General features: G+C 41.6%; 39 protein-coding genes (1 of these 39 running past the window's edge). 23 read left to right on the plus strand and 16 right to left on the minus strand.

The features are described 5' to 3' along the window. Positions 1 to 813: 813 nt before the first annotated feature. Both L1267_RS08940 and L1267_RS08945 read right to left on the minus strand, forming a co-directional pair. Positions 814 to 2946 carry a TonB-dependent receptor gene (locus L1267_RS08940; protein ID WP_235382604.1) on the minus strand — a complete coding sequence of 711 codons (2133 nt, stop codon included), beginning with the start codon at positions 2944 to 2946 and terminating at the stop codon, positions 814 to 816. Positions 2947 to 3050: 104 nt separating this feature from the next. Beyond that, entirely contained in the window at positions 3051 to 3902 is an 852-nt protein-coding gene (locus tag L1267_RS08945; RefSeq protein WP_235382605.1) for a universal stress protein, read from the minus strand. A 267-nt stretch (positions 3903 to 4169) separates the two neighbouring features. On the opposite strand from L1267_RS08945, the gene L1267_RS08950 reads away from it, so the two are divergent. Beyond that, entirely contained in the window at positions 4170 to 5360 is a 1191-nt protein-coding gene (locus tag L1267_RS08950; RefSeq protein WP_199526826.1) for an MFS transporter, read from the plus strand. Between the two features lie 96 nt (positions 5361 to 5456). Here the strand turns inward: L1267_RS08950 and L1267_RS08955 are convergent, their stop codons facing one another. Together L1267_RS08955 and L1267_RS08960 are read right to left on the minus strand one after the other, a co-directional pair. Next, positions 5457 to 5648 carry a helix-turn-helix transcriptional regulator gene (locus L1267_RS08955; protein WP_062570454.1) on the minus strand — a complete coding sequence of 64 codons (192 nt, stop codon included), beginning with the start codon at positions 5646 to 5648 and terminating at the stop codon, positions 5457 to 5459. Then, positions 5645 to 6073 (minus strand): hypothetical protein, encoded by a 429-nt coding sequence (locus tag L1267_RS08960; protein WP_235382606.1) that lies wholly within the window; start codon positions 6071 to 6073, stop codon positions 5645 to 5647. The genes L1267_RS08955 and L1267_RS08960 overlap by 4 nt, the downstream gene beginning before the upstream one ends. Positions 6074 to 6311: 238 nt before the next feature. On the opposite strand from L1267_RS08960, the gene L1267_RS08965 reads away from it, so the two are divergent. The 5 genes from L1267_RS08965 to L1267_RS08985 all read left to right on the plus strand — a co-directional run bounded on the left by L1267_RS08965 (position 6312) and on the right by L1267_RS08985 (position 14450). Next, positions 6312 to 9560 carry an nSTAND1 domain-containing NTPase gene (locus L1267_RS08965; protein ID WP_235382607.1) on the plus strand — a complete coding sequence of 1083 codons (3249 nt, stop codon included), beginning with the start codon at positions 6312 to 6314 and terminating at the stop codon, positions 9558 to 9560. A 23-nt stretch (positions 9561 to 9583) separates the two neighbouring features. Further along, complete coding sequence (locus tag L1267_RS08970) at positions 9584 to 9955, plus strand: DP-EP family protein (protein WP_235382608.1); 372 nt, start codon at positions 9584 to 9586, stop codon at positions 9953 to 9955. 156 nt (positions 9956 to 10111) lie between these two features. Further along, entirely contained in the window at positions 10112 to 11095 is a 984-nt protein-coding gene (locus L1267_RS08975; RefSeq protein WP_235382609.1) for a GGDEF domain-containing protein, read from the plus strand. Positions 11096 to 11229: 134 nt separating this feature from the next. After that, positions 11230 to 13749 carry a TonB-dependent receptor plug domain-containing protein gene (locus L1267_RS08980; protein WP_135925721.1) on the plus strand — a complete coding sequence of 840 codons (2520 nt, stop codon included), beginning with the start codon at positions 11230 to 11232 and terminating at the stop codon, positions 13747 to 13749. Positions 13750 to 13901: 152 nt separating this feature from the next. Beyond that, the gene (locus L1267_RS08985; RefSeq protein ID WP_135925722.1) at positions 13902 to 14450 is read left to right on the plus strand and encodes a hypothetical protein; all 549 of its coding nucleotides are present in this window, start codon (positions 13902 to 13904) and stop codon (positions 14448 to 14450) included. On the opposite strand, the gene L1267_RS08990 is transcribed toward L1267_RS08985, so the two are convergent. Together L1267_RS08990 and L1267_RS08995 are read right to left on the minus strand one after the other, a co-directional pair. Next, positions 14447 to 15352: a tetratricopeptide repeat protein gene (locus tag L1267_RS08990; protein WP_135925723.1), complete on the minus strand. Its 906-nt coding sequence runs from the start codon at positions 15350 to 15352 to the stop codon at positions 14447 to 14449. The two genes, L1267_RS08985 and L1267_RS08990, sit on opposite strands and share 4 nt — an antisense overlap. A 207-nt stretch (positions 15353 to 15559) precedes the next feature. After that, on the minus strand, positions 15560 to 16912 hold the full coding sequence (locus L1267_RS08995) for a magnesium transporter (protein WP_235382610.1): 1353 nt from the start codon (positions 16910 to 16912) through the stop codon (positions 15560 to 15562). Positions 16913 to 17174: 262 nt separating this feature from the next. Here L1267_RS08995 and L1267_RS09000 point away from each other — a divergent pair, with 262 nt between their 5' ends. The 3 genes from L1267_RS09000 (at position 17175) to L1267_RS09010 (ending at position 23936) form a co-directional block, all read left to right on the plus strand. Then, entirely contained in the window at positions 17175 to 19934 is a 2760-nt protein-coding gene (locus L1267_RS09000; RefSeq protein ID WP_235382611.1) for a cadherin-like domain-containing protein, read from the plus strand. A gap of 287 nt (positions 19935 to 20221) precedes the next feature. Next, positions 20222 to 22873, plus strand: coding sequence for a TonB-dependent receptor plug domain-containing protein (locus tag L1267_RS09005; RefSeq protein ID WP_235382612.1), 2652 nt, complete (start codon positions 20222 to 20224; stop codon positions 22871 to 22873). Continuing rightward, positions 22866 to 23936, plus strand: a complete 1071-nt coding sequence (locus L1267_RS09010; RefSeq protein ID WP_235382613.1) for a cytochrome-c peroxidase — start codon at positions 22866 to 22868, stop codon at positions 23934 to 23936. The genes L1267_RS09005 and L1267_RS09010 overlap by 8 nt, the downstream gene beginning before the upstream one ends. 36 nt (positions 23937 to 23972) lie before the next feature. Here L1267_RS09010 and L1267_RS09015 read toward each other — a convergent pair whose 3' ends face one another. Continuing rightward, positions 23973 to 24971, minus strand: a complete 999-nt coding sequence (locus tag L1267_RS09015; RefSeq protein ID WP_175078576.1) for an AraC family transcriptional regulator — start codon at positions 24969 to 24971, stop codon at positions 23973 to 23975. Then, on the minus strand, positions 24955 to 25872 hold the full coding sequence (locus L1267_RS09020; RefSeq protein WP_130166939.1) for a GGDEF domain-containing protein: 918 nt from the start codon (positions 25870 to 25872) through the stop codon (positions 24955 to 24957). Before L1267_RS09020 ends, L1267_RS09015 begins: the two co-directional genes overlap by 17 nt. 284 nt (positions 25873 to 26156) lie before the next feature. Between L1267_RS09020 and L1267_RS09025 the strand changes: the two genes are divergently transcribed. Both L1267_RS09025 and L1267_RS09030 read left to right on the plus strand, forming a co-directional pair. After that, positions 26157 to 28457, plus strand: coding sequence for a TonB-dependent receptor plug domain-containing protein (locus L1267_RS09025; protein WP_235382614.1), 2301 nt, complete (start codon positions 26157 to 26159; stop codon positions 28455 to 28457). A 57-nt stretch (positions 28458 to 28514) separates the two neighbouring features. Beyond that, positions 28515 to 30443, plus strand: a complete 1929-nt coding sequence (locus tag L1267_RS09030; protein ID WP_175078579.1) for a phytase — start codon at positions 28515 to 28517, stop codon at positions 30441 to 30443. A 58-nt stretch (positions 30444 to 30501) separates the two neighbouring features. Here the strand turns inward: L1267_RS09030 and L1267_RS09035 are convergent, their stop codons facing one another. From L1267_RS09035 to L1267_RS09045, 3 genes are all read right to left on the minus strand, one after another. Beyond that, on the minus strand, positions 30502 to 32088 hold the full coding sequence (locus tag L1267_RS09035; RefSeq protein ID WP_235382615.1) for an L-lactate permease: 1587 nt from the start codon (positions 32086 to 32088) through the stop codon (positions 30502 to 30504). Between the two features lie 81 nt (positions 32089 to 32169). Then, positions 32170 to 32754, minus strand: coding sequence for a YqaA family protein (locus L1267_RS09040; RefSeq protein ID WP_055021262.1), 585 nt, complete (start codon positions 32752 to 32754; stop codon positions 32170 to 32172). A gap of 59 nt (positions 32755 to 32813) precedes the next feature. After that, the gene (locus tag L1267_RS09045) at positions 32814 to 33722 is read right to left on the minus strand and encodes a GGDEF domain-containing protein (protein WP_235382616.1); all 909 of its coding nucleotides are present in this window, start codon (positions 33720 to 33722) and stop codon (positions 32814 to 32816) included. 237 nt (positions 33723 to 33959) lie between these two features. Between L1267_RS09045 and L1267_RS09050 the strand changes: the two genes are divergently transcribed. Continuing rightward, entirely contained in the window at positions 33960 to 35195 is a 1236-nt protein-coding gene (locus L1267_RS09050; RefSeq protein ID WP_235382617.1) for a TMEM143 family protein, read from the plus strand. 142 nt (positions 35196 to 35337) lie between these two features. Then, complete coding sequence (locus tag L1267_RS09055) at positions 35338 to 37377, plus strand: S9 family peptidase (protein ID WP_235382618.1); 2040 nt, start codon at positions 35338 to 35340, stop codon at positions 37375 to 37377. 33 nt (positions 37378 to 37410) lie between these two features. Here the strand turns inward: L1267_RS09055 and L1267_RS09060 are convergent, their stop codons facing one another. After that, entirely contained in the window at positions 37411 to 38541 is a 1131-nt protein-coding gene (locus L1267_RS09060; RefSeq protein ID WP_235382619.1) for an ROK family transcriptional regulator, read from the minus strand. 154 nt (positions 38542 to 38695) lie between these two features. Between L1267_RS09060 and fucP the strand changes: the two genes are divergently transcribed. From fucP to L1267_RS09100, 8 genes are all read left to right on the plus strand, one after another. Next, a complete protein-coding gene (gene fucP, locus L1267_RS09065) occupies positions 38696 to 39985 on the plus strand; it encodes an L-fucose:H+ symporter permease (RefSeq protein WP_235382620.1) in 1290 nt (429 codons plus the stop codon). 80 nt (positions 39986 to 40065) lie between these two features. After that, the gene (locus tag L1267_RS09070) at positions 40066 to 40416 is read left to right on the plus strand and encodes a hypothetical protein (protein ID WP_135926302.1); all 351 of its coding nucleotides are present in this window, start codon (positions 40066 to 40068) and stop codon (positions 40414 to 40416) included. Next, on the plus strand, positions 40416 to 40796 hold the full coding sequence (locus L1267_RS09075) for a hypothetical protein (protein ID WP_135925735.1): 381 nt from the start codon (positions 40416 to 40418) through the stop codon (positions 40794 to 40796). Before L1267_RS09070 ends, L1267_RS09075 begins: the two co-directional genes overlap by 1 nt. A gap of 84 nt (positions 40797 to 40880) precedes the next feature. Continuing rightward, complete coding sequence (locus L1267_RS09080; RefSeq protein WP_138556599.1) at positions 40881 to 41636, plus strand: substrate-binding periplasmic protein; 756 nt, start codon at positions 40881 to 40883, stop codon at positions 41634 to 41636. 3 nt (positions 41637 to 41639) lie between these two features. After that, positions 41640 to 43856 (plus strand): tetratricopeptide repeat protein, encoded by a 2217-nt coding sequence (locus L1267_RS09085; protein ID WP_235382621.1) that lies wholly within the window; start codon positions 41640 to 41642, stop codon positions 43854 to 43856. Between the two features lie 145 nt (positions 43857 to 44001). Further along, a complete protein-coding gene (locus L1267_RS09090) occupies positions 44002 to 45885 on the plus strand; it encodes an acetate--CoA ligase (protein ID WP_235382622.1) in 1884 nt (627 codons plus the stop codon). Between the two features lie 105 nt (positions 45886 to 45990). Further along, positions 45991 to 47658, plus strand: a complete 1668-nt coding sequence (locus L1267_RS09095; RefSeq protein ID WP_235382623.1) for an asparagine synthase-related protein — start codon at positions 45991 to 45993, stop codon at positions 47656 to 47658. A gap of 128 nt (positions 47659 to 47786) precedes the next feature. After that, the gene (locus tag L1267_RS09100) at positions 47787 to 48356 is read left to right on the plus strand and encodes a DUF2799 domain-containing protein (RefSeq protein ID WP_135925740.1); all 570 of its coding nucleotides are present in this window, start codon (positions 47787 to 47789) and stop codon (positions 48354 to 48356) included. Here the strand turns inward: L1267_RS09100 and L1267_RS09105 are convergent. Together L1267_RS09105 and L1267_RS09110 are read right to left on the minus strand one after the other, a co-directional pair. After that, positions 48342 to 50024, minus strand: a complete 1683-nt coding sequence (locus tag L1267_RS09105; protein ID WP_199526803.1) for a sensor domain-containing diguanylate cyclase — start codon at positions 50022 to 50024, stop codon at positions 48342 to 48344. The genes L1267_RS09100 and L1267_RS09105 overlap by 15 nt on opposite strands. A gap of 110 nt (positions 50025 to 50134) precedes the next feature. After that, positions 50135 to 51451: a DASH family cryptochrome gene (locus tag L1267_RS09110; RefSeq protein ID WP_235382624.1), complete on the minus strand. Its 1317-nt coding sequence runs from the start codon at positions 51449 to 51451 to the stop codon at positions 50135 to 50137. Between the two features lie 236 nt (positions 51452 to 51687). Here L1267_RS09110 and L1267_RS09115 point away from each other — a divergent pair, with 236 nt between their 5' ends. Beyond that, on the plus strand, positions 51688 to 53325 hold the full coding sequence (locus L1267_RS09115) for a hypothetical protein (protein WP_235382625.1): 1638 nt from the start codon (positions 51688 to 51690) through the stop codon (positions 53323 to 53325). Here L1267_RS09115 and L1267_RS09120 read toward each other — a convergent pair. Both L1267_RS09120 and L1267_RS09125 read right to left on the minus strand, forming a co-directional pair. After that, entirely contained in the window at positions 53322 to 53795 is a 474-nt protein-coding gene (locus L1267_RS09120) for a VOC family protein (RefSeq protein ID WP_235382626.1), read from the minus strand. The two genes, L1267_RS09115 and L1267_RS09120, sit on opposite strands and share 4 nt — an antisense overlap. A gap of 68 nt (positions 53796 to 53863) precedes the next feature. Further along, positions 53864 to 55120 (minus strand): MFS transporter, encoded by a 1257-nt coding sequence (locus L1267_RS09125; RefSeq protein WP_235382627.1) that lies wholly within the window; start codon positions 55118 to 55120, stop codon positions 53864 to 53866. Positions 55121 to 55372: 252 nt separating this feature from the next. On the opposite strand from L1267_RS09125, the gene L1267_RS09130 reads away from it, so the two are divergent. Beyond that, on the plus strand, positions 55373 to 57671 hold the 5' portion of the coding sequence (locus L1267_RS09130; RefSeq protein WP_235382628.1) for a TonB-dependent receptor domain-containing protein. It continues 71 nt past the right edge of the window; 2299 of the gene's 2370 nt are visible here — the first part of the coding sequence; its start codon is at positions 55373 to 55375; its stop codon lies beyond the right edge, outside the window.

The following is a 57671-nucleotide window of genomic DNA, read 5'->3' on the forward strand; positions in this document are numbered from 1 at the left end:
AGTGACCAGGGGTAGCTCCCCAAATAGAGTCCGTATATAAGCCAGCATCTAATCTTTATTTAATAAATACTCCGTTGACAAAAAACGGGGAGTCCATATAAGTACACCGAGGCGCTTCGCGCTACACAGAGAAAATAATAAGTAATCTATTGTTTTACCTCATTGTCTTCTCATTCTGTTCTCTTTGTGCAATTTGCTTTAACGCGAAATATATTTCACGCCTACATCACAGACATTTATTTTCACAAAGAGGATAAGAGGCGCTGCGCTTTAGAGAAAACAATAAGTAATCTATTGTTTTACCTCATTGTCTTCTCATTCTGTTCTCTTTGTGCAATTTGCTTTAACGCGAAATAAATTTCACGCCTACGGCAAAGACATTTTTTCGCAAAGAGGATAAGAGGCGCTGCGCTTTAGAGAATACAACAAGTAATTTATTGTTTTCCCTCATTGTCTTCTCATTCTTTTCTCTTTGTGAAAAGGACAATTTGAACCACCGAGAACACCGAGGCGCTTCGCGCTACACAGAGAAAAATTATTTACAAAGAGATAATGGTCTCTCCTTCTCTTCCTCTGTGTTCTCTGTGACCTCTGTGGTTAGAAAAAATCTTTTACGCACAAAGAGGATAAGAGGCGCTGCGCTTTAGAGAATACAACAAGTAATTTATTGTTTTCCCTCATTGTCTTCTCATTCTTTTCTCTTTGTGAAGATATTTCGGCACTAAAGTACCTCCTACGAGCTAGGCCTTTGGTAAAGGCCTGTAAGCAACACCGTTCAGCTTCAAACTGACAGCTGAAAGCTGATAGCTTTCTCTAAAACCGATAACTTACGCTGGCATTATACGAGCGGCCTTGTCCGGCAAGTTGCTCAAAACCATTGCTCATATCTTGCTTGTAATTAGCAATACTTACACCGCCAAGCGGCTGTTGGTAATATTCATCAAGTAAGTTGGTAATTGCTAACTTAAAGGTTAAATTTTGCCACGTTTTCTGACTTGATATAGCCAGTAACTGATAGCTGTCGGTTTGGTTTTCTAAACGGCGCTCATCAACATGGGTTTTACTATCAACCCATTGCCAGCTCAGTGCGTTTTGCCAGCCTTTGTATTCGTGCTCTAGGCTCAGCTCAGTGTGCAGTGGCATAATTTGATATAAGTCTTCATTGCTATCATCACGTTCGCCATGAGTACTGGTTAGTGAGCCTTTTAATTGCCACTTACCTGCTTGCTTTGTGTTGTAAAGTTCAATTAAACCCGCCAGTTTTGCACCGTAAAGAGTGGCATCTAAATTCGTAAAGGTAAGAATATTACGCTTGGTATGCGCCATGTCAGTGCGATTAAAGCTCTTAGTCACTTCAGCATCGATATAATCATTTACTTGCGTGTACCAAACATTTGCGGTTACTTGCCAGCTATCGTCTTTGGCAAGTTTGGTGTAGCTTGAACTCAATGTGTGCGCTGTTTCGGCTTTTAAATCTGGGTTACCAATATAACCATTACCATCGCCAAACCAACCAATCATGGTGGTTGCCATCGTACCTACACCCCAACTGTAACGCTCATATAAATTAGGTGCACGGTTCTTACGAGCTAAACCTAATTGCAGCTCTTCGTTATTCGATAATTGATAACGAGCAAGTAAACTCACATCAACTAAGGTGTCGTCACGTTTACGGTCTAATTGGTTAAACTTCATCGCAGCTTGGGCGTCGGTTTTTGACATGTCCATCATTGAGCCCATATTAGCCATACCGCTCATGCCACCTTCGTTATAAGCCTGCACTTCGCCAGTATCTGTGGTGACTTGCTCAACACGAACACCTGCCGACATCCACCATGCTTGGTTTACTTGGCTTTGGTACTCAGCAAATGCCGCAAGGCGGTCACGTTTGCCATCGTTAATGTTTACGTACTCATTTGGGCCCATCATCATTGACCCTGCAACCGCTGGCCACCAATCATCAATTCGATAACCGTAGTATTCTTGCCCTAGCATTAATGATGACTGTTTTGATAAATCAGTGCGCCAATGAACTTGATAACTGTAATCTTGTGCATCGGTATTCATTGGCATCATGCCGGTTTTCTCATTACTGAAAAAACCCATTTCGTGTTTTACATCATGCGCATTCACTTGTACCTGCAAATCACCATTTTCAAGCTCACGTTGGTACTGAGCAACGAAACCATAACTGGTGTTATCGGTCATATCCATGTATTGATTTGCAAAGCCTTGGTAAGGAATTTTTTGATGCGTCAGTTTAACTACAAGCTGTTGTTTCTCATCACGAACAGCGCCCGTTAACGCATGATTTTGCACTCGATATAAGGTATCAAGTACACGCTCATCATGCCCATCATCATAGCTGTTCGCATCTTCAAAGCTGCCTTGGTAAGACAAGCTAAACTGTTTGCTCGCAAGGCTGGCACCTAGCGCGTATGCTTGGCTATCGTTAACGCTTTTGTACTGGGCGGTAACATAGCCTGCGCGCCAGTTCACTGAGTCTGAATCACTAAATTCAGGGGCAATCGTATTTACTCTAATAACGCCGGCAATATTATCCCCGCCACTGCTTACCGGTGAAACACCAGCAACGACACTGTAAGTGGCAATTTGGTTTGCCGACACATAAGAGAGTGGCGGGTTCATCTGGTTAGCACACGCTGCTGTGACATCAGCACCATCGACTAAAACTTTAACTCTATCGCCCATCATGCCGTTCATTACTGGCAAGTTAGACACCCCTCCGGCCGCTGAAAAATCAACACCTAAATCTTTCAGTAACGCGTCTGCTGAGCCAACTAACTGATGGTTATTTTGGGCATGATCTTGTACTTCTATCACTTCAATAGAATCATCAGCAAAGGCCGAAATACTTAAAACACAGCTAAGTGCTGCAGCAATTTTAGAAAATAAAAAACCAGGGCGAGAAGATAGCGTGTTCATAACTGTTTTAAAATCAAAGCAAATAATTAATGACGCCGATTATAAAACTCATTAATTAGTCTGAACACGTGACATATTGTCGCACCCTGTCACAGGTGAATAACTTAGCGCAGCACCACTAAAGGAATACGGCTATCTTCAAGCATTTTTAAGGTCGTGCTGCCTAAAAAGAACTGCCGCCATTTAGAGTGACCAAATGCGCCCATCACCATTAAATCAACGGCGTGGTCACTTTTATATCGCCACAGCGCTTGGTAAACATCGCCATCGAGCATGCGCGCTCTCACATTAAAGCCATTTTCTGCTAGCCTTGCTGAGGCAGTATCAAGTTTGTCTTGGCACTGACCATCTTGTTTATCCACCATCACCAAATGGCAATCTAAGCCGGATAAAATGCCGCCATTGATAATTTGCGTAATCGCTTTGTCGGTACTTTCGCTGCCATCATAAGCTAGCATAAAGTTTGTGGGCTCATGAAATTGCGGCGGCACAATCGCAACCGGGGTATGCACCTGACGGATCAGCGTTTCAATGTGCGAGCCCAGTACTTTAAAATCATCGTAGTGCCCTTTACCAGAGCGGCCTATAATCATCACACGGGCATTGTCTTCATGTTCAAGTAAAGCATCAACAAGACTCATTGAAAGCTGCTGTTGCTCAATCTCGGTTAGGCCTGCATGCTCGGCTTTTTTCATTGCTTCATCTAGCAATAATTGACCATGCTGCGACGCTACTTTGTTGCGCTCTTGTTCAAGTTTTGCCAATTGCTCTAACAATGATGTTTGCGAGCCTAAACCTATAATTGCGGTTAAATCATCACTGCCTTGTGGCAAAGGTGGCTCTAGTGCATGCAAAAAATTAATCGGGTGGCTGGAGCGCTTAGAAATCCAAATCGCCGCTTCTGTCACCGCATCGGTCATGCATGAACCGTCGATACAGGCAAATATCTTTTTCATTGCGCTCTCCTTTAAACCAATTCAGTTAACCAAGTATAGTTGGCTTTTTCTCTGTATTTATTTTGAACAGCAAAGACTTAAGAAGTTCAGGTTATTTTCTTATAGCAAACAAATATAGAACGTTCCAAAAAGTACTGTATCAACTCCATTAATTTGTATTACAATAGCGCTGGGCACACACCTCTACTCCAGAACAAAGTATTTGTTACTGGCATTTTCAATTATCAAAAATCTATTTTGTTTTTAAATTTATTTTAAAGGAATTACATGACTAACGTAGCCAACTCCCAAGGCAACGCAAGCACGTTTACCATTCTGATAGTATTGGCTTTAGGCACATTCATTTTGGGCCTATCAGAATTTTCTATGATGCCAATGTTGCCCCTGATCAGCGAAACATTTTCGTCTACGCCAGCGCAAAGTGGTTATGCCATCAGTGCTTACGCGATTGGCGTAGTTGTCGGTGCCCCACTATTTATGATCACAACCGCCAACATGCGTAAGCGAAATGCACTGTTGATGTTTGTCAGTATGATGTTTTTATTCAATGGTTTAAGTGCTTTTGCAAACTCGCTTGAACAACTTATTTTATTTCGATTTTTAAGTGGCTTACCACACGGTGCCTACTTCGCCGCTGCTATTTTATTGGCAGCCGATATCGCCCCTGCCGATAAACGCGCAAGTTTTATGTCAAAAGTATTTATGGGTTTAACCATTGCCACTATTGTTGGTGTGCCCATGGTCACCCTAGTGGGGCAAAACTTTAGCTGGCGTTATTGTTTGGCAGGCACCGCTGTACTTGCGTTAGTTGCCTTGGTATTGATTGTGAAATACGTACCTAACGTAAAGAATACCGCGCCAACATCGATTCTCGATGAGTTAAGTGTATTAAAGAACAAGCTCGTATGGACTATTCTGGGTATCATCATTATTGGTTTTGGTGGCGTATTTTGTGTTTACACTTACATTGCCGACACTATTTTAGAAGTCACCCATACCCCTGCTTACACTATCTCTATTGCGATGATTATGTTTGGTATTGGCTGTACTTTAGGTAACTATGTATTAGGTAAAGCCGCCGACCACTCACCGCTGAAAACCACAGGCGCAGCGCTAATTGGTGCTGTAGTATTTGCAGCCAGTTATGTAAGCGCAAGCCATAATATTTGGCTGTTATACGCGGTGATTTTCTTTATTGGCTTTAGTGTTGGTTTAGGTACCGTGATCCAATCGCTATTAATGGATGTATCACCACAAGGGCATGCCATGATTGGTGCGTTAGTACAGTGTGCGTTTAATACAGCCAATGCTATTGGCCCTTGGCTTGGCGGCATGGCTATTGCTGAAGGAGCACTCCCTAGTCAAACAGGCTATGTTTCTGCGGCACTATTCTTAGGTGGTTTTTTAATGTGGTCGTTAAGTGCGATGCAGATGAAAAAACTACGAGTCGAAAGTTAACAAAAATCTAGCTGCGAATTTATATCGCGTAGCAAAAAGGCGTTTAACAAGAATGATTTAACATTCGGCGTTAAAACGCCTCTTACGCTATCAGACTTACTCATCCTGAAATATCTCTTCGATACTCAGGTTAAATAAACGCGCGGCTTTAAATGCTAATGGCAAACTTGGATCAAATTTACCTTTTTCGATAGCATTCACTGTTTGCCTTGATACATCGAGTAATTCGGCTAATTTTGCTTGGGTGTAGTTGTGCTCAGCACGAAGCACTTTCAAGCGGTTTTTCATTCCTCGCCCTCGTCGTTTAACTGCTTATTCATCATTAAAAGACTCACTAAATAGGTTAAGCCCATAAAGAGTACGAGGTGCGATATATCTTCTTTAAAGCTTATTAAGCCACTTGATTGCACAACCGAATAAGCTAAACCAAATACTAAGCTTGCACCCAAGGTAATCGCCATTGTATTAAAGTGCATACGCTGCTGCAGCTCATCCATTCCCTGTAGTTGTCGTTTGTTCGATAAAATCATCATAATGCCAACTACTACATTAAGTAAGATTGCCACAACACTAAAAACAGCCTGCTCTTGCCATAAAAAATGCGGCCCAAATGAGGCAATTGCTAAAGTAATCACCCATGCTGATGTCCATTTCGCGAGGTTTAGCGTGTTCTGCTTATTACGTTGTTTAAAGGTTAATCCTGTCTGATCCATTATTCTCACCTTAAAAGTAAAGTAAACTTGACTAAAGATTAACCTAGCAACACAAAAAGTCAAACAAACTTTACAAAAAGTTTTATATACATGACACCAATATGATTTTTTAATGTCAGAAAAGGCAAGGCGCTTGCTGTTAATCTCATAATATTGTATTAATCAAAGTATCGCGTAGTCTTATAAAAAATCGGTCCAATCGGACTGCGTTTCTAACAATAACAATGAAGATAACACTATGAATACGGCACTGTTTTTCGTTGGCGAATGGCAAGTTACCCCGGCCACTAATTCAATCAGGCGCGGTGAACAAACAAAGCATCTTGAACCCAAGGCGATGGATGTATTACTGCTGCTATGCGAAAAACAAGGTGAGTTACTAACGAGCGAAGAAATTATCAGCCATTGCTGGCCAAATGTAGCGCTCGGTGACAATCCCTTACATAAAGTGATCACCCAATTACGTAAAGCCTTTGACGATAAAGCAAGCGATCCGCATTACATCGAAACCATTCGTAAACGTGGTTATCGGGTTATTGCCGAAATCAACTTTCCACTCAACGAAGAACAAAAAGCCAGCCAAACCAGTTGGCAAGGTGACTCGCCCTTTGTTGGCTTAAGTGCATTTGCACCAGAGCAAGCCGATGTATTTTTTGGTCGTAACAAACAAATTGCCACTTTGCTACAGCGGGTATCGGCTCAAATAGAATTTGGTCGCGCATTTTGCTTAATTTTGGGAGCCAGTGGTTCGGGTAAATCGTCGTTAGTTAACGCAGGTGTATTGCCCGCTTTAATGTCAAATAATGGCTACGATGGCATAAGAGTACACAGTTACTGCCAACTCGACTTTGCCGATGTCAGCAAAGAGCGCTTACTGCTTGATTTAGCCTCAACCTTGCTCGATTTAGAAATAAACGACGCACCTGTACTTAGCGATATAAGTGCCGATGCGTTGGCTGAATTGTTATTAAAAGACCCAGAACAGGTTATTTCCCGCTGTAAAGCAGCACTTGCAGCGCTAAATACAGAGCGCAATACGCCCTATTTATTTTTATTTATCGACAGGCTCGAAGTGCTATTGTCATCGCCGCTATTTAGCGATGACGAGCGCAACCAGCTTTTAGCACTTATTGAGCGCTTAGCAACAAGTGGCTGCATGATCATTTTTAGTGCCTGTCGTAATGACTTTTACCCGCAAGTAGTGAGTCAACCAAGTTTAATGTCGGGTAAAGCCAATGGCGCACACTTTGATTTATTAGCGCCAACTCGCTCTGAGCTTAAGCAAATGATCCGTTTGCCAGCACTTGCAGCAGGCTTAAGTTGGCAACATCACCCAGAGCACCACACACCGCTTGATGAACAACTTTGTAACGATACTGCCAATAACCCAGATGCATTGCCAATGCTGCAATACACCTTGCAGCAACTTTACTTGCAGCGCAGCCCAGACAAGGAATTATTGTTTTCTGAATACCAAGCGCTTGGCACCATCGAAGGAGCCATAGGCCAAAAAGCTGAACAGGTATTTTGCCAATTACCCAAAGACCAACAAACTGAACTTGCCGCAGTACTTTCTAAACTGATCACCTTAAACCCAGATGGCGAAACACTCACCAGCCGCGCTGCGCGTTGGAGCGAATTAACCTGCCCTGCTGCAACCAAGCTTGTTCAGGCTATGGTCGATAGCCGCTTGTTTGTATCGCACCTTAAAAATGAGCAAGCCTGCTTTAGCCTTGCCCACGAAGCCCTGCTACGCCATTGGCAACGCGCCATAGATTGGGTGCAAGAGCACCAACAAAGCTTAGCAATTCAAAGTCGTGTGCAACTAGCCACCGAGCGCTGGCTGCTTGAACATAAACACAGCGACTTTTTATTAGCGCAAGGCAAACCGCTGCAAGAAGCACAAACCCTAGTTAAAAACCCTATGTTTAGCTTATCGAGTGACGAACAAGCGTTAATTAAAGCTTCTAACAATAAAGCCAAACGTAAAAAACGCGTGTTACAAATAACGGCGGCTGCACTTGTGTGCTTAACCTTTATTGCCACATTTATGAGCGTGCGCAGCTATCACGCCGAGCAAATAGCAAAACAAAAACGCCAAGAAGCGGAGAGTTTATTGGGTTTTATGGTCGGTGAATTTGCCGATAAACTCAGAAGCGTTAAGCGCATGGATTTACTGGATGGTATTAGCAACAAAGCCCTTGAGTATTTTACCAATCAAGACGAAGAAGCAGCCTCGTTGTTTGACTTTAGCGATAAACAAGCCGAGTTTAATAACCGTTTTCAATACGCTCAAACCTTAGAGGCCATGGGTGAAGTCGCTTACTCTCGCGGCAAAACCGACGAAGCCTTCACCGCCTTTGAAAATGCGCGAACACGACTAGAGTCTTTACTAAAACTTCAACCCAACAACCTTGATTTACTAATGCTCGCAGGGGCCAATGCCTTCTGGCTTGGTAATTTAACTTATGAGCAAAGTAATTACTTAGCGACTGAGCCAATGTTTAAACGTTACTTGGCTTACAGTGAAAAGATGTATCAGCTTGCCCCTAATGACTTTAATTCAATTATGGAGCTATCTTACTCACACAATTCACTTGGCTCACTGTATTTAAAACAGTTTAATTACACACTTGCAAAACAAAGCTTTACTGAGTCTTTAAAACTTAAAAACCAAGCCCTTGAGCTTAAACCTAATAACAAAAATTTATTACGCGATAAAACAGACACCATTAGCTGGATTGCAAGCACAGAAGAAAGGCTAGGAAATTTAAGCGAAGCATTGACCATGCTTGAGCAGGCTATTAATCAATTAGATTCTGTCCTAAAAATAAGACCTGATGATGCCAGTCTTCTTAGCGACATTTTTAATATTTATATGCAACAAAGCTACCTTTTAAGTTACTTTCCAGATAAACAAGATGCTTATAGAAAAGTAGAAAAAGCATTGTTTGCAATAAACAAAGCACGTTTACAAGATCCTGAAAATGAAAATTTCAAACGCAAATATTACAGGGCTCTTTCATTTCAATTAATGCTATCCAAAGAAAGTAAAACAAATATCGATGAAATAGTTAGCTACACTGATAGCAATGGCTTTGAAAAATCTCAAATTATTGAAATTCAATTAAATATCATAAATTACTTAATAAACATAAAAAACTTCTCCCAAGCTGAGAATCTCTTACTAAAACTTGAGAATAATACTGACTATAAGGAAAGAGAAAGTAATAAAGAAAAAATAGAAAGTAACATTGACTTTATAAAAGTCGGTTTAATAAAAGCGAAATTATCAAAAGATAAACTAGTTAAAAGTTCTATTTGCCGAGATATCATTAATTCAATAAATGAAAACCACTACCGCAGTAAAAGCATAAGAATAACTCACCCCCTTATACAAGCTTACACATGTTTGAATAAAGAAAGTGAAGTCAACACAATTAAAAGTAAACTAATAGAGTTAGGTATTACTAACTTTGATTTATAAAAAACAACTAGAAGGTAATAACAATGAGCGAAAGTCAAACTTACAACTTTACAGTAAATGTTACACTTAACACTAAAAATGAAGCTGTATTTACATACTTCCAAGACGGTCAGCAAGTTTCTGGTGGCGGTACTGTCAATGAAAGAAACAGCCTCGGTATTTATACACTTGATGACGCAACTGTTGATGCTGGCTTTCAATTTACAGGTGCTAAATTTGCAAACCTTGAAGGTGATTGCGAGCAAGACTTTAGCTTTAAAGTCACTAATGATGGTCAAACAATTGAGATTGCCGATACAGATGATAATAGCGGTACTGCGTGTATGATTTTCATCGTAGAGTGCAATGGCACAAGCTATGAAAGTGCCGATCCGCAAGTAAAAAATGAAGACTAAAACTAAAAACCTCTCGTAAAAAGCTCCTTTCAAGGAGCTTTTTTACATTTAAAAACAAACAATTAAAACCAGAAGATTACCGGAAGGTTAATTTGCACTTTTTTAAGTAACTTTATAGACACCAAAATCGTTTGCATCGGCAAAAAGGAAACGAACGTGTCTACTAACAACAAAAATGAACAACCAAGCACTGCTCAATCAGAAGCTAAAAACGCACTTGCGCAGTCTATCAATTCAGAGCAACTTGCACTAATTGCCCAAATGTTTCAGAACATTCCTGAAGGGGTGTTTATCATTAATGGTCAAGGCACGTTTGAATTTGCAAACCCGATGGCGGCACAACTTTTAGGTGACAACCAAGAAGCCTTAATCGGTCAAAACCTGTTACATTACCTACACGACACCGACCGTGATAAATACATGTATACCCTACTCAGTTGGTTAGATCATAAAGACTCGCCGATAAGCCTTGGTCCAAACGAAGTTAAAATAAACCGCGCCGATAGTAAAACCCTTGAAGCGGATTTATGTATTTCAAGCTTGCCAAAAAACATTGCCGTTGCAGATAATTTATTTATTTGTGTATTACATGATTTATCATCGCACAAAGAGCAATATAATCGCTTAGTTAAACAGGCCACCACTGACCATTTAACCGGCCTTGCAAATAGATTAACCCTTGAGGAATCATTAAAAGAGCATTGGCAAGAAAGCGTACAAACCAACCAAGCTATTAGCACTATATTAATCGACATTGATTATTTTAAATTATTTAATGACCGATTTGGTCATGTTAAAGGCGATAAGTGCTTACAAAAAGTAGCGAGTATAATTGCAGAATCACTCCCCTCTCATGACTGTTTGGCAGCCCGTTATGGTGGTGAAGAATTTGCGGTTATATTACCAAGGTGTCAAAAAGATACGGCAGCAGTTATTGCAAAGCATATTCAAATAAAAATAAACAATATGTCATTTACTGAAATTGGCTTACCGAGTGACTTTAGAATAAGTGTAAGTCAAGGAATTGCTTGCGAGTTTAATAATCAATACCGTACTTCTGAGGCACTAATTTGTGCTGCAGATACTGCTTTATACCGAGCAAAAACAGAGGGCAGAAATAAAATAAGCATAAGCGCATAAAAGGTTATTTTAGTGTAGAACTATGAGCTAAATAGCTTGTTTAGATAATCATATAGTATACTTTTATGTTATTTGTTTGTTCCTTTTTTATTGATAAACTGCAACGTGAAATCAACGTCACAAGGGATCCAACAATGACACTTTTTAAAAAAGTACCTTTGCAACTCGCTATTGCAAGTACGCTAGCTACATCAGTGACTGCAATCGCTGCTGAGCAAACAACAGAAAACACTGCTCAAGATGTTGAAGTTATTTCTGTAACAGGTACTCGCCGAAGCCTTCGTAGTATTTCTGAAAGTACTGTACCTGTCGATTTATTAACAAGTCGCGATCTAACAAGCACTGGCCAACTTGATATGAGCCAAGTACTTGCCTCTCAGTTACCTAGCTTTAACTACCCTAGTGCCACCATTGCTGATGGAACTGACCATGCAAAACCGGCTGTTTTACGTGGCCTTGCTCCTGACCACACATTAGTACTTATCAATGGTAAACGCCGCCATGCGGGTGCACTATTAAATTTAAACGGTACAGTAGGCCGTGGTTCAACAGCTGTTGATTTAAATAATATTCCTACTTCAGCAATTAAACGCGTAGAAGTACTTCGTGATGGTGCTGCTGCTCAATACGGCTCTGACGCGATTGCTGGTGTGATCAATATTGTATTAAAAGACGCCGATGAAGGCGGCAGCGTGAGCTTCACATATGGTGAATACGATACACAAATGGCAGGGTCTCCTCAGCTACTAAACACCACAACTGATAGCGAAGGCAACCTAAGTTTTGAGACTGGTGGCGACCGTGAAGTAAATGATGGTATTTCACGCACAGCAAGCGCTAACGCGGGTTTTGCGCTGGGTGATAATGGCTTTATTAACCTGTCTATTGAGTCACGAAATAACGAGCCAACGAATCGCTCTGGTTTTGACCAACGCGAACAGTACAGCCGTGACGCAAATGGCAATTTAGACCCTCGTGAATTCGACTTTGACCGCTATAACCACCGTTTTGGTAAAGCAAGCATTGAAGATTTCGCGCTTTTTTATAACCTAGGTTATGAGTTTGATAACTCGTTATCACTTTACTCTTTTGCAAGTTACTCAAACCGTGAAGGTAACTCGGGTGGCTTTTATCGTCGTGCCAAAGACTCTCGTAACTTAACTGAAGTGTATCCTGACGGCTTCTTACCGCAAATAGATACTGATGTAGATGACTACTCATTTGCAATTGGCCTTAATGGCGAAACCAATGACTGGGCGTGGGATGTAAGCAGCAATTATGGTCGCAATGACTTTGGTATTGGCGTAAGCAACAGTTTAAATACCTCTATGGGTGTTAGCAGCCCAACAGAGTTTGATGATGGCTCACTCGTATATGAGCAATACCTAGTCAATATGGATGCCAGCAGCACGCTAGATTTAGGTTTACCTGATGATGTGTTTGTGACGATTGGTGCTGAATACCGCCACGAAAACTATCAAATCAAAGCGGGGGAAACGGCCTCTTACCTAACCGTATTAGATGACGAAGGTAACCCTGTTGCTGCCGGTGGCGCACAAGTATTACCGGGTTTCTCACCTGAAAGTGCAACTGATAAAAGCCGCCATAACATTGCAATATTTGCTGAGTTTGATACTTATCTAACAACAGATTGGAACCTTGTTTTAGCAGGTCGTTTTGAAGATTACAGCGATTTTGGTAGCACCTTTACCTCTAAACTAGCTTCGCGTTACAGCATTAATGAGTCACTGTCGTTACGTGGTGCAATTAGCACAGGTTTTAGAGCGCCATCACTTGCCCAAACTTCATATAAGTCGGTAAGTACTTTATTTGAGAATGGTGTGCCAAGTGAAGTAGGTTTATTCCCTGTAGATGAACCTGCAGCGCAAGCACTAGGGGCTCGTGATTTAGATGCTGAAGAGTCAGTTAATATGACGGCAGGTTTCATCTTTACTCAAGGCGGTTTTAGCTTAACGCTTGATGCGTATCGCATTGAAATTGATGACCGTATCGTATTATCTGAAAACTTAAGCGGCCCAGAAGTTGAAGCGATTTTAGCCGAAGCTGGCGAAGTTAATACACAACGCGTTCGCTACTTCACTAATGCCATTGATTCACGTACACAAGGTGTTGATATTGTTGCTACTTACTCATTAGGTTTAGAAAGCTATGGTGATTTACGCTTAAGTGCTGCGGTTAACTTTAACGACACTGAAGTAACACACGTTAAAGAAAATCCACCGGAATTAGAGGCGTTAGGTGACAGCTACGAGTATTTTTCTCGTCGAGAAGTAACTCGTTTTGAAAAAGGTACACCAGCGGATAAATGGAACCTGTCTGCAACGTGGGATTATGAAAACTTCCAAACCACATTACGAGCAACTCGTTATGGTGAAGTTATTGATACCTCAAATAGTGCTGAAAACGATGAAGTACTTGATGCAAAATGGATTGCTGACTTAGAAGTGGCTTATCGCCCTGATGAGCAGTGGAAGTTTGCATTAGGTGCCAATAACCTATTCGATCAGTACCCTCAAGATACTGTAAGCAATATTGGTTATAGCGATTTTAACCACATATTCCCTTATAGTGGCTTTGCGCCATACAGCTTAGATGGCCGTTTTATTTACGGTAACATCACTTATAGCTTCTAAATTAATGTGCGCTGGTTTCGGCTAGCACACAGCTAACTTTTTAAAATTAGGCGCTTTTTTAAATAATATTTAAAAAAGCGCCTATGCCATAAACTTTATTCCCACTTGCTGCGACTAACTAATTAACATTACCTATTAGGAAAGACAGCATCATGAATTTACGAAATTTTACCACAAGAGCACTCCTCATCACTGCAAGTGCTGCATGCATCAGTTTAGCAAACGCAGATAATGCAGTTTCTCAGGGCGATTATCGCGTTATTACTTTTAAAGACTGTAAAAAGGTAAGCGAAAGTACCCTAAATAACGAACAAATTGCAGCGTACCTAGAGCTTGAACGTGAACAAGTAAAACTAGAAGCGCTAGAACAACCAATTAGTGACATAGAACAACAAGTTACTGACTATTCTGAGCAAATAGAAGCGATCACCGAAGAAGCAGTTATTGAAGACGAGAACCACCTACGAATTAATAAAAGCTTATTAAAAGAGCAAGATAAACTGGCTAAAGAACTCAATAAACTTATGGCTGCTCATGATGCCGATTTTAAAGCGTTAGAACAGCAAGCAAAATTAATTGAACATGCCGCTAAACAATTTGATAAGACAATGAAACCGTTGATGGAACAAGGCGAGTCAACTCACCTACAAATTTTAGCGCCGGGTGAAGACGAAAAACCGGGCTGTTTTTACAATATTTAAAGTACGTTTTCTAGCTGTGCATAAAGCTTCGCGTGTGTTTTACGAATGTCACCTTTATGCACTTGCTTAAACCACTTTAAAGCTTGTTCTGGCTTGCCTGCCTGCCAATTGATTTCAGCCAAGCGTAGCTTATAAATAGCAAGAACAAAACGATCAGACTCTACATCAATATACTTAAGTGATTGAACATACAATTTATCTGCTTCGTCGTACTGAGCAAGTATTTGATACGTTCTCGCTAAATTGCCTAACGCTACTGAGATTTTACGTTTATGGTTTGTTTTTAAAATCCAATCTACAGCAACCCGACGACTTGCGAGTGCTCCATCTACATCACCCAGTGAATGGAAAACATTGGCTTTATTTGAAGCAAGTTCAAAATGAAAAATAGGATCTTTGCTCTTTCCAAAGCGACGTTCAGCCCTATCTAATATGTGCAATGCTGTTTCTTTGTTGCCAAACACGTATTGCAAATTGGCCAATTCAACCATGCGCATTGGGTTACCGAATGAATCGAAAATAGCCTGTAGGTTTTCAAATGCCAAAGTCGCGAATTTGCGGCCTTGTTCATGATTGCCGAAATATTGCATCGACTTTGCGTAATAAAAATAAACTTGAACTTGAAAAACAACCGGAAGGTCTTTGCCATTTATAAATGGCTCGGTGCTATCTTTAAGGGCGAGATATTCCATTTTGTCGTAAAAGTAATCAAACTGATACGACTTAATTTCATACCAGCGTGCCGAACCAGGCTCTGCTACCGCTAGCTGTTGATTAATATAATCTAAGCATAGAGCCTGAGGTTGTTGGCTACAGAATATCTCATGGTCACTAAAGTTCTCTGATGCTAAAGCATTAAAGCTGCAGAAACTAAATAACAAAAAGGTTAAACTTTTCTTCATCTACTAACTTCTAAGTGACAATACACACAGAAAAATAACAAAATATCCTGCTATATTACAGCACTTTTTAGTTAAACTTATAGTTAATATTAATAATTTAGATTCTTCACACAGTGAATTTAAGCATTTTTATACACTTAATAAGTTTGAAATTGCATGACTAAAAAAAAGCAGGCTATTCACCGAGTTAACCTGCTTTAAAATTATTTAGAGTAGCAACAAACTACCTAAACCAAGAAAGGTGACAAAACCCACAATGTCGGTGACTGTGGTAAGAATCACAGAACCTGAAAGGGCTGGATCGATTTTAAGCTTATCTAAAATCGATGGGATCACTACCCCTGATAATGAAGCAGCAACCAAGTTAAGTAAAATAGCGATAGTGATGGTTAAACTTAACATGCCATCGTTGAACCAAAAATAAGTAAGCACACCAATCACAAAGGCCCAAACACAGCCATTTAACGCCCCTACTCTTAGCTCTTTTTTCAGCAGTGCTCTACGGTTGGAGTCGGTAACCTGACCAAGCGCTAAACCGCGCACAATTACCGTTAACGTCTGACTACCTGCAATACCGCCCATAGAAGCGACAACCGGCATAAGTACCGCTAGTGCAACCACTTGCTCGATAGTTGCACCAAACAAACCGATAAACCAAGAGGCCAAAAACGCCGTTGCTAGATTAATACCAAGCCAAATACCGCGGTTTTTTGCCGATTTGGTCACGCTCGAGAACAGATCCTCGTCTTCACGAAGACCACCGGCTTTTGCAGCGGCTTCGTCGGTGACTTCTTGACGCAATTCATAAGCTGATGACACTGACAATCGGCCTAATAGTTTGTTGTCGGCATTCACAACAGGCATCGCCATTTTCTCACTGTGAATAACCACTTCGGCCGCTTCATATAAGTCGTCATCAGCGTGTAAAGCCGACACATCAAGGTTCGCGTAATCCAGCAGGCTGTCGTTATCATTGGCTTTAAATAACGAATTAATTGCCACTTCACCAATGAGAGTGCCCTTACGACTGACTAAATAAATCACCTCGGTATATTGCGGTAAGCCTTTTTGAAAAATTTTACGCGCGCCTGCCACGGTGAGTTTTTCTGACACTTTTAGCGCATCAAAATCGAGCCAGTGACCTAACTGCTCTGGATTATATTGCTGTGCAAGGTCGTACTGCTTTGTTTGAACTTCATCGAGTTGTCTGCGTGCATAATCAACAAAGCGCTCAGGAATAATTTCTTCAAGTTCAAGTAACTCTTCTACGCTTACTTCGTCAAGTAGCTTAAAGCCTTCGGTTTCATCTAGACTTTGCAATAACCAACGACAGCTATCGCCACCTAGGTTAATGAAGATTTCATGCTGGGTATCTTCATCAAGTAATTGCCAAATTTCTAAACGTTGTTCTTTAGGTAATGCTTCAAACAATAACGATAAATGCTCAGTAGAAAGCTTTTCTTTAGCATCAGCAAGTAACTTATTTTTACGTGTTGTAGTGTCACACTGAAGCAAGTCATCAATTAACTGGGGAAGTTGGTCAACAGGATACTCAATCATTTGAGACCTCGGTTAATTACATCAATAACAGTAGTCTAACGCAGCTCGGGAAAAATAACTGCTCTGAAAAGGTATATTTTTTTGCAACCAAACAATTATCCCCAGCTGTAAAACATCGTTTTTAAATCACTGTTTCAAGCTAAAGAGTCACAATTGCATAAAAAAGCACACCTAAACACAATTAAGATCTATTATCATTCGCATTACAATGATAACATCTCAACACTCCTTAACTTTCTCAATAATAAATACGGGTATCAGCATGAAAAACAGAATAAAGTATTTACCGCTTGTGATTGCATTTGCTCTCACTGGATGCGGTGGTTCAGATAGTAACGATGCACCTGAGTTCACCAGCAACTTAACATTCACATTAGATGAAGACACATCTATTACGGGCCAAGTTGTGGCAGCAGATGATGACGCTGTTAGCTATACCCTAGGCTCTGCAGCAAGTAACGGACTATTTGCTTTAAATGCTGATGGTACATTTACCTATACCCCAAAAGAAAATTTTGCAGGCCAAGACACAGTAACCGTTACCGCCACTGACGGCAGCTTAAGTACTGATGCAGTACTTACTTTTACGGTTAACAACGTTAACGATGCACCAACGCTTACGAGCCAGTCAATCACTGTAACCACCTCAACAACAACTGAAGGTTCATTAACTTTTAATGATGCCGACGGTGACACTGTAACTGTTTCTTTAGTAACGCCTCCTACCAACGGTACCCTTACTCTAGATGAACAAACAGGGGCATTTACATTTACCGCAGAAACGCTGTCAGAAATTAACGATAGTTTTGTTATTGAATTTACCGATGGCAATATTAGCTCGCCTATCAGCGCAACCATTGAATTAAAACCTTCGTATGTTACGAACGAAGATAAGCTCAATTACTACTACAGCTCAGATAAGTCTCATTTAAAACAAGCTGAAGCGATTAGTGAAAATATCAATGACGATGTGTATTTGAATACAATTAATGCAAGCTTAGGTCTTGGCTATGTTGTTGCTGGTTTCGAAGAAAAATCAAATCAACACTTTAATGCTATTACCAGCTTAGATGAAAAAGCCAGAGCTTACAGAAGCACATCTTCACAATATGACTCCTTTGGGGAGTATGACATAGCAGCCGAGTTTCGTGCTAAATCTGTCATAGCCTACAACCAGTACCTTGCAGAAAAAGGGCTAAATAATATCAGTTCAGACGATCCTGATTTTTATCAGAATGTCATCAAACTATATAATCGTGCAGGTCAAACAAATTTAGCAAAGGAATTACTCAATACCCTCACTACTTTTGCAAACGAAATAAAAAGCGATGAATACACAGTCGCATACGCAAAATATTTAGCTTCTTTTTACAAAACATCTAACTCATTAAGAGAAGACTACTACTCTGATAGAACAGAAGAAAAAAGACAGCAAGCAATTGAGAGCGTTATTGCTATGGGTGAACTAGCTGAGCAAACAGGTTACTTCATCGAAAAAAGTGGTGACTTTAAAGGCTTACCTAGTGATCGAATTAAAGCACTATACGTCTTAAGGGCAGCTGAAGCTTTATTGCGTCTAAACGAAACAGAGCTTGCCAAAAAGTATGTTAATTTAGCTTTATCACTATATGGTATTACAGGCTTAGATAGTAACTATGTGTACCAAGCCAGTCCCTACTATGAAGCAACCAAACATCAATATCAATTTCCCTTAGAAAGCCTTACAGGACTCATTCACGGCCTTTACAACATACCTCTCGACGAAAACCCTGCTTTGAAATTAATGACAAAAGAAGCAAATATAAGTGACGCACTTGAGTACAGTATGGGACAAGACATTGCTAAAAACCTCATTGCAGGTCAGGAAATTGACGATGCAGTATCATACGCAAAGACTTATTTTACAGAAGATAGCAAAGTTAATATAACCAGCTTTTACAAAGCTTTAACCTGGGAATCTAACCAAGATGGCGCTGTACTTGTACTTGAAGCTAGAGGAGAAAACGAACTCGCGTTGCAGGTTCTAGACTATGCTGCAGACATCTTATTTTCTGAAGCTTTCATTACAGAGCAAAAATATGCAAGATATATTACAGGCACTTATGGATGTGCAGGGATAGTACAAAAAGCTATCTCTTTAGGTGGCTTAGATCATGCTAAAAGTTATGCAAGCAGATGTAAAACTATGCTAGCGACTTATTTATCTCCGAACTCAGAGCTATTCACCACGAAAATGGCACTGGAGGCTTATCGTAATTTAATTAATATATACGACTTTATTAATGATAACTCTGAGCTAACAGCTGCATTAGAGATAATTAATCAACATATTGCATTACTCTCTGATGATAGTGAAAAAGTTAAAGCATACTTAGCGATCACTGGTTACTTAGTTAAAGCAGGCGAAGTAGAGGTAGCTAAGCAACAACTACTACAAACATATTTTATTATCTCAAATCTCAAAACATCTTTAGAATTTGAAGATTACATAGATTTAGTAGAAAAGGCGGCAATAGCCTCAATAAGTGATGCCCCAATAACTACAGGAGTTTATTATCAAGATTCGTTTGTTACATCTTTGAAAAAATACCAAACGTCCAACTCTCAATATTTGTCAATTTATAATGAAGTTATAGCTGCACTTCATGATTTAGCTAATGATGCAAATCAGGCATTAATGAAGCAATCTGAAAAATTAGTCATAGATAACACTGCTATGCTAGTCACTCTATTTGCAAGACTTGAAGACGATGCAGCAGTTACTGAGCTAATTAATCAATCTGTACTTGGTGAAGCCGATAAATTAGCGCTTTATGCAAATTTTGCTGCAATTCGAGCAACTAAAAATGACTTCCCTACATCTTCGATTGCGAGTATCGATACGGACCACGATGGTAAACCCAACTTCTTCTTATCAGGCGCATCAGAGCAAGCAATTGCCGACTCAGGTTTAATTGCAGATAACGATGCTGACAATGATGGTATTGAAGACAGTATCGATGTGACTCCTTTAGGAGAATAATACATCCATAATACGGCGAGGCAGCTCTGCCTCGCCCGCCATGTTAAACCCCAGCAAATTCAAAATATACTCAACTATGGGAATTTAATATTCCTTAAAAAGTTAAAAACCCAACAAATGCAATTGAGATCTATTTCTATTCGCGTTTTTAATTGATACAATCACCCGCTCTTACCTTTGTGCAAAATATGCAACAAATTAAGCTATTTAATAAAGGTAATTAACTATTGCCAGCTCTTAAGCGGCCTTCTCTTTAATCTAATTGGTACTATTTCAGGAGTTTTACCATGCAAATGCGCTACTTATCAGCGTGTTTGATGCTTTTACTTAATGCCCCTATACACGCTAATGAAGTAAAGCAACAAACAACAGATTCTCAATGTAACGATAAGAACAATAAGCAATGCAAAGAGATAGAGCGCATTACTGTTAAAGGGCAATACATCGGAATTGAAGTACCTGAGGTGATAGGTCGTGCCTATTTAGATAGAAACTTTATCGAAGCAACCCCTAAAGGTAATGGTGATATCAACGAATTGATTGCCTTACTACCGGGCGTGCAATTAAGTGAAGACTACTACTCAATTGATAACCTTGCTGAAATTAGCGCCCCTGAAATAAGTATCTCGGGTGCAAAGCCTTGGCAAACAGGCTTTATGATTGATGGTATGAATTATAACAATCGTCTTGATCCTGCCAGTGCGAGCCGTATTGGAGCCTCTGAAAATGAGGTGTCAGGCGGTGTGCAGAGCATGAATATTAACAGTCAAATTGTTGAGTCGATTACTGTTTACGACCATAACATTCCAGCAGACTTTGGTGACTTTTCTGGTGGCGTTGTCGATGCCGAAACAATTTCACCTTTTTCTACAGATACTCGTGTGAGCTTTGGTATCCGTGGTAATCGCAGTGATTGGGGGGAGTACCATATAATCGATAACGATGAGCCTGATGACACCGCAGAGGGCAAAGACGACCTTGAGCCACCAATCTATGAAAAAACTAATATCGATTTTTCAATCCAAAAAAAATTAAATGAACAGCATGCTTTACTAATGAGCGTAAGCTATTTAAAAAGTGATATTTCGGATATTTCACTCTCAGCACAGAAGGTAGAAAGTAGAGAAAACATCAACGCCCTACTGAAATACAGCTATCGCGATGGCTGGGTTGATTCACTTGATTTAAGCGTTATGTATGCCCCTTATACTTCAGACTCGTACTTGAAAGACGTTCTCAATAGTGACTATCAAGTTGAAGGGGGAAGTTTTGGTTTTACTGCAAATTTAGCTGAAGAAACTCGCTTTGGTCACTTCAGCAGCAAATTTAATATGAGTCAAAGTGATAACAACCGTACAGGGCCTGCGCATTTTTATACTTGGCTTCAAGCAAAAGGTAAAGAGTGGGGTCAATTAGCAGATCAAAGCGCCGACTCAACTCCTGTTTCAGAGTACGGCGGCTATGGCAATCTTGATAATACGCAAACCAGCTTTAATTGGCGAAATACCTTAACACTTGAGCGTAAAAAGTGGGGTAATACTGAACACGCAATTCGCGTTGGCGCTGAACTCAACCATCAAAACTATGAGCGTACTCGCCAACAAAACTATTATAAGTATGACTCGCCAATTCAATACTCATCAACCAACGAACAACTTAATTGTAGTGGCTATACCCTTGATTGTGTTGAGCAAAGCTTTTATGTCGATTTAGATACCCTTGCCGAACAATTAGGTGGCAGTATCGATTTTAATAATCCAGAGCACTTACTTGCCTACTCGAATAATGTAGCGACAACTGCCCAGTATTTTAACTCTCGTCTTGTCACACCAAGTGAAAATATTGATGTAAGCTTAAATAAAGCAGCACTGTATGCTACCGATGTGATCACCTGGAAGCAGTTTGATTTTCATTTAGGTGTTAGATACGACTACGATGATTTTTTCAAAAATCACAATATCGCGCCACGCTTATCAATGGGTTATGACGTATTTAACGATGGCAATACACTACTGACTGCTGGTTTAAATCGTTATTACGATGCAGGCCTACTCGGTTATAAAATTAAAGAGCAACAAAAGTTCGCTTATCGTGAGTACCGTCCTATTCAAAGTGGTTACTTACAAGCTTGGCTTCCTTCTTCTTACACAGGTAACTTTCGTTATATTTTTGACGATGTGAAAAGCCCTTACGATGATGAAATTGCGCTAGGTCTTCGCCATGCTACCGAGAGTTTCGGTAACTTTGCAGTGAAATACGTACATCGCGACAAAAAAGACCAGCTATCTAGAAATGAAGAAACCAACCTAAAAAACGATGGTTATCAATATATTACTATTTATAATAATGGTACTGGTGAAAGCGAACGTTACTCACTGTCTTGGGATGCAAAATTTGGCGACCATTCAATATGGGCCAATGCATCTTATAGCCAAAATAGTGAAAGCAATAGTGACTACACTGCAACACCCGACAACACCCCTATTGAGTCACTGGTTTACTATGAGGGTGAGCTCATGAGCTTATCTGAGTTAGATACCCTAAAAGCGAATTTTGGTCGCCCAGTAACTGCTAACTTTGGTTGGAATACAGATTGGACTGATACTTTTTCAACTGGTTTAACAGCAACCTACAGCGGCAGTTACACAACCGCTATTAAGTCTAGTAGCGATCAACGAATTGGTATTGGTAGTGAGTGTACTACGTGTGAAGCAGTTGAAATATTTGTGCCAAAGTACGAAGCACATACCTTTGACTCTCGCATTATGTTTGCCTTAAGTAGCCGTTGGGATTATCAAATAAGTCAATCTCAATCTGTTGAAGTTCGCCTTGATATCAGCAACTTATTCAATGCACGTAGCCATGCCATTACAGAAGGAAACTCAGGTATTGAACCAGGTAGAATGTTTTGGTTAGGGGTGTCTTATAACTATGAATAAATGGTTATTTCTCTTTACGTGCAGCATTTTTACAACGAGCGCCATTGCGCAAGAGCAGTCATTACGAGAATTATACGCAAAGCCCCAGCATGAGTGGCCAGCGATTATTAGTAGTAAAGATGTGCCAGCTGCACCGCTCAAACCTTTAAAAGCCAAGCCGATTAAGCAAAGTGATGAGATCATTGCGTTAGGTGAAAAACTATTTAACGATACCCGCTTTTCAAGAGATAACACGGTAAGCTGTGCAAGTTGTCATGAGTCTCGATTGGCGTTTTCAGACAGACGAAAGTTAGCTGTCGGCATTGACGGTCAAGTCGGCACACGAAACACCCAAGCCATTATTGGTATTGATCATTGGCAAAGCTTCTTTTGGGATGGCAGAGCTAAAACTGCAGCTCAGCAAGCATTAATGCCAATTGAAAACCCAATAGAAATGGGCAGTTCGGTTGAGCTAGTGCTTAATAAAATAAACAGGGCTGAGGACTATAAAAAACCAATACTCAATGCCTTTGGCAAAGAAGCGCTTAATAAAGAGCTATTAGCTCTATCGCTTGTTGCTTTTGAGCGCACCTTTGATGTACCTGAGTCATTATTCACGCGTTTTATCGATAAAGCGCAAACGAATCCTAGTGAAGCTGTTGCACTTTTAGACGAACAACAACTTGAAGGCTTACATTTATTTAGAACCAAGGCGAGGTGTATGACTTGTCATGAAGGTGCTTTACTCAGCGACAATGAATTCCATGTTACGGGGCTACATTTTTATGGTAGAAAACTTCAAGATTTAGGCCGTTTTGATGTCACCCAAGACTCCGCTGATATTGGCAAGTTTAGAACCCCTTCTCTTTTAGCGTTACAACAAAGTACGCCTTGGATGCACCATGGTGGCTTTCAAAGTTTGCTAGGGATAGTCAACTTCTACAACGCAGGTGGAGCAAGGCCAAAACCGAGAAAAAAATTTAAAGATGATCCAAACTACCCACAGACAACTGAGTTACTGCATAAGTTAGAGCTCAGTAAGGATGAAAAAAATGCACTCATCGCATTTTTAGAAACCCTTTAACTGCACGCTCGCTCTTAGCGATAAGAGCGGGCTTTCTTACCCCTTCAATTGACTTGGCGTAAGCCCGGTCCAGCGTTTAAATGCTCGTCTGAAATTAGCAATATCATAAAATGATAAGCGCATGGCAACTTGCTCATTGCATTGTTCCCGTATGGCAAGCAGGTAAATCGCTTTGCGCTTACTTTGCTCATCATACAAGGTAGAAAAACGTACGCCATGAGCTTTTAATTTACGCTTGAAGGTTGCAGGGCTCATGGCAAATTGGCTGGCTACTTGATCTAAATTTAACGCCGGAGTTTGATAAATTAATCGGCTTACGGCTTCCACAAAAGTGCTATTTGCAGAATTTAATGCCGCTAGTTGCGAGTTAATTTGTGAGAACCTAAAACTACTAAACGCGGGGTTAGTGAGCCTAAGCGCGTTTTTATTCAATACCCAACGGGTTATAGGCTTTTCAAAAGCGACTTTAAGGCCCAAATACTGCTCGTATTCTTGGCTATGTCTGGCGCGTTTATAGGCAAACTCAAACTGACAAGGGACTCGCTCACCCGCCACCTTTTTTAGAACTTGGTAAAACGCGGCGCTGTAAATTTCCATTACGTACTGGCTTATTTCATCATCCAAGCCCACAGCATTTTGCAGCACAATGTAATACTGCTCGTTATGCACATAACTGTAACTAAATAACAAAGGTGCCAGTTGCATGCGCAAATTGTGTAACTGCTTTAAAGCTTGGCCGATGTGCGCTGCATGTAACACGCCTTGGGCGGCAACAGAGGTATCGTTTGCCAGTTGACTGCCTAATAAAAAACCGCTGTCGGCAGATTTCATCAACTGCTTAAACTGCGTCAATAAACGCACTTGCTGTGAAATACTAAACTGATGCTGCACACTCATTAAGTCTTGCTCAAACACCCCAGTGCCTCTGAGTAACTTATGCAGTGCAATGCCGCGACTTAAGGCCAGCTCCACCAGCGTGGTGATCAGGCCCTGTGCGGTGAGGTATTTGTCATCTTGATTAAGATACGGCTTCACAATGGCTGACTCTTTGTTGTTTTTGTTGTTGTAACTTAGCGTGTAAACGCGAGCTTAAACTTTGTGGTGTATCGCCTTGTATACTGCCTACTAAGGCCGCTGTTACATCTTGAAACTTTGCGTGTTTTGCACCTTCGACCTTAAATGCACAATGGCTCAGCGCCGAGGTAATTTGCGCCACCAGCTCTTTTGCTTGTACTGCGCTGGTATTTGGCATTAGCACCATAAAGCAGTCTCCTGCATAGCGACACACCACATCGCTAAGGCGGCAATTCATCAATAAAAGCTCGCTAACTTCACCCAGTAAGCGGTCGCCTTCGATAAAACCAAATTCAGCGTTAAAATCAGCAAAACCTCGAATATCAATGGCGGCCAGTTGCAGAGGCTGTGGCTCACTTAACTGCTCTTTTAGCACTGCTTGTAAATAATCAGCCTTATACAGCCCTGTTATTGAGCACACTAACTCATGCTCACGATGCTGTGCTTCACGGCGCTTTAACTGCCTATTCAGTACGTATTGCTCTTGATGCCACTGATAAAGCCCAAGGCTTGTAAAAATCATACCTATCGGCGCAGGCAATGATTCAATCCAAGTAAGCCATGTGTTGGTGGGTTGATGTAACCACTCATCAAATAAATCAAGGGAAGCTGAAAACATAAAAAGCCCAAGCCCTAGCACTAAAAAGCTGGTGACTTTGCCGGGCGGCCTCGAAATAAGCAGCGCAGCTATCCAAGTAAGGGTCATTAGCACAATGCCACCCTCACCTAAAATATCTAACCACGCGATATCAGCAAGAGGCTTTAATTCTCCTGCTTGTGCGCTTAGCAAAAACGCAATTACAAACAGAGCAATAACTGCATTGGTTAAAAATCGATGATGAGTAAAAGGGTTATATCGCATTCTCAGTACCTAACAATAATTCACGCTGCCATGCTAACTCGTTAGCGTTTAAAGCAGCAGGGTCATATTAGCTCAATGATGTGACAGCAAAACGACAGTCAAACCTTGTTAAACCCTTTAAGTACTGTAATTGCCTTAAAAAGATGGGGTTATTGCAGCTCAAAAGTACTTTTAAATCCCTCTAATCACTTGTTTTTACTGGCTGTTAGCGATTTTCTGTCACATTTGCGTCATTTAAGCTGCGTACTTTGCTCATCAAACCAAGGACAACCAGGAGCAAACCCATGAAACAATTTAAAACGAAGGCGTTAGTAAGCGCCCTCGCCTTATGCCAATTTGCCGCTTACGCACAAGACGAACAAAGCAGCGATGAGAAAAAAGTAAAAGTCTCTGAAGAGCTTGTTGTATACGGTGAAATTGGTTATCGCAACCGCTCACAAGAGCTAGCACCGACGCTTGAATACTCACAAGAATACTTTCAACGTTTTGAACCGCTGACTGCCGGTGATGCATTAAAACGTGTACCGAGTGTGACGTTTTTATCGGATGTTTTAGAGTCTGATGGCGCGCGTATGCGTGGCTTAAGCCCAGCTTACACAAAGGTACTTATTAACGGTGAAGAAGTACCTGGTGCAGGTGCTGACCGCTCATTCTTTGTTGACCGTATTCCTGCTGAGCTAATTGAGCGTGTAGAAATTATTCGTGCTTCAAGTGCAAACCGCTCTGCCGATGCCATTGCCGGTACGCTAAACATTGTATTGCGTGACGGTTACAGCCTAGATGGTGGTTACCTTCGTGCGGGTGGCCTGCGTTATGATGATGGCGAATTAAAAGAAAGCTTTGCCGGTGTTTACGGCACTGAGTTTGCTGGCGGCCGTTTATTACTTGGCGCTAACTTACAAGGCCGTTATAACCCAAAACAAAAATCAAGCCTACGCTATGGCGACAGCCCAGAGAATAACGCCAATTACAAAAGCGAAGAATTCGATAACCGCGAAGATCAAACAGACACCCGCGATGGTGACGACACCTCATTAAATGCCAGCTACGAAATTACTTTTGATAATGGCAGCAAGTTCGATATCAGCGCAATTTGGGTTGATACCGACCGTACTGAAGATGAGCGTTCATTTGAATATGACGACCCAACAGCAATCAATAACTCAATTGTTGAAGGCGGTAACCTTGAAACCGACAACGCCAATGTGTCTTACATTGATCAAACCAACTACAACATCAACTCGGGTTATGAGTTACCCCTTTTTGGTGGCACAAGTAAATTTAAGCTTGGTTTTGCAAGCTTTGAAGAGTCTGTTTACGAGCAAGAAGTAGAAATCGATACCTCTGAGCTACCTATGGTGTTTGAGGAAGAAGAAGAAACTGTAGACCTTGATGACAAAGAATGGTCATTACAATGGCAACATAGCTTATTTGCAGGCGAGAACAAAACGATTCAATTCGGTGCCTTTGTACAAGGCAAAGAGCGCGATACTGCAGTTTATCAAGCCGAAGGTGAAAGCGAACAAAGCTTTACAAGCTGGGATCAGTTTAACCAAACACCAATGTCACTAGCAGGCTTTAACAACGAGTTTGAAGCAGCCGCTGGTGGCGTAAATAAACTCGAAGAAGACCGCCTAGATGTATTTGCACTAGTGAAGCACGAAGAGCAAGACTTCTCGTGGGAGTTAGGTGTGCGCTACGAAACAACCGACTCAACCATTACTGACAAAGTAGAAGGTGTAAGCGCTAAAAACGATTATGACTTCTTCTTACCATCGGCACATTTACGCTACAACGTCTCTGAAAACGGCCGTGTTAGTGCATCGGTTGCACGTAGCTTACGTCGTCCTGACTTTGATTACATCACCCCTGCTCTACTTGAAAAAGAGCTAGGCGATAACGACTTTTTAGGTAACCCAGACCTACAACCAGAATCATCGTGGGGTATGGACTTAGGCTATGAATATCGCTTAGGTAAAAGCGGCGTCGTGGGTATTAATGTGTTCTATCGCGATGTCACAGACCTTATCGAAATAGCCAATACAGGCCAACAAGGCTCAGAAGGTGATGGTACTTACATTTTGCAACCGCGTAACACCGGTGATGGCAACGTAAAAGGTATCGAGCTTGATTTATCAACGCCGCTAAGCGCCATTAGCATGCCAAACACAGGGGTATTCTTTAACTACTCATGGCTTGATTCAGAAGTAGATGACACTTTCGGTAGCCGTAAATTCAACGACCAATCTGACTACGTGTTTAACGTTGGTTTTATTCAAGACCTACCTGATTTAGGCGCTTCGTTCGGTGCAACTTACCGTAAACAAGGTGATGCTTATGGCCGTATCGTGGGTGAAGAAGTAACCACACACTACGGCGCAGACCTTGAACTATTCGTAGAAAAACGCTGGCAAGACGTCACGCTTCGTTTAGTGGGCTCAAACCTATTAGATGCAAGTAAAGACGAAACCTTTAACAAGTTCGACACGGTTGATGACCAAATCAACCGCGACTTTGACGAGTATGAACTGGAGTCTGAAGAAGCAGGCCCTGTTATTCAGTTAATGCTGCGCTACGCATTTTAATACACAAAAAGTTATTAAGGCAGCGCATTGCTGCCTTGTAGTATATTTGGGGATCCCATGAATTTTAAAAAACCACTTAATCTTGTTGCCAGTGCAGTAATGCTAAGCACCCTAGCTGCGTGTAGCCAAACAACGGCAACCGAGGCACCAAGTAAAAACAAATTAACAGCTTTTGGCACAACTGAAAATATGCAAGGCTCACAAGCGGCAGCCCTTGCTGATGACGCTTGGCTATTGAGCTCACAAAGCCAAGGCCTGCAACTTATTGATGCCACAGGTAAACAGCACGGATTACAAAAAGGTAATTTCGAAGCGTTATCTGTTAAGGCGATCAACAAAAACAGCTATCTTGTTGCTAGCATCGACAACGAAGCTGACCAAGCGGTGATTTTTAGCTTACAAAAAGCAGCTAAATGGCAGCTAACTGAAATTAGCCGTATCAGCCCACCAAAAGCAAAACCTGAGGCGGTGTGTTTATTTGCTAACCCGACAACTCAAGCAGTTTCGGCATTTGTGGCAGACGCTCGTGGTCTTATCCGCGAAACACTGGTGTTTGATATGGCAAACAAACGCGCATTAAACCTTGAATTACGTGAGTTTGCTGGCGTAAGTGAAACATCAGGCTGTGCGGTTGATGATAACAGTAAAACTCTTTATTTAAGTGAAGGCGAGCTAGGCATTTGGCAAATTAACGCAGATGCTGAATCGCGCGCCGATAAAAAACCCGTGGCTTTGATGTCGCCATTTGGCAGCTTAGCGCCTGAAGTTGGCGGTTTAAGCACAACAGATGATGGTAGCTTATGGTTCACCACCTCTGAAGATAATCAATTACATCGCTACGAAAAGAGTACTAAACGTTTTAGCAGCTGGCAATTTGCTGGTGAACTGGCGATTGAATCTGCCGCAGTGCGCTTTAACAATAAGCAAGCTGATATCGTGTTATACGATGATGAATCAGGTCATTATGTAAAAGGTCAAATAGATGGGCAGGCTAAACAACATAATAGCGCTAAAACAGCCGCTGTTACTTACATCAATGCACAAGCGCAAACCGATGCAGTACGTGCTTTTGGTGATGCCGCCGATGACCCTGCTATTTGGGTAAACCCTAAAAATGCAGCAAAAAGCCTGATCTTAGGTACCGATAAACGCCGTGGTTTAATGGTGTATGACCTTGCAGGCAAAGAGCTACAAGCGCTAGAAACAGGCCGTTTAAATAATGTTGATGTGCGCCAACATGCCAGTATCAGCAACGCAACAAATACCTGGATTGCAGGTAGTAACCGTACTCACAACAGCATCAGTGTTTATAGCGTCGATACTCACAATCAGGTGCAACATCTTGCTGAGCTGCCAACGACTCTAAAAGAAATTTACGGTATGTGTATGTACTCATCAAACACAGGCAACTATGTGTTTATGAATGACAAATCAGGCCTATTTCAGCAATACAAACTAACTGGTAATAATGAGAGCGTATCAGCACAACTAGTGCGCGAATTTAGTGTTCCAAGCCAACCTGAAGGTTGCAGTGCAGATGATAAAACCGCACAGCTATTTTTAGGTGAAGAAGACGAAGGTATTTGGTTTATTGGCGCTGAGCCAACAGCAGGAAATAAACCTGTAATGCTGCAAACCGTGAACGATATGTTGGTTGATGATGTAGAAGGCATGGAAATTTACCACGCAAAAGATGCCCGCTATTTAGTGGTTTCTAGCCAAGGTGATTACAGCTATGTGCTTTATAAAATTATTGATGGCAATACCCCTAGCCTAGAGTTTGCGGGTAAATTTGCAATCAGCAATAACCTAGAGTTAGCAATAGATGGCGTTTCAGAAACCGATGGCCTAACGGTAACACCGGCTGCGTTACCGGGCTACCCTGAAGGGGTGCTAATTGTGCAAGATGGTTACAACCGTATGCCACAGGCACCGCAAAACTTTAAAATTATTGATTGGCGCGAAGTAAAAAAAGCTATTCAATAAATTACTCCGTAAAGGTGCTCGGTTTATCTGGGCACCTTTTTTATCTGCACATGTTTAATCAGTAAAATAGGTAACTAAAGCCCCCAACTATTGCTCCGTAAATTAGCATCGGCAAAAAGGTTTTCTTAAGCACTGGCCCTTCTTGATTATTCACTCCAACAATACTGGCTACAGCAATAATATTGCTAATACAGATCATATTACCCATCGCCGCCCCTGTTGATTGCAACGCAAGCACTAAAGTTTCTGATAAGCCCACTTGCTCAGCAATACCATATTGAATACCGCCAAAGGTAAGATTAGACACGGTTGCCGAGCCTGAAAAGAAAGTGCCGAGTGCCCCCAAGTACGAGGCAAATAACACCCAGTGCTCACCACTTAAATCAGCAAAGGTACTCGCCATATAAAATATGGGTGCATTATGGCCGCCTTGCATTAAAACATTCACCATCACCAATGCACCGATTAAAGCAATACATGGCATAGCAATACGGCCTAAGGTGTCGGAGCACATTTTCTTTACTTGTGGCTTACTCATCTTAAGTAACGGCACGCAGATCAACACCACCAATACAAACGGGATCAAGGCTGGAACAAACAAGGTTTTATACGACCATCCCACCGTCGTGCCAAATATCTCATGTAAAGATAAGATCAGTGCTTTGCTTAATTCAAATTGCGCAAAGCCCAAATTGACACTCAGCCAGAGCGTTTCGTCGTTAAGCAGTGCTTTAATACCCAGCTGATGAATACGGGTTATGACCAGCACAACAATCAAGAGTAATAGCGGGAATAAGGCTACAAACAGCGTTTTAGGTGTGAACTCAACCTTGTTTTTCGAGCTTTGTGTATTTGCAGCTGAGTTATCTAAACCCACTCCCCGGCTTGCTAAATAAATAGTGACTAGTAGCCCCACTGCACCACCAATCAACGATGGAAACTCATAGTTCCACTGGGCAAACAACCAATAAGGCAAGACACATGAAAACACGCTTAGATAAATGAATACGCTATTTTGACGCACCTTTTTTAGTGGCAGCACAAGACACAGCGCAATCATAGGAATAACCAAAGCAGCAATAACATGGCACAGTGCCGTCCATTTTGAGATAGCCAGCACTTGCCCATCATCTAACTGTAGCGCCGAAAAGCCAAACCACGTTGGCGTGCCCACAGCCCCAAAAGAAACGGGAATTGAGTTTAAAATAAGAGTGAAAACAATCACTTTAAAAGGCGAGAAACCAAGCCCAACCAAAATGGGCGCAGCAATAGCTGCTGGCGTACCAAACCCCGATGCGCCTTCGAGCATAAATGCAAACGCCCAACCAATGATCATCAACTGCGCAACTTGATTACTGCTAATTGATTCGAGCCAGTGTTTTATCGTGGTTTCGGCCCCTGATATTGCCAACATGCGGTTAAGTAAAATAGCCCCTGCAATAATCGAAATGGGCGTCATAACAGACAACACACCAGCAAACGAATTAGCAAGCAACAGCCTTAAATCAGCTTGAAAGTAAAACAGTTGCAGTAAAGCAGCAGCTAGCGCTGTGATGGGTAAGGCAATATAAGAAGCGATGGGGCTGCGTTTTACCATCATCCAGATCAGTACCAAAATAGGCAGTGCAGCCACTAGGGTATTCATGGGTCATCCTGTTGTTTTTATTAAGCGCTTTCCTTAATTCAAAGTATAGTCAGGATAACCATAATCAGTATTTTTTATTTATTAAATAAGAGTACTGAGCCACCAAAGTAACAGTACTAACACAGAAATAGCGACTAAAGCTTTGGTTTTGTGCTTTTGAATAACTCGCTCTGCCTGATTACCTGCGTAATAAACAACGGCAGCAAGGGCAAAGTAGCGGATTGAACGAGCAATAACCGTTGCCAGTAAAAATAGAAAAATTGAATACTTAGTTGCTCCAGCGGCAAGCATGGCAATTTGAAATGGGATGGGCACAATGCCGAGCGTCAATACAAACCAAAAGCCTTGTGCCTGCATTTTTTGCTTAACTTGCTCGAACTGCTCAGGGTTTGAGAAGGTATTAATCACCCAGTCCCCCACTACATCAAATAGATAGTAGCCGAGGGCATAACCAAAAATAGCACCAATAATACAACCAATGGTCGCCATTAATGCGATTAACCAAAGCTTTTCGCGACGGGCTTGCATTAACGGAACAAGCACAGCTTCAAGAGGAATAGGCACTATGGTTGACTCTAAAAATGATGCCACCGTTATTGATTTGAGCATATGTTTAGAGTCGATAAACTGCCGTGTTTTTTGCTTTAACTTTTTAGCAATTGCCATTATTCATCCCTTGGAGTTTTGTTGCGATATAGGTTACAACAAAAACCCTTAACCGTCCCTTACGGTTTATGAACATAACGGCTACGGCCTTGGTTTTTTGCCAAATAAAGCGCTTGGTCGGCACGTTTCATGGTGTTACTAAATGTCTCTGTGGCACGTTTTATTGCTGAACCTACACTCACACTGAGTGTTTTACTCGGCGTAACCATCACGTTACTGGCCAAGCACAATAGTTGCTGACATGTCTGACTCAATATTTCTTGATCTTCAGTCGGAACAAATAAAGCAAACTCTTCACCACCTATACGGGCAAATAAAATATGCGGGTCTAATGCCTTATGGCATTGCGATACAAAATCAATCAACACCTGATCGCCTACATCATGACCATGTTCATCATTGATCGCTTTAAAGTGATCAATATCTACAATTACAATACTATGCGGTGTATCTTGATTTTGCAGTACATAGTGGTAGAAATAACGGCGATTATAGGCTTTGGTAAGCACATCTGTTTTTAGCTCTTCTTCAAGTTGCTCGCGGGTTTTAGCTAAGTCTGACAAAGCTAAAAACAAACCAAAGCCAGTAACCAACATACCAATTGTTCGAGCAATATCCTCGATATAAATTCCCACCCAAATAGGCTGAAACACAAGTTCATCTAGAAAGTCGAAGGTCAGCCCGACACTCCATAGAAAAATACCAATACTTAAAAATAAATAGCTTCTTTGTGCTACTACCGATGTTTGCACAAAGGCAAATATACATATGAGGATCAATAGATTAATAGCATCTGTTAATACGCCATTGAGATAAATATCATTTTCTAATCGATTAAAATGGTAAAGATATGTCACCACAATCATCAACAATGAAATAATGAACACGCTTATAAAAAGCTGCTTTATAACTAGAGGTACTGAGTTTAACTCAGCTTTAACTTCGATTGGTGGAGGTTGTATACTCATAACAGATCACGACAACTTACTGCAATTGGCTCAACATTAGCAAAGCGTGTTTAAAAGTGCATGACAAAGCGACCGTGAATTTTAAAAACCAGCATTTTGGCTGGAGTAATTAACCTAAAACAATCCCTTTTAACCAGCAAAAAAGTCTAACGTCATGCTATTTGTTTGTAACAGTCGCATTCTCGAGATTAATTTTTTATCATCTGAGCGAATTCTGTTTAAATAAATATTAGCATAATGATTAACGCACGCTTTATTCCTTTTCGTAAACACGACATCATCAACCTTTGCCAAGCCTATTTAGGTGAGTCGCAATCAAATTATTCGTTTAAGGAGTTTGCTACACTTTTGCAAAGCGTGACCCATTATCAATATCACGGATTGCTGGAGTCATTAAAAAACAACTATGCGCCATTTGACCCTAATAGCGATACCCGCACGCTGAAACCTATTACCGATGCTGAGCGTGCCAACTATCAATCAGCTTTTGCTAAAGATTTTGCCACGGTACTCAATGCCGCCAATTTTGAAACCATTACCAATCAAGACTTGCAAGATGCATTGAATGAAGAGTCTTTATTTAAAGTGCGTTTAGCCGTTGAGTTTGATGACTTCGCAGAAGTGGTCTTTTACCGCCGTGGTGAATCGCAAAAAACAGAGACGCTGCGCAGTTTTTGGGGGCTTAAGAAAAAACAGATTCAATTTACTAACTATGACCGCGTTGCCATATTCATCCGCTTTAAAGACGAGCAGTACTTTTTAGAAAAAGGCAAAATGCCGGTAGGATTCGAGCCCAATTCAACCATCGTCAAATTATTCCAGAATGTCCCCAAAGCCGATTTAGAAATGCTGTTTCCGAATAGCGAAGTAAAAATGCGCCCGATTGATAAACTTATCATTGGCTCATCTGCCCTGATTGGTGGTGCTGTGGTGTTGGTAACAAAATTAGGCGCGTCAATTTTACTGCTGATTGCCTTGATTGCTTTTTGGGGCGGTTGGCGCAGCGAAGAAGTGCATATGAGTCAGCAGCACTTTATTACCTTTGCAATCGGCATGGGTGTGTTTAGCAGCTTTATATTTAAAGAGTGGAGCAAGTTTAAAAATCGTAAAATTCGCTTTATGAAAGCACTGGCCGACAACTTGTATTTTAAAAATCTCGATAACAACGCAGGTGTTTTTCATACCCTCGTTGATGCAGCTGAAGAAGAAGATGTAAAAGAAGCGCTGCTTGCCTACACCTTTTTATTAAAGAGCAAATCTGAGATGACTGCAGAGCAATTAGATAAGCAAATTGAGCAATGGTTTAACGAGCAACATAATTGCCAGCTCGACTTTGAAATTGATGATGCTTTAGACAAACTCGTCAAGCTTGAACTGGTTAATCAAAACAATGATCTTTATTCGGCGGTTGATTTAGCCAATGCCAAACAACGCTTAGATAGTCGTTGGGATGACTATTTTAAGTTTGCCTAAGCCTTTAAAATCAGGTACTAGCGAAGCACATATAGACTTTGAGTCAATTCAACTGGGGTAAATGCAACTTTATCTCAATGTGCTTGCGCACAGCATGGTCTGCTTTTAGGATAAAATTTTACGGCTAAAAAAAGACCATTCCATGCAATTAAAAAAATCAATTTTTATTGGAGCCAGCTTGCTGTGCGCAGCAACAACAGCTCAGGTATATGCTAACGACAAATTTGTTTCTGAAGATATTTTTCAACTTGAATACGCAGGCGACCCACAAATAAGCCCAGACGGTAAAAAAATTGTTTATGTGCGTAGCGGCTACGACATCATGAAAGATGGCAACAAACGTAGCTTTTGGCTGTACGATTTAAATTCTGGTCAACACACGCCGCTGTTTTCTGATGAACATAACTACAGCCAACCAACTTGGTCTCCAGATAGCCAAAAAATTGCTTTTACCAGCAATTCAAGCGGCTCAAATCAACTTCACGTTTATTGGTTAGCGCAAGACAAACAAGCGCTTTTAACGCAACTACCAAAATCAGTACGTAACTTAACTTGGTCGAATGACTCAGAGCAAATTGCCTTCACTATGAGCATTCCGGAAGGTAAATCTGCGTTCGCTAAATCAGTAAAGCTGCCAAAAAAACCAAAAGGCGCCGAGTGGTCAAAACCAGTTAAAGTAATTGAAAAAGCGCGTTATCAAGCTGATGGTGCGGGCTTTTTAGAACCTTCATATCGTCACGTTTTTGTTATTCCTGTTTCGGGTGGCACACCACGCCAATTAACATCGGGTGATTATCAGCACTATGGTCCACTTGCTTGGGATCCAAGTAACACAAAACTGGCTTTTTCTGCTGATCGCAATGATGACTGGGAATACCGCACTACTGAGTCAGACCTTTATGAAATTAACGTAAAATCAGGTGAGCTTACACAGCTAACAGATTTACCGGGCCGAGAAAGTAACCCGCGTTATGCTAAAGACGGTGATGAACTAGCCTTTGTTGCTCGTGATAACGCCCCTGTGCCTTATATTAACTCAACGCTGTCATTACTTGATTTAGATGATAAATCAATCAAGCATATTACTGAAAAATTAGACCGTTCAGTGGCTGATTATAAGTGGTCAGGCGATGGCGACTTTGTTATTCAATACGATGATTTTGGTAAGCGTAAGCTCGCTAAAGTAACCAGCCGCGGTAAGGTAACTGATTTAACTGATACGCTATCGGGCACTTCAATTGGTCGCCCGTATGTTAGCGGTAGTTTTAGCATGGCCAACAATGGCGCAATTGCTTATACAAAAGGCAACGAGTATCGCCCAGCTGATTTAGGCTACCTATACAAAGGTAAAACTAAAACGCTTACTTCATTAAATGAAGATATATTAGGCCATAAAAAGCTAGGTAAAGTACACGAGCTGAATGTTAAGTCGCAGTTTGACGGCCAAGCCATTCAAGGTTGGTACATCACGCCACCTGATTTTGATGGGAGCAAGCAATACCCATTAATGGTTGAAATTCACGGCGGTCCACATCTAGCCTATGGCCCAAGCTTTACTGCTGAATTACAACGTTATGCCGCTGAAGGTTATGTGGTTGTATATGTAAATTACCGTGGTTCAACAAGTTACGGTAAAGACTTTGCCTTATTACTGGATGGTAAATACAGCTCAGAAGAAGACTTTGCAGACCATAACTCAGCGGTTGATGCCATGATCGCGAAAGGGTTTATCGACAAAGATAACTTATTTATTGCTGGTGGTTCAGCAGGTGGTATTGCAACAGCTTATGCTGTAGGTTTAACAAACCGCTTCAACGCGGCTGCAATTACCAAACCAGTGATCAACTGGTTAAGTAAAACACTGACTGCCGACAGCTACATTGGTCAAATTCGTAACCAGTTCCCGGGCATGCCATGGGATAATGTTGAACACTACTGGAAACGTTCGCCGCTTTCATTAGTGGGTAACGTAACCACGCCATCATTGATCATGACAGGTGAAGAAGACCGCCGTACGCCAATTTCAGAATCAGAGCAATTCTATCAAGCATTAAAACTGCAAAAGGTAGATACCGTACTTATTCGTGTACCGGGCTCACCACATGGTATTGCGGGTCGTCCATCGCGTATGATTTCGAAAATTGAATACACGCTTGCGTGGTTCAAACAATATCAGAAGTAATAAATTAAACAGGAGTGAGCTGCTCACTCCTGTTTAAAAATAATGATGACTAAGCGCAAGTTGGGCAGAGCCTATCGACTGCGCTTTTTCTCCGCACACACCTAAACTCACTTCACAGCTACGTAGTCCACGACTATCTAAGCGTGCAAATGCTGCAATTGATAACTGCTTGAGCTGTTCAAGCGCTTTACTCGGTAACGGCGAATCAATAATCACAGCTTGCATATCTAACAAACTTAAACTGTTATGCATGGCAATACTGATAGCCTCTGCGGCTTTTTCAAGCCAAGGCTGAACTAGCCGTTTATGCTCTGCAAACTGACTGTCTGTTAGCTCATACACAGAAATGCCAAGTTGCGCATTATCAAACTCACTTTGCAATGACAGTAACGAACATTGGCTAAGTAACTGTTCGCGTTCAGCGTTTAGCATGGATCCTATTGCACCGGCATTACCACTTTTGCCTTCAAGAAGCTGATGGTTAATCACCACAGCGCCACCTAAAAAAGCCCCTAAATAGACATATAAAAAATCGCTATAGTTATTAGGATTTCCTAGGCTTAACTCTGCACAGCAGGCTGCGTTATTGTCGTTACTAATATAAACAGGTAACTGAAACTGACTTTCTAAGTAGCCTTTCAAATCAAAGTTTTGCCATTGGCTGAGGGGATTTTTTGCTGAGTCTGAAGTTGCTTGCCATTGCCAAATATCAAATGGCATAGCGACCCCAAGCCCGCACACATGTGGGCGCAGCTCAGGTTCTAATTGACTGATTAATTGAGGAATATGTGTTTCTAAAAATACTTTAAGCTCATCAACCGATGCCTCATTCACCTCCAAAGATACAGACGCTCTTTGCGTACTTTGTAAATCAACGAGTATCAGATCGAAGCGTCGTCGTCCGATTTTTAAACCAAAACTAAACGCGCCATCAGGGTTAAGCCTAAATGGCACACTTGGCTGACCTACTCGGCCTTTAACAGGTGCATCACGAAGCAATAGCTTATCTTCTTCGAGCTTGTTGATATTCACTGTTGCCGCCTGAGCAGACAAAGCTAACGCCTTCGCTATTTGTGCCTTAGGCATGCTTTGCTGCTGCCTAATTAAACTTAAAATTGCGCGCTCGTTATTGCTTCTTGGTGCTCGCGATAAACTGCTCTTCATAACATCCTTCTTGATACAACCTGATAAGCGGCCTATTAGACCTGTTTGGAGTACTATCTACCAGTCAAAATAATAAATCAACTAGGTTGATTTATTATTTGTAGTCGTGAATACTGTCGGCCACAACAATATGAACACATTAATCTGGTGAACTATGCAAACACAGTCCGCTATTGTATCGCGCCAAATGCTATGGCCTTTTATTCTGCTTACAATTTGCTTTGCTGCTTGGGGTACTGCGGCGAATATGACAGACCCATTAGTGAAAGTTTTTAGCAAAACATTTTCGATGAGTGCCTTGCAATCAGCATTGGTGCAGTTTAGTTATTATGGCGCTTATTTTTGCCTAGCTTTACCGGCGGCAATGATCAATAGACGGTTTAATTATAAAACGGGGCTGTTAGTAGGTTTAGCCATGGCCGCCTGTGGTGCTTTATTGTTTTACCCTGCTAGCCAAACCATGCTCTATAGTCACTTTTTATTGGCCTTGTTTATACTTGCAGGTGGTTTATCTATTTTAGAGACCTCTGCAAATCCCTATGTCATGCAGTTAGGATGCGAGCAAACAGCAACCCGCAGACTTAACCTGGCACAAGCTTTCAACCCCGTTGGGACTAATATTGGTGTGTTTTTAGCGGCGACGTTGATTTTACCGAACTTAAATCAAGCTGATAGCGCAAGCCGTGCCCTGATGAGTGAAGCGCAACTAAAAGCCGTTGTTAGTGCAGAACTCGATGCTGTGATGGTGCCGTATGTGGGTATGGCCTGTTGTTTAATCTTACTATGGCTATGTATCTTCTTTAGCCGCTCTCCTGCAACAGAAACAAAAGTAACAGCGCAGCCATGCAAACTTAAAAAGACCTTTCAACATTTGTATCAAAACAAGCATTATCGATTTGGTGTACTGGCACAATTTTTTAATGTTGGCGCTCAAACCTGTGTATGGACCTACACCATTGGCTACACCATGGAAGCACTTAACACCACAGAGGTGACTGGTGGCCAAGTATTACAATATTCGATGTTGGTATTTTTAGTATCTCGCTTCATTATGACATGGCTCATGCGCTTTATAAGCGGCGTTAAATTACTGCGTTTTATGGCTTTAGTTGCAGCTGTACTTTGTTTTATTGTTGCAACGCAAGTTAATTTAATGGGCGTAGTCGCACTTGTTGCTATTTCGAGCTGTCTATCTTTGATGTTTCCAACCATTTACGGCACAGCACTTGAAGGTCTGGGTGAAGATGCAAAAGTTGGTGCAGCAGGCTTAGTAATGGCTATTTTAGGAGGCGCATTTTTACCGCTGATCCAAGCCGCAACCATAGATGCCTTTAACACTGCGGTTTCGTTTGTTGTACCACTTGTTTGCTTTTTAATTGTTGCTTTGTATGGTCACCATACCAAAGTAGCAGCAATACCCGCCAAAGCGCAGTTGCAGGACTAAACGCATCAATGAGATAATGCACCTCGTTTACCTACTTAAGCGAGGTGTATCGTCAATTAATGGCGCATATTACATTTTTCATGGTCAAGTTTTTGGCCTTTTCTGTTGGCTGTTTTGCCTGCTTTTTACTTCATGACCAAGCTAATGTTGCCCTTGTTTTATCTGCCGCAGTTACTGGGTTAGTTGGCACATTCATTCCTTTTCCTGCTCGTTTTGGTAATCACCCTTATGCAGCCATATACGCAGGCAGCTTTGCTGGCATGTGCTCATCAAGTTTAATCAACAGCTACTGGGAACTGAGCTTTATCTCTTTAATTGGTGCCTGCCTTTACGTATTAACTATGAATCTATTTGCAGGTTTTGGTGGTCGTCTTGGTAGCGTTGCTTTTGCCAGTGTAGCGCTTTATATGCTGGCAAAAGGGGTCTTTTAATGGATTTATTTATTGCTATTACCGCTTTATTAGGTGCCTACTCAACGTACTTTTTAGCGCATCATAATCGCTTTGATGGCATCCGTGCATCAGCGGCTACCAGCATTATTGCATTTAGTGTCTTGAGCCTTTTATCTGTTGATGTGGAGCTCTACAGCGTGGCTTTCTTTGGCGGGACTTTCATTGGCATGAGCGCACCAAAGCGCTTTGGTATCTTCACGTTAGCCATTTCTTCGTTACTATTTGCAATGTTGTTTGAATACTTGGTGCCACGTTTGCATGGCTACGGCGGCGCACTTGGCGTAAGCGCATTTTTATCTGTATGTGTTTGTCATATAGGTATTTTACTGGGTGCTCCTCGCAGTAAAAAAAGTAACTAAATCTTACGCAGCAGCTAAAAACCTATACCTTTTCACTAATATTAATTAATATGTTAATAACTTGTTTAAGGATAAAGGGTCTTTATGCTGCTCCGCTCATTTCTGATTGCTACCCTGCTTTGTTTCATCAGTTGTGCGACGGCTGCGAAAACACTGACCTTTCTTGCCGAAGATTTACCACCGTACCATTTTAAAAATCAGCAAGGCGAAGCTGATGGTGCGCTTGTTGAAGTAGTAAAAACAGCTCTGGCACGCGCAAACATCTCCGGCGAATTCAGAATTATGCCAATGGCACGGGCTTTCTATGAGCTTGAAAACAATCCAAACATGTTAATGATTTCGTTACTAAAAAATCCAGCTCGTGAAAGCCGGTTTAAGTGGTTAGCACAAACCTATTTTTCAGATGCTTATTTAGTGGATCTATCGAGTAAAAGCCACAAAATATTTAGCTTAAAGCAAGCCCAGCAGTACCGTGTAGCGACTATTCGAGGCTATTCAAGTGAACATTATTTGAAGCAAGCGGGATTTAATGAAGATAAAAACTTGGTGCTAGTCAGTCATTATCATCAACTTTGGCAATTGCTTGAAAAAGAGCGCATCGACTTTGTGCTTACCAACACTCTAACCTTGCAAAACGAACTGGCATTATCTGGAGTTGACCCTAGTGACATTCATAAAAGCCTGCACTTAGACGACTTTCCTTCAGGCCTTTACCTCGCTGCAAACCTTAATATAGACAAACAACTCGCTATACAATTAACTGATGCAGTTAAAGCTTTGAAGCAAAGCGGTCAATACCAAGCAATTTTACAAAAATGGCAGTTGCCTTTACCCAAATAAAAAATGAAAAATACTCCATTATTTTACAAAAGCTTAGCTTTGGCTTGCGCCCTTAGCTGCCTATCGTTAAGCGCCTTTGCAATAACTCCTGAACAGGCTCAAGAAAAACTAAACGAAGCACAATTGCTACGTAACAGTGATCCAAGCCAAGCAACGGATATATTTGAGCAGTTAACTAACGATACAACCCTCATCAATCAGCCACAGATCATTCAAGAAGCGCTCGAATCGTTGGCGTTTATGAATGTAAGCAATGGCGATTATGACCAAGCACTGAGCTATGCAGAGCAACTACTAGATTACGGACAAACACAGAACAATCAGGCTGTAACGGTACGAGCAATGCTTATTCAGGGTTACGCACAAGGTAGAAAAAGTAACTTTCTAACAGCAGAGCAGCACTACCGAGATGCATTATCCATTGCCAAACAGATACAAGATTCTATGCTGATTGCCCAGTCCTATGAGCGATTAGCAGCCATTTTACGCTGGCAAGATAAATACATAGCCGCCCTAAATGAGGCACAAAAATCTGTTAATATCTTACATGAGTTTGATGATGAAAAATCGTATGCATCGGCATTACTAAACTTAGGAATAATCGAAGCCATTATTGGCGATCACAATGCGGCGCTTGCAAGTTTAACTCAATCATTTTCTTTGCATCAAAAGCTTGATGACAAAAAAGGCATAGCCGATTCGCTTTACGAAATTGGCGAAGTTTACCGCCGTATGGGCGACAGTGCTCAATCGTTAAAGCACTTTAAAATGTCTCACGTGTTGGATTTAGAAATTGGCTCTAAAGTCGATATTGGTAATAGTGCCATGAAAGTTGGCTATGCTGCACTTAAACAAGGTGAACTTGCTACAGCCACCGATTACGCTGAGAAGTCGATTAGCTATTATCAACAATCATCTTCAAACACAGGGCTATGTCGCTCGTATAATTTAATGGCGTTAATTGCTTTAAAACAAGGCAACATTAGTGAAGCGCAAGCATATATTGATCGCGCTTTAGCAATCGCTACTGACTATAATTTTCGATCACACTTAGTGTCTTTAGGGATCACCCAAACACGTATTTATCAAGCCCTTGATGATCACGCTGAAGCAATTAAAACCGCAGAGCAGGCTTTAAAACAGGCTGATGAGCTGCAAGATGTTGAAGATCAAATCAGCTTAAATAAACTACTCACTGACTCTTACCTTGCATTACAACTGTATAAACAAGCATTTGAATCGCAAAGTCGCTATCAAACCCTTGAAGATAATACCGGTAAAAATCAGCACGACTTAACCGTGGCCGCAATGCAAAGCCAAGTGGCTTTTATGCGAAATCAGCAAGAAATCAATCAATTGAGTGCTGATAAGCAAATTCAAGCCGCCCAACTAAGCGAAAGTGAATGGCAATTTAAAGCGTGGTTATTGGGCTTAAGCTGCGTGATTTTACTGATATCAGGCTTTGGCTACCGCTCATTTAAAAAGCGTAAACTTGCCAGCGAACGAGCACAGCTACTCCAAGAAGTTGTTGATAAAAAGAACCGCTTACTAGCCGATGTATCTCATGAAATTCGCACGCCACTCACAGCACTACAATTGCAAGTTGAAGCATTGCAATACAATATCGCCAAAGACGTTGATGCCTCTTACGATGCAATTAATCGAAAACTTACCGATATCAATATACTGATCCGTGATATCCATCAACTAGCACAAGCAGATTCAGATAGCCTGTACCTTAACTTAAAACCCTATTTACTTGCTGATGTATTATCCGTTTGGCAGCAAGACTTTGCTGCTTTTGTAGAAAACAAAGGCTTTGAATTTACCAGTAACATTCGCGTTGCTGCTGATATCAAGGTGACATGGGATATCGATAAAATTAAGCAAGTACTGACTAACCTTTTATCAAACAGTACTTTTTATACTGATAAACCCGGCAAAATTAAATTTGTAGCGACAGCCTCAGAGCAGAGCATTTCTTTTAGCATTGAAGATACCCCACCCGGCGTTACCAATAATCAGTTAGTTGAAATATTCGAACGCTTATACCGCGTTGATAAGTCGCGCAGCCGTCAAACGGGGGGCTCAGGCCTTGGACTGGCGATTTGTAAAAGCCTGATTGAAACACACAAAGGCACTATAAAAGCTGAGCACAGTGAGTTAGGTGGCGTTAAGATCCTCATTTGCTTACCGCTTATTAGTGAACAACAGGTTTAGTATCACAACTCCCTGAAATCGCCCCTAAACCGGGCGGTTTCATTACATCTAGCCCAATTAATGCCGACCAAGGTCGCATATTATTTAATCAAAAAAACACCTACATTTTTTAGGGTCTCTCACTAAAAAGTATAGGAGCCTCACAATGGCGGGCGAATATCAACAACAATATCAACAGTTCCAGCGCGATCCCGGTCAGTTCTGGCTTGAGCAAAGTAAACGAATTCCTTGGTTTAAAGAGCCAAGTGCTCCTTATCAATATGACGATAATGATTTTTACCATTGGTTTGCCGATGGTCAGCTAAACACTTGTTACCTAGCCCTCGACCAACATGTCGAAGCAGGCTTTGGCGACCAAACTGCACTGATTTACGACTCCCCTGTTACCAATACCAAACAACAATACACTTATGGGGAGTTACAAACTCAGGTAGCTAAATTTGCAGGTCTCATGCAATCCCTTGGCGTAAGCAAAGGTGACCGCGTAGTCATTTATATGCCAATGATCCCACAAGCGGTTATTGGTATGCTGGCGTGTGCGCGCCTCGGTGCCATTCACTCCGTTGTATTTGGTGGTTTTGCACCGCACGAACTCGCGGTGCGTATTGATGATGCAAAGCCTAAGCTTGTGCTTACTGCGTCTTGCGGGGTCGAAATCAATCATGTAATTGAATATAAGCCACTGCTTGATGAAGCACTCGACAACGCCAAGCATGCTGTTGAACACTGTATTGTATTTCAGCGTGAACAAGCCATCGCCGAGATGCAAGATGGCCGAGACATCGATTGGCAATCAGCCTCTGAGGCAGCAAGTGCAGTCGCTGCAGTACCTGTTGCAGGTGACGACCCGCTTTATATTCTTTACACATCAGGCACTACAGGAACTCCTAAAGGGGTGGTTCGAGAAAACGGGGGGCACGCAGTTGCAATGCATTACAGCATGGAAACCGTGTATGGCATGAAACCCGGTGAGGTATTTTGGGCAGCTTCTGATATTGGCTGGGTAGTTGGTCACTCGTACATTGTATATGCGCCGCTCATTTATCGCTGTGCCACCGTACTTTATGAAGGCAAACCTATTAGAACCCCTGATGCCAGTGCGTTTTGGCGTGTTGTCGAAGATTATAAAGTCAGCGCCTTATTCAGTGCTCCTACTGCGTTTCGCGCAATTAAAAAAGAAGACCCTAACGCTGAGGGCTTTAAACAATACGACACCTCAAGTTTAAAGCGTTTATTTTTGGCCGGCGAGCGCCTCGATCCGCCCACCTATGAGTGGCTAAAAGACAAAACGGGCTTGCCCGTACTCGACCACTGGTGGCAAACAGAAACAGGTTGGGCAATTGCGTGTAACCCAATTGGTATTGAACAACTTGCCACTAAACCGGGCAGCTCTACGGTACCAACACCGGGCTTTGATTTACAAATTCTTGATATGAACGGTGAGCAGTGCGCAGCAAACGAAAGCGGCGCTGTAGTTATAAAGCTTCCCCTACCACCGGGCTGTTTACCTACAATTTGGCAAAACAATGAACGCTTTCAAGCGGGCTATTTAAGCGAGTACCCGGGTTATTATCTCTCTGGTGATGGCGGCTATATTGATGATGATGGTTATCTATTTATTATGGGTCGTACCGACGATGTGATTAACGTGGCGGGGCACCGCTTATCAACCGGTGAGATGGAAGAAATTGTAGCAGCCCACCCTGCTGTTGCTGAATGCGCAGTATTTGGGGTTAATGATGCACTCAAAGGGCAATTACCTATGGCGATGATAGTGCTCAAAGATGATTACCTTGGCGATAGCAAAGAAGTCGAGCAACAGTTAGTTCACTCGGTAAGAAATCAAATTGGCGCCATTGCCTGCTTAAAAAACATTTTGCATGTTGAGCGCTTACCAAAAACCCGCTCAGGGAAAATACTCAGAAAGAACTTACGTCAATTGGTCGATGGTGAAGAACTACAAATTCCATCTACCATTGATGATGCCAGTATATTTGATGAGATCAACCAACAACTTAACAATCGCTGATCAGCTTTTGTAATGTTACCCAAAGGCCTTGTTTAAGGCCTTTATTCGTTTTGGCCTATGGCTTGCAATTTTACTAGTAAGTTAGCAAACGAAAAGGTGGTTAACATGGCTGTTATCGCAGGTTATATCCAATTCAATGAATTAGGCAAAACAGAATTTCATTATATTAATCAAATAGCTGATGTGTTTAATCTCTATAAAAAAGCAGATGTTAAGCGCTTTGATTGTGATAATGGAGCTATTTTTCAATATGATTTTGATGCATACCAACAAGCGAGTTGGTTGCAAACTGAGTCGCAAATTGCAACGCTGATTGGTCATCCCTTACTCAGTAGCTCTCGTAGTGATGATTTAAAGGCCATGGCAAATACAAGCTCGCTCAACACCTGCTTGCAGCAATGTGAAGGAGTATTTAGCTTTTGCCAGTTTAATAGCCAATTAGGCAGCTTAGTCCTTGCCACAGACCCACTTGGCTTAAAACCATTTTACACCTTAAAAACGGCGCAAGGCATACTGTTTTCAACCAACTTGGGGATATTTAAACAGCTAAGTATTGAGCTTGAAAGCGATGCCGAAGCACTCACAGAGCTTGCGGTACTTGGCTACCCGCTTTTAGATCACACGCCTTATAAAAACATTAAATGCTCATACCCAGGCGAAATATTACGTTTTGATGCCAGCCACGGCGTGGTAAAGCAACGTTACTTTGATTGGGTCGCCCTTGCCAAACAAAACCGAGAAGTGACCGATGCAATTGAAGGCGTTACTCAGGCATTTCGCAGTGTTGTCACAAAAGCGATGCACACCGATAGAAAAGTGCTCAGTACCCTGTCGGGCGGCTTAGATTCACGGTTAATTAACTGCGAGCTATTACGCCAAGGGGTTCAGCTAAAGTCGTTTAATTTTTCGCAATCAGATAGCCAAGATCTCTACTGCGCAAAACAATATGCTTCGCAAAATGCCCTTAAACTTGAAGTAGTGCAAGTACGCGACACGCAAAAGCTCTCTGTTGAGCAGCGCCTTGGCAAATACTGGCGCAAAGCACATCACAATGAATATAAAACCGTTTCAAGACCACAAATTAGTTGGTCTGGTAATGGCGGCAGTGTTGGCTTAGGTGCGGTGTTTTATGGCGACGCTATTTACGCTGCGGCAAAAGAAAACAATCTTGATAAACTCATTCAAGCTTATTTAGATCAGCAGTACGCTTATTTGCCAAAGTCAGTGGTTCATAATGCATCTATGCTGCAACAAAAGCTAATTGATAATCTAAAACTTAGTTTTAAACCCTTGGCTGAATTACCACTCGAAAAAGCATTTCAATTGTTTTTGCTACTCAATGATCAGCACCATCATTTGAGCATTCCAAACGAGCAAGTATGCGAGTTTAAAATGGAGTTCTTTCATCCGTTTTATTCGTGGAAAGTACTGCAATATCCTCTAGCTGTCCCAGTTGAATATGTACGTAAGCACCGTTTTTATCAGCGCTGGCTGAAAACCAGTTATCCGCGTGCCATGCTTGCACCATGGCAAGCCTATCCAGGCCATATGCCCTGCCCAATCAAAGTAAACTACCAGTCGCAGTGGCAATTTAACAATAACAACCTGATGCGTTTTGGTGAGCTGTTTAAGCTATGGTACGAGATCATGCGCTTTGACCGTCATCAGCTTATAAAACGCAGTCACTTTACCGCGTTATGTATATTGCAATTAGTACATTTAAAAAATGCACAGCCAAATATTCGCATCGCCCAGCGGTTCTGTCAGTGGTGATGGATACTAATCGGCAATAATACTTAATCATGTGAAGGCATTGTTATGAAATACAAAAACAACTTTCTAAAAAATAATATTTCAGGCTAGAATCAAGTAAGTTATTAATAGTTCAAGCTGAAATTTCAATGAGAAAATGGATCCTTGCCCTGCTTCCTTTAACCGTATTAGCAGGCTGTACCTCGGTAAGTAAAGATGAATGTTTACAAGCCAATTGGCATGGTATTGGTTATAAGCATGGTGCAGATGGCACTGAGTATCGTGATGGCATAGATGCCTTATCACAATGCAGCGAATATGGCGTAAGTGCCAATATTGCTGAATATAAAGTGGGATATGATCAGGGTCTGGCGGTGTATTGTGAGCCCGAAAATGGCTTTACCCTTGGCATGCAAGGCGCATCTTACAATGGCGTTTGTAACAGCACTGCTTTTCGTAAAGCATGGCAAGAAGGTAATGATAGGTACGAAGTACAGCAAAGACTGATATACATTGATGAGCGAATTGACGACATTGACCGCCGCTTAAAAGATATTCGCGCAGAGCTAAATAGCAACCAGCTTGATAATGGCCAGCAAAAAGAGCTTTATCGAGAACGCAAAGATTTAGAAAACGAACGCAAAGATTTACGCAAAGAGCGCGCCTTACTACCGCTTTTAAATAAACTACCTAGCGTCGAAATATCAACCGAGTGGTAATGATTTGTTCTTTAGCTTCATTTTATACATTTGCTCGTCAGCTGAGGCGAGCAACTGTTTGGCATTTTTACCATCCTCTGGAAACATCGCAATACCAAAACTTGCACTAACGGGTAACAATGTTGCGTAACGCTTGGCAACTGCTTCAACCGCTTTTTGACAGCGCTCGGCAATATCCTGACAAACAAAGCGTTTTGCTAAGGTCGGCAGTAGAATAACAAATTCGTCCCCGCCAATACGCGCCAACACATCATTATCTCTTAACTGTAATGAAAGTTGCTCACTGATATCTAACAGTAAATTATCGCCCTTTTCATGGCCAAAAGTATCATTAACAAGTTTGAAGTTATCGAGGTCTATATAGATTAACGAAAAGTGATTATGCTCAACGGGCGCTTGCATTGAAAATGCATTCAATTGAATATCTAAGCCGCGTCGGTTTAGTAATTTAGTTAATGGGTCTTGATTGACTAATTCACTTAATAATTGTCTGTTTGCCACCTCTTGTGAAATATCATCAAATGCGCCAATGTAATGACTTACATTGCCGCTGTCATCATATAAAGCATCAATCGATAATAACTCAGGAAAGACCTCGCCTGATTTACGTTTATTCCACACTTCTCCTTGCCAAGAGCCATCAGCAAGTAATGTCTGCCACATAGATTTAAAAAACTCACAAGGATGACGGCTAGAAGATAAAATGGCAGGGTTTTTTCCTAAAACTTCAGATTTTTTAAATCCCGTTATCTGTTCGAAAGCAGGGTTTACATCAACAATTTTAGGTTCTGAGGTGGTGATTATGATGCCTCTACTGGTTGTCGAAAAAACAGCTGTAAGTAGTTTTATTTGCTCGTTATTTTTAATTTCTTCGCTAACATCTTCTAAGTACCCATTCCACTCAACACTTCCATCTTTATGTGCTACAGGTGAAGACTTGCCTTCAACCCATATTAATCCCTTGGTTGGATGATTAACCCGAAAAACCTCATGCCAATCGTCTAGACTAACGCGTGACCGCACAACACTTTTGTAAATACGTTCATAATCATCTGGATGAACTGTGTCTGTTAAGATACTGGCCGATTGCTTTATTTCTTCAGGTGTACACCCATAAATATCAACCACCTTAGTTGTTGCAAAAGGAAATGATGCATGGCCTTGCTCATCAATTACAAATTGATAAACAAACCCGGGAAGATTGTCAGTAAAGGTTTGTAGCTTAGCGTGCAAAAACTCTATTTCACGTTCTTTGAGCCATTGTTCTGTAATATCAATGTGAACCCCTAGCATCCATTCAGGATTACCTGCTTCATCCCAGCTTTGCACCTTACCTTTATCAAGCACCTTTACCCAGTGCCCTTTTTTATGCTTCATACGAACATCACAAATATAACGCTCAGACTCACCACGAAAGTGAGCATTAAGAAGCTTTTCTGAATTTTCTAAATCATCTGGGTGGGCTAAATTCATCCATGTTTCTATCGATACAGGCTTTAATTCGTCTAAGGTGAAGCCAACGATTTTAGCCCACTTATCATTAAAAATTGTTTCGCCGGTTTGTATATTCCAAAGCCAAATGCCTGCATCACTGCCATCAAGAATTAATTGAGCCACATCTAAACCTAGCTTAGATTTGACCGTCTCATAGCCTTCACTAAATATCATAGTTTTCCTTGCTCGCTAACCCAATGGCACCAATCAAGCCTCTATATTTATATTAGTTAACAAACAATAAAACCTCTAACAGAGTAGGCAAGTATATTGATCTACAACAGCTAAGTGGCTATTGGCCAATCAGCTGCATCGACAACATCAATAAGCTCAGAGACGGTAACATCACCTTGCCATTTGCGAATGAAACGAGCCAAAGGATCATACAGCGCTGTTTGCTTATTAATATGAAAGTGCCGCCCTCCTCTGGGGTCAACACCGACACCCGCAATGTATTGCCAATTCCCCCAATTAGCTGCTACATCATAATCAATGAGCTGTTGCTCGAAATAAGCCGCACCATAGCGCCAATCAAGCTCAAGTTCGTTGACCAAACAACTTGCCGCAATTTGGCGCGAGCGATTAGAAATATAGCCTGTCGCATTAAGCTCATGCATTATTGCGTTCACCAAAGCAAACGGCGTGCGGCCTTGGCACCACGCCTCAAAACGCTGACTATTAAAGGTAGTCAGAGGCGCACTTTGCTTTTGCCCTTTAAAATGGAAAAGTTTTGCACCAGCCTGTACTGCATGCCACTTAAAGTATTCGCGCCACAGTAATTCGAACTTTATCCAATAACTAGACTCATTCGCCCCGTTTTTAAGCTCATATACTTCAACCTCTCTGTACAGCTGTTTTGCGCTAATTGTGCCACCAGCGAGCCATACACTAAACTTGGTACTGTTACTAAAACCATCTAACTCGTTACGCGTTTCTTTATAACTGCTTGGCGCTTTAGACGAAAAGTAAGCATTGCAATGCTGCTGAGCTGCAATTAAACCACCTTTAAAACTGCCTGAGTGAGCAGGAACATCATCTATAGCTTGCTCAGGACATAGCTGAACTGGGTGAGGCAAAAGGCTTACTGCTGGCAAAGGCGCTGCTATAAAGGTTGGCTCAGCTTCTACCTTTTTACGAAAAGCAGTAAAGTTTTTTGGTAGGTTATCAAGTTGAAAAGGTAAGTCACTTGCCTTGAACAAGGTATCTTGCTGATAGGTTTTCACCGTCACATGTGGGTATAATGCTTTGATTTTATTGAGCTGCTTTTGCTCGTAAACACCAACCTGCTCAGTACAAACCAATGTTTCAATTTCATATTTTTGCAATCGCTGACTAATTACTTGCTCAGGCTCACCAGTGATCACATGCAGTGTTTGCCCAAGCTTCTCAACTGCTTGTGCAAATGCCGCGAGACTCTTTCGTAAAAAGTTGAATTTATGCGTACCAAACGATTTCGACTGATAGTTAGTTTGCCTAAACCAGCGTGGTTCAATCACAAACACTAAATCAAGCTCACCATCAAAATCAGCTAACTCAGATAGAATTTCATTGTCGACTAGGCGTAAATCATTTCGCAGCCAATATAAAACACGCTTTTTCATTACTTACTCTATTAGAAACCTTAAGAAATCATACGTAAGCCAGCTATTTCACGATTAATTTCGCCTTAGTTGATTATCATATCCCTTATTAATCATAACCTTACAATCTTCAATCAAGTTTAAGTTTTAGTTAAGTTTTTCTTAAGTTAGCGATTTTATGCTGAGAACTATAAAGAATTTAAAGGTTGATAAAGCAAATCGCCGCGTCTCCTTGGTATTTAGTAGGCATAACAAAGATGAATAAAATAACCTCCGTTTTATTATTTTCATGCACTGCTACAGGGACAGTTTATGCAAAAGAACCTTTAAGCTTAGATGTTGTTTGTGAAGTAAAAAGCAAACCTACAACTGAGTTGAGTGAAGATAAAGACATCTTCGTTGATAAACTCAACATTGATACACACACGATTTTTGACGCCAATGATCCTGAAACGACTGCACTGCACCGCTTTATCAATTGGCTACATATTGATACCAAGAAAAACGTAATCAGCGAACAGATAACCTTTAAAGAAGGCGACCAAGTTAGCGAACGTCAGCTTCAAGAAGCAGAGCGCATCCTACGCAGCAAAAAATACTTAAGAGATGCCAAAATTAGCTATACAAACGACTGCCTTGAAGATGAACCCCGCGTGGTGCAAATCGATACGTGGGATACCTGGAGTTTATTACCAACCATTAATTTTGGGCGTAGTAGCGGCAATAATAAGTACAGCTTAGGCTTTAAAGAAGAAAACTTTTTAGGGTACGGTATTCGTGCATCATTAAAGTATAAATCAGATCATGAACGCTCTGGCTACCACTCAGTACTGCAGATGCCAGTGCCTTGGCAACCTCATGCAACTCTCACTTTACAAGCTGATGATTACGATGACGGGCAAGTCTTTTTAGTGGATTATCATCAGCCTTTTTATCAACGCAGTAGTGACGCACTAATGCGCTACTTTGCACAATCACAAAAGCAAAAAAGTTATATCTATCAAAATGGCATGACTCGTTCAGAGTTTTTTACTGATGAATTAATCGCCCAGTTTGCTTACGGCGGAATTTTATCGCAAGACAGCCAGCAAACCTTTCACTGGCTTGCTGGGATTGATTACCAAGATGTCAGTTACCGACCTTTTGAAACAGAGCCTTTGCTTGCAGGCCTTAACGATTACACTATTGCAGCGCCTTGGGTCGGATTACATTGGCTAGAAGACAATTACGCCGTTTTGCACGATATTGACCTAATAAACCACAACGAAGACGTTAACCTAGGTTGGGAGCTAAATTCAAAGTTTGCCATCGATACCATAAATTTTGGCCAAGGCTTTTTATTTGATACAAACCTTACCAAAGCGTGGTTTAACAATAACGCCTTGTATCGATTTGCCGCTGGAATCAAAGGCAATGTCGGAACTGAGCTTGATGACCGCTTAGCTATCTATTCAAAAGCACAAATGAACTATCGCTGGTCAGACTCATTTGCTTTTTATGCGCATGTAAATGGTCATTGGCAAAATCATGAATTTGCTGATAAACCGCTGGCTGTTGGCGGTGAAGAAGGCATGCGTGGCTTCCCAGAAAGTTACCAACATGGTACTTCAAGCGTACAAGCGACGGCTGAACTAAGAATGTACCCTAATATTAATTTGTATCAGTTCGTAGATGTAGGCTTTGTTGGCTTTGTTGATGTTGGGCAGGCATTTGGCAGCACTGAAACTGCGAATATTTCAGATTCAATGCTAACCAGTGCGGGTGTGGGTATTCGCCTCTACTCATCGCGCTCAAGTAACGATAACGTTATCCATATCGACTTTAGTACGCCACTTGGCAGTTACCAAGACGTTGATTCATGGCAAATAGGAATGTCGGTTGAAACAACTTTTTAAGCATCTTGCTCTTTACTCATAAGCTCACTCATTCGCTGCATCAGCTCTTGCTCACTGAGGTCTTCTTTGTGTGTGCCTATAGTCCAAATATGGCCAAAAGGGTCTTCTAAAGTCCCTGATCTGTCGCCATAAAATTGATCATGCACGGGGCGCAGCTCTTTCGCGCCAAGCGACAAGGCTTTAGCAAAAACAGCATCGACATCTTCAACATACAGCATAATGCTCACCGGTGTACCGCCAAGTTGTTGCGGCGACTTAAATTGCACATCAGGGCAATTATCAGAAAGCATAATATGAGAATCGGCAATTTTTATTTCAGCATGCGCTACCCCACCATCAGGCAGAGGCATTTGCATTACAAGTTCAGCAGCAAAAGCGTGTTTGTAGAACTCTATCGCCTTAGTGGCACCTTCAATAACCAAATACGGGGTTACCGCATGGAAACCTTTTGGGATTGCAGAAACAGCCATGTTACACCTCAACGTTAAATGTGTGAGTTATAAAGGTAGCAGCTGTTGTGCAATTTCACGTTATAAATTTACTTTGATAATGAGTTTGCAAAATCTGGTCTGGGTAGCTTTTCAAGTATGGCGTATAAGTAAATCACCACAAGGCAAAGCCCTCCCGCGACAAAAAACAAGGTTGGGCCATCGTAATAATCTAAAATTAAACCGCCACCGATCGGCGCTAAAGCAAACCCTAAATCGTAAAACGAAGCCGCGCCAAAGTAAGCTCCACGTAAATGAGATGGCGCGAGCCTATCGAGGTGCACGTTCATCGTCGGAAATAAAATGGTTTCGGCCAAACTCATCACCACTATTGCACCAATCCAGCCCCAAAATAAATCGATCGGATTAAGTGCTAGCCAAAACTGCGACACCATTAATAGCACTAAACCAATTTGAATTCGCACCGTTAAGTTAAATCGTGCCATCATTTTTAACAGCAAAAATTGGCTTGAAATGATCACTAACGCATTGGTAAATATCAGCGCAGAAATCAATCCAAGTAGGTCGGGTGCCTCTGCACGAGTGAGGTATTGTATGAGTGAACTATCCATTTGCGCATAAATAAACATGCACAAAATATTGGCTAAAATTAAACATTGCAGCAGTTTATCGGCAAATAAAATACGTAAGATTTGCTTGCCCTGTACAGCTGGCTTTTTCTCTTCGGGCTCGTCAATTGCGGCAGTATTTTTTGCAGCTTTATCACTAAAATTAAAGCCCCAAACAAGTAGCACCAATAAAATAGCAAATGCTGCTGCGGTAATATAAAAGCTCGACTGCTCACCTGTTAAACCTAGCCATACCCCAGCTAATGGACCCACCGCACAGCCCACATTAACAATAAAGTACAGCGACTGCATGGCCAGCTCACGAGTTTGTGCATCATCAATAATATCGCCAATCGCCGCGCTGGTTAATGGTCGCCAAAGTGCGGTTGCTATCGAGCATAAGGTCATTACAATCACATAACCGGCCACGGTTTCTACCTCAGCCAACAGCGAGAAAGAAATGATATACAGCACGCCGGTAATGTACATCAGCGTATGCCGGCCCACTTTATCTGATAGGCTGCTACCAATAAAACTGGTGAACACCGAAATCACGGCAGCACTGGTAAGTACCAAACCGACTTCAGTCGCCGATAACGCAAACTTTTCGTACAAGATCACCGCAAGAAATGGCCACACCATGTAATAACTGCCACGGGTAATAAACGAGCCAAATAAGAAGATCCACATAAGCACAGGAAATTGCTTAAAGCGCGCTAAAGAGATATCTGAATTCATTACTAAAATTTTAATTGTGATGGTTAAAACAATATACCTCAATAACCTCTGCTAAGAGTATTTAATCTACAGCTCATTTGTAACACCGCATTAATTAGCTAAGAACCAAAACAACTCAACTAAAAATATTATTTAATGAGTTAAAGACTAAAAAAATCTAAATACGAATAATTATTGATTGTATTTTTAATTTCTGTACTATACGCACCGTTCCTCAAAGGGAAAATCAACATAAAGAACTGGAAACCTACAATGAAATCAATAAAACCAAGCTTACTGGCGCTTGCCATAGCAACACATTTTTCAGCCTTTGCTGATGACGCTAAGCCTAAACAAGATATGGAACGTTTAGTGATTACTGCAACAGGCTTTGAGCAAAAAGTTACCGAAGCACCTGCAAGTATTTCAATTATCACCAATGAAGATATTAAGTCTCATGCCTTCACCTCAGTGCTTGATGCTGTTCAGTATTTAGAAGGTATCGACATTGGCACAACTCGTGATAAAACCGGCCAAGGCAGTGTGAGTATGCGTGGTTTAACAGGTGAATACACCCTGTTACTCATTGATGGTAAACGCCAAAATAACCATGGCGATATTTATCCAAACAATTTTGGTGGCAACGCGTTTAACCACGTACCACCAGTTGATGCCATTGAGCGTGTTGAAGTTATTCGCGGCCCTGCATCAACGCTTTATGGTGCAGATGCACTGGGTGGTGTAATCAATATCATCACTAAAAAGCACACTGATAGCTGGAGCGGTGCTGTTTCATTTAGTCGTTCATTACAACAAAACGATGATTTTGGTGATGACATCACCACTGACTTTAGTGTGATGGGCCCGCTTATCAAAGACGTTTTAAGTTTAGGTGTACGCGGCAGTGTTTACGAGCAACAAGCATCATCGCCAACATTTGAACCAGCAACCGATCCTAATGGTGTTGTACATATTCGTTCATTAGGCTTTGGGAGTGGTGGCCGTACCGTTGATAACACCAACGAGCAGTATGGCTTTACGTTAACTTATACTCCGTTTGAGTCTCATCATTTACGTTTTGATTATGATAACTCAAGCCAAGTTTACGACAACACGCCAAGCTACGACATTGAATCAGGCACCATTACTTACCCACTTGGCACTAAAGATAATATTGAATCAATTTGGCAAGACCGCCGCGGCCAAGTAAACCCGCGTGCAGGTTATGCAGCAGACCAAGAGTTTGATCGCGAATGGTGGTCATTCAGCTACGATGGCGAGCTTGATTGGGCAACGCTGAAGGCCTCGGTTTCTTATGTTGATACACAAAATAATGGCCGTACTTTACCGCTAAGTGTAAGCGAGCGCTTAGAGCTGCAAGCTATGTACGATGGTACTGGCGAATATGAAGGAATGGACGAGCAAGCACGTAAAGACTTAGCTGAAGAAACATTCTTACCACGCCCTGCTCGCCCACTAGAAAGCAGCCAGTATACCTATGACTTACGCTTTGATATTCCTATCACAGGCAGCTTTGGTAGCCATAATCTAGCAATTGGTGGTCAATTAATTGATGGCGAGTTAAAAGACGGTGTATTTGGTCTTGAAAGTGACCAAGCAGGTAAAGTACAAGAGCAAAACATGTACTCAATCTTTGCCGAAGATAACTGGATGGCAACCGACAACTTTACCTTCACATTAGGCGCTCGTTACGATGATCATGATGTATTTGGTAGCCAAGTATCACCGCGCGTTTACGGTGTCTATAACCTCTCCGACACTTGGACGCTAAAAGGGGGTGTAAGTACGGGTTATAAAACACCACAAACCACTGATCTTTACGACGGTATCACCGGATTTGGCGGTCAAGGCACAAGCCCGTTTGCGGGTAACCCAGATTTAGAACCAGAAACCAGTGTGAACTCTGAAATCGCCCTTTACTGGACTTCGCTTGATGGCGATCACAACATCAATGTGACTTACTACAACACCAAGTTTGAAGACAAAATTGCCAGCGGCGACACTATTTTAAGCTGTGAGCAAACTAACGATGTACGCCCTTGTGTGAACTTAGGTCAGTACGATCAACTTGGCTTCGATAGCTATAGCCAAAAAATCAATATCGACGAAGTAGACCTACAAGGTGTTGAAATTGCAGGCCAATATACTATCACCAAAACAGTGTCTGTTAACGGTAACTACTCCTGGACTGATAGCGAACAAAAGAGCGGCCCAGAGCAAGGTCAGCCACTAACGAACTCCGCTGAGCACATGGCAAACCTTACTCTAAACTGGGAAGCGACTGACTTTATGAACCTATACCTACAAGGTGTATATCGTTCAGACCGTTACCGCGGTTGGGATAACGTGCACGACAAAGCGCTGTACTACAAAAACTACAACCTACTTAATTTAGGTGCGCAGTTTTATGTAAATGAGTACGTGCAAATCAATGCCCGTGTAAACAACCTATTAGACGAAGATTTCACCTCGTATAGCACAAGCTATACCGACCTAAATGGCGATGGTGAGTATGAGTACCTAACAGGTCGCGGTGTAATTAGTGAAGTCA

The sequence above is a fragment of the Pseudoalteromonas sp. OFAV1 genome (assembly GCF_021532595.1).
In the GTDB taxonomy this organism is placed as follows: Bacteria; Pseudomonadota; Gammaproteobacteria; order Enterobacterales; family Alteromonadaceae; genus Pseudoalteromonas; species Pseudoalteromonas lipolytica_C.

Bases quoted from the DNA above. Each gene is read 5' to 3' on its own strand.
- L1267_RS08960 (WP_235382606.1), bottom strand. From the start codon at position 6,073: ATGGATCAGACAGGATTAACCTTTAAACAACGTAATAAGCAGAACACG.
- L1267_RS09010 (WP_235382613.1), top strand. From the start codon at position 22,866: ATGAATAAATGGTTATTTCTCTTTACGTGCAGCATTTTTACAACGAGC.
- L1267_RS09055 (WP_235382618.1), top strand. From the start codon at position 35,338: ATGCAATTAAAAAAATCAATTTTTATTGGAGCCAGCTTGCTGTGCGCA.
- L1267_RS09035 (WP_235382615.1), bottom strand. From the start codon at position 32,088: ATGAATACCCTAGTGGCTGCACTGCCTATTTTGGTACTGATCTGGATG.
- L1267_RS08985 (WP_135925722.1), top strand. From the start codon at position 13,902: ATGAATTTACGAAATTTTACCACAAGAGCACTCCTCATCACTGCAAGT.
- L1267_RS09100 (WP_135925740.1), top strand. From the start codon at position 47,787: ATGAGAAAATGGATCCTTGCCCTGCTTCCTTTAACCGTATTAGCAGGC.
- L1267_RS09045 (WP_235382616.1), bottom strand. From the start codon at position 33,722: ATGAGTATACAACCTCCACCAATCGAAGTTAAAGCTGAGTTAAACTCA.
- L1267_RS09075 (WP_135925735.1), top strand. From the start codon at position 40,416: ATGGATTTATTTATTGCTATTACCGCTTTATTAGGTGCCTACTCAACG.
- L1267_RS09120 (WP_235382626.1), bottom strand. From the start codon at position 53,795: ATGGCTGTTTCTGCAATCCCAAAAGGTTTCCATGCGGTAACCCCGTAT.
- L1267_RS08995 (WP_235382610.1), bottom strand. From the start codon at position 16,912: ATGATTGAGTATCCTGTTGACCAACTTCCCCAGTTAATTGATGACTTG.
- L1267_RS09115 (WP_235382625.1), top strand. From the start codon at position 51,688: ATGAATAAAATAACCTCCGTTTTATTATTTTCATGCACTGCTACAGGG.
- L1267_RS09125 (WP_235382627.1), bottom strand. From the start codon at position 55,120: ATGAATTCAGATATCTCTTTAGCGCGCTTTAAGCAATTTCCTGTGCTT.
- L1267_RS08945 (WP_235382605.1), bottom strand. From the start codon at position 3,902: ATGAAAAAGATATTTGCCTGTATCGACGGTTCATGCATGACCGATGCG.
- L1267_RS09005 (WP_235382612.1), top strand. From the start codon at position 20,222: ATGCAAATGCGCTACTTATCAGCGTGTTTGATGCTTTTACTTAATGCC.
- L1267_RS08940 (WP_235382604.1), bottom strand. From the start codon at position 2,946: ATGAACACGCTATCTTCTCGCCCTGGTTTTTTATTTTCTAAAATTGCT.
- L1267_RS08965 (WP_235382607.1), top strand. From the start codon at position 6,312: ATGAATACGGCACTGTTTTTCGTTGGCGAATGGCAAGTTACCCCGGCC.
- L1267_RS08955 (WP_062570454.1), bottom strand. From the start codon at position 5,648: ATGAAAAACCGCTTGAAAGTGCTTCGTGCTGAGCACAACTACACCCAA.
- L1267_RS09085 (WP_235382621.1), top strand. From the start codon at position 41,640: ATGAAAAATACTCCATTATTTTACAAAAGCTTAGCTTTGGCTTGCGCC.
- L1267_RS08980 (WP_135925721.1), top strand. From the start codon at position 11,230: ATGACACTTTTTAAAAAAGTACCTTTGCAACTCGCTATTGCAAGTACG.
- fucP (WP_235382620.1), top strand. From the start codon at position 38,696: ATGCAAACACAGTCCGCTATTGTATCGCGCCAAATGCTATGGCCTTTT.
- L1267_RS09110 (WP_235382624.1), bottom strand. From the start codon at position 51,451: ATGAAAAAGCGTGTTTTATATTGGCTGCGAAATGATTTACGCCTAGTC.
- L1267_RS08970 (WP_235382608.1), top strand. From the start codon at position 9,584: ATGAGCGAAAGTCAAACTTACAACTTTACAGTAAATGTTACACTTAAC.
- L1267_RS09020 (WP_130166939.1), bottom strand. From the start codon at position 25,872: ATGCGATATAACCCTTTTACTCATCATCGATTTTTAACCAATGCAGTT.
- L1267_RS09080 (WP_138556599.1), top strand. From the start codon at position 40,881: ATGCTGCTCCGCTCATTTCTGATTGCTACCCTGCTTTGTTTCATCAGT.
- L1267_RS08990 (WP_135925723.1), bottom strand. From the start codon at position 15,352: ATGAAGAAAAGTTTAACCTTTTTGTTATTTAGTTTCTGCAGCTTTAAT.
- L1267_RS09090 (WP_235382622.1), top strand. From the start codon at position 44,002: ATGGCGGGCGAATATCAACAACAATATCAACAGTTCCAGCGCGATCCC.
- L1267_RS09050 (WP_235382617.1), top strand. From the start codon at position 33,960: ATGATTAACGCACGCTTTATTCCTTTTCGTAAACACGACATCATCAAC.
- L1267_RS09105 (WP_199526803.1), bottom strand. From the start codon at position 50,024: ATGATATTTAGTGAAGGCTATGAGACGGTCAAATCTAAGCTAGGTTTA.
- L1267_RS09025 (WP_235382614.1), top strand. From the start codon at position 26,157: ATGAAACAATTTAAAACGAAGGCGTTAGTAAGCGCCCTCGCCTTATGC.
- L1267_RS08950 (WP_199526826.1), top strand. From the start codon at position 4,170: ATGACTAACGTAGCCAACTCCCAAGGCAACGCAAGCACGTTTACCATT.
- L1267_RS09070 (WP_135926302.1), top strand. From the start codon at position 40,066: ATGGTCAAGTTTTTGGCCTTTTCTGTTGGCTGTTTTGCCTGCTTTTTA.
- L1267_RS09040 (WP_055021262.1), bottom strand. From the start codon at position 32,754: ATGGCAATTGCTAAAAAGTTAAAGCAAAAAACACGGCAGTTTATCGAC.
- L1267_RS09060 (WP_235382619.1), bottom strand. From the start codon at position 38,541: ATGAAGAGCAGTTTATCGCGAGCACCAAGAAGCAATAACGAGCGCGCA.
- L1267_RS09030 (WP_175078579.1), top strand. From the start codon at position 28,515: ATGAATTTTAAAAAACCACTTAATCTTGTTGCCAGTGCAGTAATGCTA.
- L1267_RS09095 (WP_235382623.1), top strand. From the start codon at position 45,991: ATGGCTGTTATCGCAGGTTATATCCAATTCAATGAATTAGGCAAAACA.
- L1267_RS09000 (WP_235382611.1), top strand. From the start codon at position 17,175: ATGAAAAACAGAATAAAGTATTTACCGCTTGTGATTGCATTTGCTCTC.